General features: G+C 52.6%; 47 protein-coding genes, 1 tRNA gene and 2 pseudogenes (1 of these 50 running past the window's edge). 25 read left to right on the top strand and 25 right to left on the bottom strand.

Annotated elements, in window-relative coordinates:
* Window positions 1-1,104: the 3' portion of a nucleotide sugar dehydrogenase gene (locus J2T37_RS03935; RefSeq protein ID WP_253353893.1), read on the top strand. The gene continues 66 nt to the left of window position 1, outside the view; 1,104 of the gene's 1,170 nt are visible here — the last part of the coding sequence; its start codon lies beyond the left edge, outside the window; the stop codon is at window positions 1,102-1,104.
* Between the two features lie 88 nt (window positions 1,105-1,192).
* Here J2T37_RS03935 and J2T37_RS03930 read toward each other — a convergent pair whose 3' ends face one another.
* Entirely contained in the window at window positions 1,193-2,473 is a 1,281-nt protein-coding gene (locus tag J2T37_RS03930) for a malic enzyme-like NAD(P)-binding protein (protein ID WP_253353890.1), read from the bottom strand.
* A 278-nt stretch (window positions 2,474-2,751) separates the two neighbouring features.
* Window positions 2,752-3,615 carry an AraC family transcriptional regulator gene (locus J2T37_RS03925; protein ID WP_253353889.1) on the bottom strand — a complete coding sequence of 288 codons (864 nt, stop codon included), beginning with the start codon at window positions 3,613-3,615 and terminating at the stop codon, window positions 2,752-2,754.
* A gap of 244 nt (window positions 3,616-3,859) precedes the next feature.
* Here J2T37_RS03925 and J2T37_RS03920 point away from each other — a divergent pair, with 244 nt between their 5' ends.
* Window positions 3,860-5,236, top strand: a complete 1,377-nt coding sequence (locus J2T37_RS03920) for an aldehyde dehydrogenase family protein (RefSeq protein ID WP_253353888.1) — start codon at window positions 3,860-3,862, stop codon at window positions 5,234-5,236.
* Window positions 5,237-5,485: 249 nt separating this feature from the next.
* Here the strand turns inward: J2T37_RS03920 and adhE are convergent, their stop codons facing one another.
* The 3 genes from adhE to mltG all read right to left on the bottom strand — a co-directional run bounded on the left by adhE (window position 5,486) and on the right by mltG (window position 10,121).
* Window positions 5,486-8,101: a bifunctional acetaldehyde-CoA/alcohol dehydrogenase gene (gene adhE / locus J2T37_RS03915; protein WP_253353887.1), complete on the bottom strand. Its 2,616-nt coding sequence runs from the start codon at window positions 8,099-8,101 to the stop codon at window positions 5,486-5,488.
* A 333-nt stretch (window positions 8,102-8,434) separates the two neighbouring features.
* Window positions 8,435-9,055, bottom strand: coding sequence for a dTMP kinase (gene tmk / locus J2T37_RS03910; protein WP_253353886.1), 621 nt, complete (start codon window positions 9,053-9,055; stop codon window positions 8,435-8,437).
* Between the two features lie 70 nt (window positions 9,056-9,125).
* Window positions 9,126-10,121 (bottom strand): endolytic transglycosylase MltG, encoded by a 996-nt coding sequence (gene mltG, locus J2T37_RS03905; protein WP_253353885.1) that lies wholly within the window; start codon window positions 10,119-10,121, stop codon window positions 9,126-9,128.
* A gap of 88 nt (window positions 10,122-10,209) precedes the next feature.
* On the opposite strand from mltG, the gene ampD reads away from it, so the two are divergent.
* The 4 genes from ampD (at window position 10,210) to galU (ending at window position 15,913) form a co-directional block, all read left to right on the top strand.
* Window positions 10,210-10,764, top strand: coding sequence for a 1,6-anhydro-N-acetylmuramyl-L-alanine amidase AmpD (ampD, locus tag J2T37_RS03900; protein ID WP_253353884.1), 555 nt, complete (start codon window positions 10,210-10,212; stop codon window positions 10,762-10,764).
* A 171-nt stretch (window positions 10,765-10,935) separates the two neighbouring features.
* Window positions 10,936-12,207, top strand: a complete 1,272-nt coding sequence (locus tag J2T37_RS03895; protein ID WP_253353882.1) for a cell division protein ZipA C-terminal FtsZ-binding domain-containing protein — start codon at window positions 10,936-10,938, stop codon at window positions 12,205-12,207.
* Between the two features lie 309 nt (window positions 12,208-12,516).
* Window positions 12,517-14,967, top strand: coding sequence for an NAD-dependent DNA ligase LigA (gene ligA / locus J2T37_RS03890; RefSeq protein WP_253353880.1), 2,451 nt, complete (start codon window positions 12,517-12,519; stop codon window positions 14,965-14,967).
* Between the two features lie 79 nt (window positions 14,968-15,046).
* On the top strand, window positions 15,047-15,913 hold the full coding sequence (galU, locus tag J2T37_RS03885) for a UTP--glucose-1-phosphate uridylyltransferase GalU (protein WP_253353879.1): 867 nt from the start codon (window positions 15,047-15,049) through the stop codon (window positions 15,911-15,913).
* Between the two features lie 178 nt (window positions 15,914-16,091).
* Here galU and J2T37_RS03880 read toward each other — a convergent pair whose 3' ends face one another.
* From J2T37_RS03880 to J2T37_RS03865, 4 genes are all read right to left on the bottom strand, one after another.
* A complete protein-coding gene (locus J2T37_RS03880; RefSeq protein WP_253353878.1) occupies window positions 16,092-17,342 on the bottom strand; it encodes an HlyD family type I secretion periplasmic adaptor subunit in 1,251 nt (416 codons plus the stop codon).
* Window positions 17,343-17,384: 42 nt separating this feature from the next.
* A complete protein-coding gene (locus J2T37_RS03875; protein WP_253353877.1) occupies window positions 17,385-19,610 on the bottom strand; it encodes a type I secretion system permease/ATPase in 2,226 nt (741 codons plus the stop codon).
* A gap of 36 nt (window positions 19,611-19,646) precedes the next feature.
* Window positions 19,647-20,870 carry a TolC family protein gene (locus J2T37_RS03870; protein WP_253353876.1) on the bottom strand — a complete coding sequence of 408 codons (1,224 nt, stop codon included), beginning with the start codon at window positions 20,868-20,870 and terminating at the stop codon, window positions 19,647-19,649.
* 443 nt (window positions 20,871-21,313) lie between these two features.
* The gene (locus J2T37_RS03865; RefSeq protein ID WP_253353875.1) at window positions 21,314-22,099 is read right to left on the bottom strand and encodes an inositol monophosphatase family protein; all 786 of its coding nucleotides are present in this window, start codon (window positions 22,097-22,099) and stop codon (window positions 21,314-21,316) included.
* 182 nt (window positions 22,100-22,281) lie between these two features.
* Between J2T37_RS03865 and J2T37_RS03860 the strand changes: the two genes are divergently transcribed.
* Both J2T37_RS03860 and J2T37_RS03855 read left to right on the top strand, forming a co-directional pair.
* The gene (locus tag J2T37_RS03860) at window positions 22,282-23,097 is read left to right on the top strand and encodes an RNA methyltransferase (RefSeq protein ID WP_253353874.1); all 816 of its coding nucleotides are present in this window, start codon (window positions 22,282-22,284) and stop codon (window positions 23,095-23,097) included.
* Between the two features lie 123 nt (window positions 23,098-23,220).
* On the top strand, window positions 23,221-24,096 hold the full coding sequence (locus J2T37_RS03855) for a DMT family transporter (protein WP_253353873.1): 876 nt from the start codon (window positions 23,221-23,223) through the stop codon (window positions 24,094-24,096).
* Window positions 24,097-24,288: 192 nt separating this feature from the next.
* Here the strand turns inward: J2T37_RS03855 and J2T37_RS03850 are convergent, their stop codons facing one another.
* The 9 genes from J2T37_RS03850 to hscA all read right to left on the bottom strand — a co-directional run bounded on the left by J2T37_RS03850 (window position 24,289) and on the right by hscA (window position 32,167).
* Entirely contained in the window at window positions 24,289-25,380 is a 1,092-nt protein-coding gene (locus J2T37_RS03850) for a 5-methyltetrahydropteroyltriglutamate--homocysteine S-methyltransferase (RefSeq protein ID WP_253353872.1), read from the bottom strand.
* A 168-nt stretch (window positions 25,381-25,548) separates the two neighbouring features.
* Window positions 25,549-26,298, bottom strand: coding sequence for an amino acid ABC transporter ATP-binding protein (locus tag J2T37_RS03845; protein WP_253353871.1), 750 nt, complete (start codon window positions 26,296-26,298; stop codon window positions 25,549-25,551).
* Window positions 26,299-26,307: 9 nt separating this feature from the next.
* Window positions 26,308-27,024: an amino acid ABC transporter permease gene (locus J2T37_RS03840; RefSeq protein ID WP_253353870.1), complete on the bottom strand. Its 717-nt coding sequence runs from the start codon at window positions 27,022-27,024 to the stop codon at window positions 26,308-26,310.
* Window positions 27,014-27,847, bottom strand: coding sequence for a transporter substrate-binding domain-containing protein (locus J2T37_RS03835; RefSeq protein ID WP_253353869.1), 834 nt, complete (start codon window positions 27,845-27,847; stop codon window positions 27,014-27,016). Before J2T37_RS03835 ends, J2T37_RS03840 begins: the two co-directional genes overlap by 11 nt.
* Window positions 27,848-28,065: 218 nt before the next feature.
* The gene (panC, locus tag J2T37_RS03830) at window positions 28,066-28,902 is read right to left on the bottom strand and encodes a pantoate--beta-alanine ligase (RefSeq protein ID WP_253353868.1); all 837 of its coding nucleotides are present in this window, start codon (window positions 28,900-28,902) and stop codon (window positions 28,066-28,068) included.
* Between the two features lie 123 nt (window positions 28,903-29,025).
* Complete coding sequence (iscX, locus tag J2T37_RS03825; RefSeq protein ID WP_253353867.1) at window positions 29,026-29,223, bottom strand: Fe-S cluster assembly protein IscX; 198 nt, start codon at window positions 29,221-29,223, stop codon at window positions 29,026-29,028.
* A 66-nt stretch (window positions 29,224-29,289) separates the two neighbouring features.
* Entirely contained in the window at window positions 29,290-29,631 is a 342-nt protein-coding gene (gene fdx, locus J2T37_RS03820; RefSeq protein ID WP_253353866.1) for an ISC system 2Fe-2S type ferredoxin, read from the bottom strand.
* 137 nt (window positions 29,632-29,768) lie between these two features.
* Window positions 29,769-30,182: a tetratricopeptide repeat protein gene (locus tag J2T37_RS03815; RefSeq protein ID WP_253353865.1), complete on the bottom strand. Its 414-nt coding sequence runs from the start codon at window positions 30,180-30,182 to the stop codon at window positions 29,769-29,771.
* A gap of 122 nt (window positions 30,183-30,304) precedes the next feature.
* Window positions 30,305-32,167, bottom strand: coding sequence for a Fe-S protein assembly chaperone HscA (gene hscA, locus J2T37_RS03810; RefSeq protein WP_253353864.1), 1,863 nt, complete (start codon window positions 32,165-32,167; stop codon window positions 30,305-30,307).
* A gap of 221 nt (window positions 32,168-32,388) precedes the next feature.
* On the opposite strand from hscA, the gene hpnD reads away from it, so the two are divergent.
* From hpnD to J2T37_RS03795, 3 genes are all read left to right on the top strand, one after another.
* Window positions 32,389-33,237 (top strand): presqualene diphosphate synthase HpnD, encoded by an 849-nt coding sequence (gene hpnD / locus J2T37_RS03805; protein WP_253353863.1) that lies wholly within the window; start codon window positions 32,389-32,391, stop codon window positions 33,235-33,237.
* 165 nt (window positions 33,238-33,402) lie between these two features.
* Window positions 33,403-34,716: a hydroxysqualene dehydroxylase HpnE gene (gene hpnE / locus J2T37_RS03800; protein ID WP_253353862.1), complete on the top strand. Its 1,314-nt coding sequence runs from the start codon at window positions 33,403-33,405 to the stop codon at window positions 34,714-34,716.
* Between the two features lie 113 nt (window positions 34,717-34,829).
* On the top strand, window positions 34,830-35,549 hold the full coding sequence (locus J2T37_RS03795) for an SDR family oxidoreductase (protein ID WP_253353861.1): 720 nt from the start codon (window positions 34,830-34,832) through the stop codon (window positions 35,547-35,549).
* A gap of 31 nt (window positions 35,550-35,580) precedes the next feature.
* Here the strand turns inward: J2T37_RS03795 and J2T37_RS03790 are convergent, their stop codons facing one another.
* Window positions 35,581-36,603 carry a DNA cytosine methyltransferase gene (locus J2T37_RS03790; protein ID WP_253353860.1) on the bottom strand — a complete coding sequence of 341 codons (1,023 nt, stop codon included), beginning with the start codon at window positions 36,601-36,603 and terminating at the stop codon, window positions 35,581-35,583.
* The gene (locus J2T37_RS03785; RefSeq protein ID WP_253353859.1) at window positions 36,603-37,499 is read right to left on the bottom strand and encodes a type II restriction endonuclease; all 897 of its coding nucleotides are present in this window, start codon (window positions 37,497-37,499) and stop codon (window positions 36,603-36,605) included. Before J2T37_RS03785 ends, J2T37_RS03790 begins: the two co-directional genes overlap by 1 nt.
* A 219-nt stretch (window positions 37,500-37,718) precedes the next feature.
* On the opposite strand from J2T37_RS03785, the gene cysD reads away from it, so the two are divergent.
* From cysD to J2T37_RS03770, 3 genes and pseudogenes are all read left to right on the top strand, one after another.
* Entirely contained in the window at window positions 37,719-38,633 is a 915-nt protein-coding gene (gene cysD, locus J2T37_RS03780) for a sulfate adenylyltransferase subunit CysD (protein WP_253353858.1), read from the top strand.
* Window positions 38,634-38,816: 183 nt separating this feature from the next.
* A pseudogene (locus tag J2T37_RS03775) lies at window positions 38,817-39,389 on the top strand (RBBP9/YdeN family alpha/beta hydrolase).
* 130 nt (window positions 39,390-39,519) lie between these two features.
* A complete protein-coding gene (locus J2T37_RS03770; RefSeq protein WP_253353857.1) occupies window positions 39,520-40,425 on the top strand; it encodes a LysR family transcriptional regulator in 906 nt (301 codons plus the stop codon).
* A gap of 94 nt (window positions 40,426-40,519) precedes the next feature.
* Here the strand turns inward: J2T37_RS03770 and J2T37_RS03765 are convergent, their stop codons facing one another.
* On the bottom strand, window positions 40,520-42,976 hold the full coding sequence (locus tag J2T37_RS03765) for a heavy metal translocating P-type ATPase (RefSeq protein ID WP_253353856.1): 2,457 nt from the start codon (window positions 42,974-42,976) through the stop codon (window positions 40,520-40,522).
* A 421-nt stretch (window positions 42,977-43,397) separates the two neighbouring features.
* Between J2T37_RS03765 and J2T37_RS11510 the strand changes: the two genes are divergently transcribed.
* Window positions 43,398-43,520, top strand: coding sequence for a hypothetical protein (locus J2T37_RS11510; protein WP_301286343.1), 123 nt, complete (start codon window positions 43,398-43,400; stop codon window positions 43,518-43,520).
* Between the two features lie 157 nt (window positions 43,521-43,677).
* Here J2T37_RS11510 and hflX read toward each other — a convergent pair whose 3' ends face one another.
* The 4 genes from hflX to J2T37_RS03745 form a co-directional block, all read right to left on the bottom strand.
* Complete coding sequence (gene hflX / locus J2T37_RS03760; protein ID WP_253353855.1) at window positions 43,678-44,829, bottom strand: GTPase HflX; 1,152 nt, start codon at window positions 44,827-44,829, stop codon at window positions 43,678-43,680.
* 163 nt (window positions 44,830-44,992) lie between these two features.
* A complete protein-coding gene (locus tag J2T37_RS03755; RefSeq protein WP_253353854.1) occupies window positions 44,993-45,811 on the bottom strand; it encodes a phosphatidylserine decarboxylase in 819 nt (272 codons plus the stop codon).
* Between the two features lie 147 nt (window positions 45,812-45,958).
* Window positions 45,959-48,184 (bottom strand): NADP-dependent isocitrate dehydrogenase, encoded by a 2,226-nt coding sequence (locus J2T37_RS03750; RefSeq protein ID WP_253353853.1) that lies wholly within the window; start codon window positions 48,182-48,184, stop codon window positions 45,959-45,961.
* 236 nt (window positions 48,185-48,420) lie between these two features.
* Window positions 48,421-48,513, bottom strand: a tRNA-Ser gene (locus tag J2T37_RS03745).
* A gap of 202 nt (window positions 48,514-48,715) precedes the next feature.
* On the opposite strand from J2T37_RS03745, the gene J2T37_RS03740 reads away from it, so the two are divergent.
* The 10 genes and pseudogenes from J2T37_RS03740 (at window position 48,716) to J2T37_RS03695 (ending at window position 57,593) form a co-directional block, all read left to right on the top strand.
* Window positions 48,716-49,276, top strand: a complete 561-nt coding sequence (locus J2T37_RS03740; protein WP_253353852.1) for a pseudouridine synthase — start codon at window positions 48,716-48,718, stop codon at window positions 49,274-49,276.
* Between the two features lie 232 nt (window positions 49,277-49,508).
* A complete protein-coding gene (locus J2T37_RS03735) occupies window positions 49,509-50,882 on the top strand; it encodes an MATE family efflux transporter (RefSeq protein ID WP_253353851.1) in 1,374 nt (457 codons plus the stop codon).
* A 143-nt stretch (window positions 50,883-51,025) separates the two neighbouring features.
* The gene (gene murB, locus J2T37_RS03730; protein WP_253353850.1) at window positions 51,026-52,063 is read left to right on the top strand and encodes a UDP-N-acetylmuramate dehydrogenase; all 1,038 of its coding nucleotides are present in this window, start codon (window positions 51,026-51,028) and stop codon (window positions 52,061-52,063) included.
* 16 nt (window positions 52,064-52,079) lie between these two features.
* The gene (locus J2T37_RS03725; protein ID WP_253353849.1) at window positions 52,080-52,733 is read left to right on the top strand and encodes a TetR/AcrR family transcriptional regulator; all 654 of its coding nucleotides are present in this window, start codon (window positions 52,080-52,082) and stop codon (window positions 52,731-52,733) included.
* A 71-nt stretch (window positions 52,734-52,804) separates the two neighbouring features.
* Entirely contained in the window at window positions 52,805-53,407 is a 603-nt protein-coding gene (locus tag J2T37_RS03720; RefSeq protein WP_253353848.1) for a TIGR00730 family Rossman fold protein, read from the top strand.
* Window positions 53,408-53,410: 3 nt separating this feature from the next.
* Window positions 53,411-54,352 (top strand): SDR family NAD(P)-dependent oxidoreductase, encoded by a 942-nt coding sequence (locus tag J2T37_RS03715; protein ID WP_437179438.1) that lies wholly within the window; start codon window positions 53,411-53,413, stop codon window positions 54,350-54,352.
* A 37-nt stretch (window positions 54,353-54,389) separates the two neighbouring features.
* On the top strand, window positions 54,390-54,962 hold the full coding sequence (locus tag J2T37_RS03710) for a ubiquinone biosynthesis accessory factor UbiJ (RefSeq protein WP_253353847.1): 573 nt from the start codon (window positions 54,390-54,392) through the stop codon (window positions 54,960-54,962).
* Between the two features lie 146 nt (window positions 54,963-55,108).
* Window positions 55,109-55,999: an NAD(+) kinase gene (locus tag J2T37_RS03705; RefSeq protein WP_253353846.1), complete on the top strand. Its 891-nt coding sequence runs from the start codon at window positions 55,109-55,111 to the stop codon at window positions 55,997-55,999.
* Window positions 56,000-56,014: 15 nt separating this feature from the next.
* The gene (locus J2T37_RS03700; RefSeq protein ID WP_253353845.1) at window positions 56,015-56,248 is read left to right on the top strand and encodes a methionine-binding protein; all 234 of its coding nucleotides are present in this window, start codon (window positions 56,015-56,017) and stop codon (window positions 56,246-56,248) included.
* A 234-nt stretch (window positions 56,249-56,482) separates the two neighbouring features.
* A pseudogene (locus J2T37_RS03695) lies at window positions 56,483-57,593 on the top strand (sodium-dependent transporter).
* The last annotated feature ends 78 nt before the right edge of the window (window positions 57,594-57,671 follow it).

Raw genomic sequence — 57,671 nt, 5'->3', positions numbered from 1 at the left:
CACGAAGTTTTGCTGCTGGATGTCAGCGAAGAAAAAACCGCATTGATTAATCAGAAGCAATCGCCGATTCAAGATGAAGAAATCAGTGAATATTTAGCCACCAAGCCATTGAATCTGCGCGCAACCGTTCATGCCGACGAAGTTTATACCGACCCCGACTACATTATTATTGCAACACCAACAGACTATAACCCGGATACCGACTATTTTGACACCAGCTCGGTAGAATCCGTATTATCTGCCGCCCTAGCCCAAAATCAGACGGCATGGATGATTATCAAATCTACCATCCCCGTTGGTTTCGTAATGAAAATGCGTGAAAAATTCCATACTGACCGTATTATTTTTTCACCGGAATTTTTGCGTGAAAGCAAAGCTTTATATGACAATCTACACCCTTCGCGCATTGTAGTCGGTGATACCAACGAAGCGGCACAACACTTTGCCGAGGCTTTGCGCGATTGTAGCTTAAAACCGGATGCGCAAATTATCTTGACCGATCCAACGGAAGCTGAATCCATCAAATTGTTTTCCAACACCTACTTAGCACTACGCGTAGCTTTTTTCAACGAATTAGATTCGTTTGCCGCCGCTTCAGATTTGGATACTCAGCACATCATTGATGGCGTGTCTGCCGATCCGCGCATTGGCAGCCACTATAACAATCCCTCATTCGGTTACGGCGGCTACTGTCTGCCCAAAGATACCAAGCAGCTTTTGGCCAACTACAAAAACATTCCGCAAAACCTGATTGGTGCGGTGGTCGAATCCAATCGTACCCGTAAGGATTTCATCGCCGAAGATGTTTTGAAGCACCATCCCGCCGTTGTCGGCGTGTACCGTCTGACCATGAAATCCGGTTCGGACAACTTCCGCAGCTCCAGCATCCAAGGCGTCATGAAACGTATTAAAGAGCATGGTATTCCCGTTATCGTGTACGAGCCGACTTACGATGGCAGCGAATTTTTTGGTTCTGCCGTTGTTAAAGATTTAACTGAATTCAAACGCCGTGCCGATATTATCGTGGCCAACCGCCTAAGTGAAGATTTGGCCGATGTCGCAGACAAAGTCTATACCCGTGATTTGAAAGGCAGCGACACTTAAACAATCAAAACCACCTAAAAAAAGGCCGTCTGAAAATTTAATTTTTCAGACGGCCTTTGTAACACTTAACCTAAATCATTATTCAGGTTTACAGCTTCATTTCGCTCAATTTTTTTGCATACGCATCCAAATCGGCAATCGGACGGGTTGCCACGCCGCTTTCCATCGCTGCTTTTGCGGTTGCGCTGGCTACGCGCAGCAGCAGGCGGGAGTCGAACGGAGTCGGAATCAGATAATCGGCGCCGAATTCAAATTTATGACCGTAAGCGGCAATCACTTCGTCGGTCACTTCTTCCATTGCCAAGTCTGCCAGCGCGTAAACGCAGGCCAGTTTCATTTCTTCGTTGATGGTGGTTGCACCGCAGTCCAACGCGCCACGGAAGATAAACGGGAAGCACAATACGTTGTTGACCTGGTTCGGGAAGTCAGAACGGCCGGTGCCGATAACCACATCGGGACGCACTTCTTTTGCCAGCGGCGGCAGGATTTCCGGATTCGGGTTGGCCATGGCAAACACAATCGGCTTGGCATTCATGGTTTGCAGCATTTCCGGCGTCAGCAAGTTGGCGCCTGACAGACCCAAGAAGATGTCTTTACCAGCAACCGCGTCGGCCAGATTGCGCTGGCCGTTGTCGTCAACGGCATAGAATTTTTTAGACTCGTCCATGCGGTCTTTGTCTTCGCGGGTTTTGTAAATCACACCTTTAGAATCGCATACGGTTACGTTTTCGCGTTTCAAACCCAAGGCCAAGAGCTGGTTCAGACAGGCAATCGCCGCTGCGCCCGCGCCGGAGCAGACCAAAGTAGCTTCGGCAATGTCGCGGCCGGTAAAGCGCAGCGCATTCAATACGGCAGCGGCGGTAATGATGGCGGTACCGTGTTGGTCGTCATGGAATACGGGAATTTTGCAGCGTTTGCGCAATTCTTGTTCGATATAGAAGCACTCGGGCGCTTTGATGTCTTCCAAGTTGATGCCGCCGAAAGTCGGCTCCAGCGCGGCGATGATGTCCACCAGTTTTTGCGGATCTTTTTCGTCGATTTCAATATCGAATACGTCGATACCGGCGAATTTTTTAAACAATACGCCCTTGCCTTCCATCACCGGTTTGCCGGCCAAAGCGCCGATATTGCCCAAGCCCAAGACGGCCGTACCATTGGAAATCACGCCGACCAGATTGCCTTTGGCGGTGTATTTGTAGGCATCCAGCGGTTTTTCTTGAATTTCCAGGCAGGGGAAGGCCACGCCCGGCGAATAGGCCAACGCCAAATCCTGCTGGGTCGCCAGCGATTTGGTCGGGGTAACGGACACTTTGCCCGGAACAGGGAATTCGTGGAACTGTAATGCAGCTTCTTTCAATGTGTTAGACATGGATACAATCCTGACGTGCGGGGTTGAGCTTAAACAAAAGGCCGTCTGAACGGCGGAAAAGCGTTACAGCGGCAAACGCGAAAAACGGCGTTTCTCTGCTTTTGCCTACTTTGTAACGGGCTGTAATTCTATCATGCAAAACAGCGTGTGCATACCCGTTAAATAACGGTAAGGAGGTAACTGATGTAGTGCGGGATGATTCCCGACGCTCCTCGACCACACCGAATTTTATAATCCCACTCTCCTTGTCACAAAAAGCCGTCTGAAAATACTAGGGTTTACAGCTTGGCAATACGGTCTTGCTTGGGTGAGGTTCCGAAATAGCGCTGATACTCTCGGCTGAATTGGACGGCGCTTTCGTAGCCGACTTGGAAGGCGGCGGTAGTAACTTTCAGACGGCCTTGCTTGAGCAGTTGACGCGCTTCCATCAGGCGCAGGCTTTTTTGATATTCCAATGGGCTGAATCCGGTCATTTCTTTGAAACAGCGGAAAAAATTAGTATGGCTCATGCCGACTTCGGCGGCCAAGATTTCAACATTAAGCGGTTCGGTGAAATGATTTTCCAACCATTGAACAGCTTGGCGGACGGGCTGGAAGCGGCGCCCCTGGTCAAACAACTTTGCCAACTGCCCGCCCAGCGGACTTTTGAGCAAGTAATAGTGGATTTCCCGCCGCAAAAGGGGCAGCAAAATATCGGTATCCTCGGGCATATCCAGCAGATTGAGCACGCGGGAAAAAGCAGAAGTCAATTCGGGAGAAATAGGGATATGGTTAGCCTGCGCAGTTTGTTTTTTCAGACGGCCTTCTGGCATTTGACGCACCAATTTACCTAGTTCTGCTTCATTGAGTTTGAAGCACAGAGCCAAATAGGGTTTGTCAGCGCTAGCGGTTAAGCTGTTGATAATAATCGGCAGGCTGGTATGATGAAGAATGACATCACCCGCACGCAGATGAAAGTGTCGCTGTCCGATACGAAATGCTTTTTCGCCTTGAAATACCGCATATACACCCGCTTGCTGCATATAAATCAAGCTTTCCGTCAGGTAATCCGCACGGTATAAAATTAAATCGCTAATTGCCGATTGCTGGATTTTGTTGTACTCAGCATGACGTTGTATCTGCGTGATAATGGTTTCAATCATGGGTTTAGCTTTCCTTGTATCCGAAAGAGTGTGGCATTTTTGGTAGGAATAGGCAAGTTTAACGTAGGATTGAACAAGTTTCCCCGTATGGGACGGCGTATGATTAACTGGGTTATTTATGGGTATTTACAACATGCTACCTGCCAAGCAGGTTTGGGCGTGGGAAAGGCTAGATACCGCAACTTGGCCTGGATACCGCCATACGATGAATAACCCCCTCCCTCAACATCAAAAGGAGCATTCAATGAGAAACATCCCTGAATTGGTTCAAAAACAACGCGAATTTTTTGCCAGCCAAGCCACCAAACCGCTGGCATTCCGTAAAGCGCAGTTGGAAAACTTTGCCAAAATGATACGCGACAATGAAGACGCGATTTTGGAAGCGCTGCATCAAGATTTAAACAAATCCCGTTTTGAGGCTTATCTCACCGAAATCAACCCGGTCTTGAGCGAAGTCCAATATATGCTGGACAATATCGACCGCCTGGCCGCGCCGCGTGAAGTTGGTGTGCCGGTCTTATTGCAGCCCGGAGAAAGCCATATTCTGCGCGAGCCTTACGGCGTGGTGCTGAATATGTCTCCGTGGAATTACCCGATTAACTTGTCACTCACCCCGGTTGTCGGCGCATTGGCGGCGGGTAATACCGTGGTATTAAAAGCCTCTGCTTATTGCGCCAACACCTCCGCGCTGATGGAAAAAATGGCGGCTGAATACTTTGCACCTGAATATTTCACCGTATTGGGCGGCGGCGGACGCGATGTTAACACCGCTGTTTTGACTGAAAAATTCGACTATATTTTCTTTACCGGTAGCGTGAAAGTCGGCCATGTCGTGATGCATGCCGCCGCCGAACATCTGACCCCGGTAACATTGGAATTGGGCGGCAAAAGCCCATGCGTTGTTGATGAAACTGCCAATGTTGAATTGGCGGCCAAACGCATTTTGTGGGGCAAAGCATTAAATTCCGGCCAGACCTGCATTTCTCCGGATTATGTGTTTGTACACGAGAGCGTGAAAGAGCGCTTTGTGAACGCATTTAAAACGCAACTGACCGAGCTGTACGGCGAAAACCCCAGCCAAAATCCCAAATACCCCAACATCATCAACCAGCGCCAATACGAACGCGTCAAAGCCTTTTTGGATAATGGCAATATCTTGGCCGGTGGCCAGTTCCAAGACGAGACATTGAAAATCTCCCCGACCCTAATGGACGGTGTTACTTGGCAAAGCCCTGTGATGGAAGACGAAATCTTCGGCTCCATCCTGCCTCTGCTGACTTATCAGTCATTAAACGAAGTTATTGCTCAGATTACCGCCCGCCCGAAACCGTTGGCAATGTATGTTTTCACCGAAAATAAAGCCAACGAAACCCGTCTGTTGAGCGAGATTTCCTCCGGTAACGTTACCGTCAACGATACCATGTTGCACATCCTCAACCATGACCTGCCCTTCGGCGGCGTGGGCGATTCCGGCATGGGCGGCTATCACGGTGAACACAGCTTCCGCACCTTCTCGCATGAAAAAGGCGTGTTTACCGGCGCAAGCTGGGTAGATTTACCGCTGCGTTATCCGCCGTTTGAAGACGACAAAGTGGCTGCCATCAAAAGCGTCTCACACTAATTAGTTTGGTTCGTTCAGCCCCTGCCACAGGCAAACAGCTTTAATCGGCTGTTTGCCTTTTATTTTATATATTGCGAACACCGATCATCCCAATACCAGCAAAAGCTAAAAACGGGATGAAAAACCTCCACGGCCAAAACGCTGGTTAGCAGAAACGACGTTTAACCTATAACCTACAAAATATAAAAGGCCGTCTGAAAACACCTTAACAGATGTTTTTCAGACGGCCTTATTTCAAAACCGCTTAACTTACTCGCCGTAATAGGCTTTGGTCAGGATTTCTTCCATATCGGCAATCAGCGGCAGGCGCGGGTTGGCCGGGGCGCATTGGTCTTCGTAGGCGCGCAGGGCGACTTCGTGACGGGCGTCCATATAGGTTTTTTCGTCCAAGCCCTGATCTTTGAAACTCATTTTGATGCCGACTTTGCGGCCGAGTTCGGCGCAGGCTTTGGCAAAGGATTCCACGCCTTCAGCCGGGGTGCTGCACGGCAAATCCAATACGCGGGCGATTTCTTGATAGCGCTCATCGGCACGGTAGAAATTGTATTTCGGCCATACGGATAATTTTTGCGGACGGGTACCGTTGTAGCGGATAACGTGCGGCATCAGGATGGCGTTGGTACGGCCGTGCGGGGTGTGGAAACGGCCGCCGATGGTGTGCGCCAGCGCGTGGTTCAAGCCCAAGAAGGCATTGGAGAAGGCCATGCCTGCGATGGTGGAGGCGTTGTGCATACGCTCGCGCGCTTCGGGGTCGGACGCACCGTTTTTGTAAGAGCGTTCGAGGAATTGGAACACCAGCTTGATGGCTTGCAGCGCGAGGCCGTCTGTAAAGTCGTTGGCCAATACGGACACATAGGCTTCTACCGCGTGGGTCAGCACGTCCATACCGGTATCGGCGGTCACGCTGGCGGGCACGGTCATGGTGAACTCGGGGTCAACGATGGCGATGGTCGGGGTCAGCGCGTAGTCGGCAATCGGGTATTTTTTATCGCCGTCGGTAATCACGGTAAACGGGGTAATTTCCGAACCGGTACCCGAAGTGGTCGGAATACAGATGAATTTGGCTTTTTTGCCCAATTCGGGGAAACGTACCGCGCGTTTGCGGATGTCCATGAATTTTTGCACCAAATCGCGGAAATCCACTTCCGGACGCTCGTAGAACAGCCACATAGCTTTGGCTGCGTCCATGGCAGAACCGCCGCCCAAGGCGATGATGGTGTCCGGCTGGAAGCTGCGCATCAAGTCGGCACCTTTGCGCACGGTATCAATGCTCGGATCGGGTTCGACATCGCAGAAAAGTTGGTAAATCACTTTGTCTTTACGCAGTTGCAGCTGCTCGGTCACGCGGTCAACGAAGCCCAAATCCACCATAGAGCGGTCGGTCACAATCACCACTTTTTCGCATTCTTTCATATCTTGCAGATATTGGATGGAATTGCGTTCAAAGTAGATTTTGGCAGGGACTTTAAACCATTGCATGTTGTTTCTCCGACGACCGATTTTTTTGATGTTGAGCAGGTTGACCGCGCTGACGTTGCCGCCAACGGAGTTTTTACCGTAAGAGCCGCAACCCAGGGTCAATGACGGCAGGAAGGCGTTGTACACGTCGCCGATACCGCCGAAAGTCGAAGGAGAATTGTGAATCACGCGCAGGGCTTTGACGCGGGTGCCGAATTCTTTGGCCAGCTCATTGTTGGCGGTGTGGATGGCGGCGGAGTGACCCAAACCGTCGAATTCCACCATTTGCTCGGCCATTTTCAAGCCTTCTTCGGTGGTATTGGCTTTCAACACTGCCAACACCGGCGACAGTTTTTCGCGGGTCAACGGCTCGACCGGGCCGACTTCGGCGCATTCTGCTGCCAGAATATTGGTATTGGCCGGTACGCTGAAACCGGCTTGCTCGGCAATCCATGCCGCCGGTTTGCCCACCATATTGGCGTTGAGCTTGGCACCACCGCAGTTTTTGCTGTTGGCTTTCACGCCGAAGGCAAATTCTTCCAGCAGGGCTTTTTCTTTTTTGTTGACGAAATACACGCCGTAGCTTTTCATTTCTTTCACGACGTCATCGTAAATTTCTTTGTCGATAATCGCGGCCTGTTCGCTGGCGCAAATCATGCCGTTGTCAAACGATTTGGACAACACGATGTCGTTGGCGGCTTGGCGGATATTAGCGGTTTTTTCCACATAAGCCGGTACGTTGCCCGCCCCGACGCCCAAAGCCGGTTTGCCGCAAGAGTAAGCGGCTTCCACCATCGCGTTACCGCCGGTGGCCAAAATAGTAGCCACGCCCGGGTGTTTCATCAGAGAAGACGTGCCTTCCATCGAAGGGGTTTCAATCCATTGAATACAGTTTTCCGGTGCACCGGCGGCAATCGCCGCATCGCGCACGATTTGCGCGGCGTGAACGGAACATTTCTGCGCAGACGGATGGAACGCAAACACAATCGGGTTGCGCGTTTTCAAAGAAATCAATGCTTTGAAGATAGTAGTGGAAGTCGGGTTGGTAGTCGGCACGATACCGCAAATCACACCCACCGGATCGGCTACTTCGGTAATACCGGTAACGGGATCTTCACTGATGACGCCGACGGTTTTCAAATCGCGCAAGCGGCGCACCACGTTTTCGCAGGCAAACAGGTTTTTGGTGGCTTTGTCTTCAAACACGCCTCTGCCGGTTTCTTCCACCGCGTGCTGCGCCAACACGCCGTGTTGGTCCAAAGCGGCAACGGAAGCTTTGGCGACGATGTAGTCAACCTGCTCTTGGTTCAGCTCGAGGAATTTATCCAAGGCAACCAATGCGCGTTCGACCAAACCGTTAACTTCGGCCTTAGCCGGGCTGATGGTGTTGTCAGTCTGTGCGTTCATGAGGAAATCTCCTGAAAATGTACATAAGGTAAGGGGGATAGGAATTTTATGAGGTAAAGTATAAGTAATTTTAGTACAAATTTTTTTGATGTAAGTCAGGTTTGTATTTTTATTTTAGGGAAATTACACATTTGTTTGATAATAAACGAACTCCATTTTTAGGCATTATCCTGAAATCATAAGGATATTGAACATAACCCCCTCACAAAACGGCTTAAGCGCTTGCTTAAAATAAAACTACATACAATGTAATAAAATACAAAAAAAGCCGTCTGAACATCATTACAAGGGAAAACCCTTAATGATTTTCAGACGGCCTTTGTGTCTATCCAATCAGCAGCCGAAGTGTCGGCTCAATACCTGCTCAATACTGCTTTTGACCTCATCCAGACTGCGGTTGCTGTCAATCACCGCATAGCGCTGCGGCGCTGCGGCGGCGCGTTGCAGATAGACATCGCGCACGCGGGTAAAAAAATCCGCCTGCTCCTGCTCGAAACGATCCTTTTCCCGCGCCCCGGCAATCCGCGCCATCGACACCGCCAGCGGCACGTCCAACAGCAACGTCAAATCCGGCTGAACGCCCTGCTGCACCCAGTTTTCCAAAATTTCAATGTCCGCCAGCGGCACACCGCGCCCGCCGCCCTGATAGGCAAACGTGGCGTCGGTAAAGCGGTCGGACACCACATTCATCCCCGCCGCCAAAGCGGGTAGAATCACGTCTTCCAAATGCTGCTGCCGCGCGGCAAACATCATCAGGGTTTCGGTGCGCAGGCTGACTTGGGTGGCGGGGTTAAGCAGCAGTTCGCGCAAGGCCTCACCCACCGCCGTGCCGCCCGGCTCGCGGGTAAACAATACCGACAGGCCGCGCGTTTCAAACCATTGGCGCATGACCGCCAGATTGGTGGACTTGCCCGCGCCGTCTATGCCGTCGAGCGTGATGAATTGTGCTTTCATATCATTCGGCCTTCCCGAAAGATTTTCAGACGGCCCTTAAAAAAGGGGCCGTCTGAAAAATGTAAACTGCTTATTTTTTCAAAATATATTTGCGCACAGCGGCGTTGTGTTCGTCCAAATTATGGCTAAACTGGCTCAAGCCTGTACCATCCATTTTCGACACGAAATACAGGTATTTTTCGTTTGACGGATGGGCAGCCGCTTCCAGCGCGGCCTTGCCCGGCAAGGCAATCGGCGTCGGCGGCAGGCCGTCGCGGGTGTAGGTGTTATAAGGCGTATCGCGGCGCAAATCGGCTTTGCGGATACGGCCTTTATACGCCGCGCCCATGCCGTAAATCACAGTCGGATCGGTTTGCAGGCGCATGCCCGAAGCCAAGCGGTTGATAAACACGGCCGCTACGTCCGAGCGGTCGTCCGCATGTGCGGTTTCCTTTTCCACCAAGCTGGCCATAATCAGCAATTCATACGGATTCTGATACGGCAGCCCGCTGCGGCGCTCGTCCCATGCCGCTTTTAATTGGCGCTGCATGGCTTGGTAAGCGGTTTTATAGATTTGCACGTCGCTGCTGTCGGCGTCGATTTCATAAGTATCCGGGAAAAACTGCCCTTCCGGATTCTGGCTCAAGGGTTCGCTTGCCACGGCCTGCATAATCTGCGCGTCGCTCCAGTTTTGAGTTTCGTGGCCGATGTCGTTGGTGGCATTGATAATGCGGCGCATATCGGCAAAACGCATGCCTTCGACAATGCGCACGTTTACCGAATCGGGGCGGCCGCTGCGGATTTTCTGCAAGACATCCCATGCGGAGACTTTGGCCGGCAGGCGGTAGTTACCCGTGTGCAGGCGGTTGTGCACGCCCAAGACATAGGCGGCAGCTGTCAAGACATGGCGGTTATATACGATACCGTCTTGCGCCAACTTGCGGCCGACGGAGGAAATGCCCTGATTTTTCACGATTTTGACGCGATAGGTTTTGCCGTTGTCTTTCGGGATAAACAGCAACGCCGCTGCCACCGCCACCAAAGCGACAAAAACCACGGCCAGCCATTTCAACAATTTTTTCAACATGGTAGGATTCGGAATGTGAATTTCGGGCGGTAGTATACCCGAACTCTTAGCATTCTTCCCCTAATTTACAGTAAGGCCGTCTGAAAAAATGAGCAATCCAACTTGGCAGCAGGGCTGGTGGACACCCGCCCGCCGCACCATCTCCCCCAATTTCTGCCCGCGTGAAGCGGGAGAAGCCGTTTCGCTGGTGGTATTGCACAATATTTCCCTGCCGCCGTTTGAATACGGCAGCGGCGCGGTGGAAAAGCTGTTTACCAACCGGATAGACCCCGCCGAACATCCGTTTTTCAGCGTAATACACGAATTGCGTGTGTCCAGCCATTTTTTTATCGACCGCAAGGGCGAAGCCGTACAGTTTGTCTCTTGCGACGACATGGCCTACCACGCAGGTATTTCCTCGTTTCAAGGGCGGGAAAAATGCAACGCGTTTTCCATCGGTATCGAATTGGAAGGCTGCGATTTCGAGTCGTTTGCCGAAGCGCAATATCAAACCTTAGCCGTTTTACTGAAAGCATTGGCAGAACACTACCCGATTCGCGCCGTAACCGGCCATCAGGACATCGCCCCCGACCGCAAAACCGACCCCGGTCACTTTTTCGATTGGGCGCGGTTGGAAGCAGCAGGATTTGCGGTAGTGCGTTAATCCGTTTGCCCCCAAACCTGCCTTTATCGGCATAAACGCCGCATTTTTCAGACGGCCTGCGGCCTTTTCCGGCCGAATGCTGTCAGCCGCGCCGATTTTCGTTATAATTGTCAAAGTTTATCCCAATCGTGCGCTCCGCCGCCTTTTTCCCTTTAGAAAAGTGACAATACCATGGTGATTATCGTTTTGGGCTTGGCCGTTATTTTGGCCGTAATTGCCTACAATATGTATCAGGAAAACCAATACCGCAAGCAGGTGCGCGAGCAGTTCGGCCATTCCGACAAAGACGCGCTGTTGGCCAGCAAAACCAAAAGCGTGCGCGACGGTAAAGAGCAAGGGCAGAGTGGCAAAGGCCTGTTTATGAAAAAGCCGTCCAAAGCGCAGGAAGAAGCGCTGCGCCAACTGCAAGAGCAGGATGAGATTTTCGCCGCCAAAGCGAAACTGGCCAAACCCTCAACCATCAAAACCGATGTCGAACTGGGTATGGTCGATGATTTCAGCCACGAGCCGGTTCAGCATACCGTTATCGGCCTCAACAACCAAATCACCACCCAAACCGCCGAGCCGGTGGCGGCTTCTGCCGCGCCCGCTGCCGCTGCTGCACCGCAACCTTTGGTCAGCCTGGACGAGCTGGCGCAAGTCGAGCTGCCGTGGTTTGACCCGCGTTTCGATTATCTGGCCTACATCGCCTTGGATAAAGCGCAAGAGCTGCATGCCCTGCCCCGCCTCTCCAACCGCCACCGTTTCCAAATCATCGGCTGCACCATGGACGACCACTTCCAAGTGGCCGAACCGATTCCGGGCGTGTACTACCAGGGCTTTGTGATGGGTTTGCAGGCCGTCAGCCGCAACGGTTTGGCTTCTGCGGAAGAATTGGTGCAATTTGACCAGCAAGTGAATGCGTTTGCGCAATTAATCGGCGGCAAAGTGCGCCATACCGACATCAGCGCCTTTACCGAAGTGGCGCAAGCCTTAGACGATTTCTGCGTGCGCGTCGATCAAACCATCGCCATCCACTTGGTTTCCCGCTCCAGCATCAGCGGAACAGAATTGCGCTCTGCCGTGGAAAGCACCGGCTTCCAGTTGGCGGAAAACGGTACGTTCCAATATCCGGGCGAACACAACAACACCATCTTCACCATCGCCGCGCTGGACAATTCCGCCTTTACCGGCGCCCTGCTCGACAATCAGGCCTATCGCGGTTTCAGCATGCTGTTTGATATTCCGCATGTACCGGCCGGTGAAAAAACCTTTGATTTGTTTATGGACTTGGCCGTCAAACTTTCCGGCCAACTCAGCTTGGATTTGGTTAACGACAAATTGGAAGAAGTTTCTACCCAATGGCTGCGCGATGTGCGCCAATATGTGTTGGCGCGTCAGGAAGAGATGCAGAAAGTCGGCATCAAGCCGGGTAGCAAAGCCGCTCTGCGTCTGTTCTCCTAAACCGGTTTGCAATATAAAAAGCGGGTATGTCTTTTCGGCATATCCGCTTTTTTTAGCGATTTTCAGGTACAATCCAAACTGTTTATTTTATTTTCAGACGGCCTTTTTATTTATGTGAATAATATAGTCGTTTCGTTGGTTTGAGACAAGGCAGCAAGCCGCAGACAGTACAAGTAGTACGGGTCGGCGAGACTTGCTGCTTCGGCAGCTTAGTCAAGCCCCCCTTTGAGCAAGGCGCAGCAACGCTGTATCAAGCTAACGGGACGGCTATAACCTATCAAACAGGCCGTCTGAAACATCCCATACATCATGACCCCAAGCGAAAAAATCCAACACCTCACTGCCCTGCTCAACCGCTACGGCTACGAATATTACACCCTAGACGCGCCCAGCGTACCCGATGCCGAATACGACCGTCTGTTCCGCGAATTAGAAGCCTTGGAACGCGAATACCCCGAGCTTAAGCAGCCCGACAGCCCGACCCAACGTGTCGGCGGTGCAGCCTTGAGCGGCTTTACCAGCGTGCGCCACGAAGTGCCGATGTTGTCGCTGACCAATGCCTTTTCGCCGCAAGACGAAAACGGCGTGTTTGACCACAGCGAAATGTATGCGTTTGACGAACGCGTGCGCGGTGGTTTAGGTCCGGAAACGCCCGAATATGTCATCGAGCCGAAGTTTGACGGCCTTGCCATCAGCCTGCTTTACCGCAACGGCGTGTTGGTGCAAGCCGCCACGCGCGGCGATGGAACCAGCGGCGAAGATGTTACGCAAAACGCCAAAACCATCAGCAATATCCCGCTGCGCCTGCATGGTGACGATGTACCCGCATTGATTGAAATGCGCGGCGAAGTGTTGATGTTGAAAGCCGATTTTGCCGCTCTTAACCAACGCCAAGCCGAGCATAATCAAAAGCCGTTTGCCAATCCGCGCAATGCCGCCGCCGGCAGCCTGCGCCAACTGGATTCAAAAATCACCGCGAGGCGCAAACTGCATTTTTTCGCTTACAGCATTGCGCAGCAGCAAGGCGGCCGCACGCTCTCCAGTCATATGGACGAGCTGGCGTATGCGCATGATTTAGGCTTCAGCCTGCCAGACGGTAACTACGCCTGTTTCCCGAATATAGCCGCAGTATTGGCTTTTTACGAGCAAATGCAGCAAAAACGCCCTACCCTGCCTTATGAAATCGACGGCATGGTGGTCAAGGTCAACAGCCTAGCGCAGCAAGAAACGCTGGGCTTTATCTCGCGCGCCCCGCGTTGGGCGATTGCGCACAAATTCCCCGCCGAAGAAGCGCTGACGCTGGTGGAGGCGATTGACGTGCAGGTTGGACGTACCGGCGCAGTGACGCCGGTGGCACGTTTGCAGCCGGTATTTGTCGGCGGCGTGACCGTGACCAACGCCACTTTGCACAACGAAGGCGAAACGCAGCGCAAAGACGTGCGCGTCGGCGATACCGTGGTGGTGTGCCGCGCAGGAGACGTGATTCCCGAAGTGGTGCGCGTGGTATTCGAGCGGCGGCCGATACAAACGATTGACGAAAAAATAGAAATTTCAGACGGCCTGCAAGACGATTTGTTTGCCGAAGCGAGGCCGTCTGAACATGCCCGACAAGTTCCGCTGTATCCGCCCTACCGCCTCCCAGAACACTGCCCTATTTGCCACAGCGCGATCGAAAAAGAAGACGGCGAAGCGGTGGCGCGTTGCAGCGGCGGTATGCTGTGCCAAGCGCAGCGTGCGCAAGGGCTGATTCATTTTGCTTCACGCAAAGCGATGGACATCGACGGTTTGGGTCAGAAGCAAATTGAGCAGTTGGTGGCGCAAGATTTGGTGCGGCATTTCGCCGATTTGTACCGCCTCGATATTCCGACTTTGCAAAAAATGAAGGAACAGGCCGAGGCAATGCCGTCTGAAAACACCGCCGAACACGCCGATGATTTATTGCTGGATAATGTAAAAGACAGCAATAAAAAGCAGCCGACCAAATGGGCGGAAAATATCCTTGCCGGTATTGAAGCGAGCAAACAGCCCGAATTGGCGCGCTTCCTCTTCGCTCTCGGTATCCGGCATGTCGGCGAGCGCACCGCTAAAGTTTTGGCGCAAGCCTTCGGCAGTTTGGAAAACGTGCGCCATGCGCCGGAACCGGTTTTGGCCTGTCTGCCCGACATCGGCGCGGTGGTTGCCCGCTCCATTGCCCATTTCTTCGCTCAAAGCGAGCAGCAGGCGATGATAGACGAATTATTAACCGTTGGCGTTGCGCCCAAAAATCAAACCGTTACCCTACCGCTGGCGCAATATGTCACGCCGGAAAAATGGATCAGCCGTCTGCCCGATTTCAAAATCAGCGAAAACAAGGCCGTTGCGCTGTGGGAGCTGGCGGGAAAAAGCATAGAGGGTTTATTAAACGACAAAGCCCTAAGCGCCGACTGGCAGGCTTGGCGCAGCGTTACCCGCAATTCGTCGCTTTTAAAGACCATGCAGCAATTTTTGGCGCATATGCCGTCTGAAACTGTTACGATAGCCGATATACCGTCCGCTGTTGCCGGTAAAACCTTCGTCTTAACCGGCACATTGCCCACGCTCAAGCGTGATGAAGCGCAAGCCATGATTGAAGCAGCTGGTGGCAAAGTTTCCGGCAGCGTGTCGAAAAAAACCGACTACGTCGTAGCAGGCGAAGCTGCCGGCAGCAAACTGGAAAAAGCCAATACGCTGGGCGTTACCGTTTTAGACGAACAAGCTTTATTGGCGCTGTTACAAGCATAAACACGAACTTTCTATGCTTTAACTGCGCTATTTCTTTTATCCTGTAAAATTGAAAATCCTCTTACCCTACGGAGAAACCATGAAACCGATTAAAAAAGCTGTCTTCCCTGTTGCCGGTATGGGCACACGTTTCCTGCCTGCCACCAAAGCCAGCCCAAAAGAAATGCTGCCGATTGTGGACAAACCGCTGATTCAATATGCAGTGGAAGAAGCCGTAGCCGCCGGTTGTACCGAGATGGTCTTTGTAACCGGCCGCAATAAGCGCAGCATCGAAGACCATTTCGATAAAGCCTATGAGCTGGAAACCGAATTGGAACAACGCCATAAAGAAAAACTGCTGGCTACGGTGAAAGACATTCTGCCGTCTAATATTACCTGCCTGTATATCCGCCAAGCCGAAGCCTTGGGTCTGGGTCACGCCGTATTGTGCGCACGCGCTGCCGTGGGTGATAATCCTTTTGCCGTCATTTTGGCGGATGACCTGATTGATGCGCCGCAAGGTGCGCTGAAACAGATGGTGGATATTTATAACCAAAGCGGCAACAGCGTTTTGGGCGTAGAAACCGTTGATCCTTCGCAAACCGGCTCTTACGGTATCGTCGAAGTCGAACAGCTGAAAAGCTACCAGCGCGTGACCAATATCGTGGAAAAACCAAAACCGGAAGAAGCACCTTCCAATCTTGCCGTCGTCGGCCGCTATATCCTGACCCCGCGCATTTTCGATTTGCTGACCGATCTGCCGCGCGGTGCCGGTAACGAAATCCAACTGACCGACGGTATTTCCCGCCTGCTGGATCACGAATTTGTCTTGGCTCATGCCTTTAAAGGCAAACGCTACGACTGCGGCAGTAAATTGGGCTACTTGGAAGCCACCGTTGCTTATGGTTTGAAACATCCTGAAACGGGTAAAGAATTCAAAGAACTGTTAAAGCAATATGCTAAGTAAGCAACCTCAGTAAGAAACCTAAAAGGCTTTCCATAATAAATGATGGGAAGCCTTTTTTATCAGTTCTGTCTTCATATTCATATTGTCATAAGCCAAAGTTCTGTAAAACGATAAGCCCGTTATTAAAATAAAAATGCCGTCTGAATTTTCAGACGGCATTTGATAAGTTAAGAATGAATCAGCGCTCGCTCATCGCACGTTTCATACGGGTAATCGGTTTGATGAGGTATTGGAATACTGTTTTCTCACCTGTTTTAATATCGACCGTTGCCACCATACCCGGAATAATCTCCATTTTTTTACCGTTTTTATCGGTCAAGGTGTTGCCGGTGGTTTCAACCAAAATTCGATAATACACTTGGCTCGGATCCAATTTCAAATCGTTGGCTCTTGCTTGGTTAGAGTTGCTGATGGTATCCGGGCTGATTAAGGTTACTTTGCCATCTAAACCGCCATACAGTGCATAATCATAAGCACTAACCCGTACCAGAGCAGTTTGTCCCGGACGCAAGAACGCAACGTCCTGCGGACGAACATAGGCTTCAACCAAAAGTTTGTCATTCAACGGCACAATCTGCATGATTTCCTGACCCGCTGTTACTACACCACCTACTGTATTGTTTTTAATGTCTTTCACAATACCATGCATCGGAGCGCGAATCATTGCATGCTCAACAGGGTCGGCACGCATTGCCATGGTTTCTTGAGCTTGAGCCAATTCCGCTTCGGCTTTTACCAATTCGTTATTGGCATCGGTCATGTAGCGGTTTTTCCGCTCGTCAATCTGCAAGGCAAAATCACTAGACTGACGTTGCATGCGCAGCAACTCAACTTCTGATACAACCCCTTGAGCTACCATAGGAGCGGTAATCTGAATCTCTTTATCCAAAGATGCTTTGCTGGCAGTCAAGCTTTGCAGGGCATCCGTTACCGCACGGCGGCGGGCAATGTATGCAGCCTGCTCGCGTTGGCGCAACTCATTACTAACATTTTTAGGAAATGTCAATTCCGTGCCATAAGCTTCAGCTTTCAAGCGTGCAACTGTTGCCTGCAAGTTTTCTACTTTGGCTTCACTCTCCCGAAGAATAGCGGCACTACGAGTATCATCCAATTTAATCAAAATCTGGCCTTTTTCAACAATATCGCCTTCTTTGACCAAGATTTCGCTAACAATGCCCGGATCCAAACTCTGAATAATTTGCTCCCTACTACTTGGAATGACATTACCCTGTCCACGTACAACTTCTTCCAAGGGACTGTTATAAGCCCAGATAACAAATACTACCAAGAAGGCAAAAAACAGCGTAATGACCCAAAGCTGCCCACTATGCTTCTCTTTTTGCAAGGCCGCATTCAAATCATTAATCAGATGTAAATCTTTAGATTTAATGCTTTCCTTGGTTGAATTTACTTTATTTTCGTTGCTCATGATTTCAATAGCTTTCCGAAATGACGAGAGATTCACTCTGCCTTATTGTTGTTTTCCCGCTTCCGCCGCATTCGATTTACGATTCAACTGAATGGTCTGCGAACTAACTTTAGTGGTCGCATTCTGATTTTGTGCCGTATTGCGCTTCGCATTTTCATTTTGCATCAGTTTTTGCAATACCAAATCACGCGGGCCATCCATAACCACTTTACCGTTATCAACAACAACGATACGGTTTACAATCTGCAGAACCTGAGGTCGGTGGGTCACAATGACCATTGTGCGGTCTTTGACCCACTGAGCGATGGCATTCAAAGCTACCCGTTCCGTACCTTGGTCAAGGCTGGTCGTCGGTTCATCCAGCAAAACGACACGCGGATCACGCAAGGTCATACGTGCCAATGCCACAATCTGTTTCTGACCGCCGGACAAGCCCATACCGTCTTCACCCAACGGCATATCTAGACCACGCGGGTGGTTTCGGATAATCCGATCCAAACCAAAACGGTGCAGGGCTTGAATCAACTCTTGGTCGGTAGAATAACTATCGGTACGCGCCAAATCCAAGTTTTCACGCAGCGTACCCAAAAAGAGACGCGGAGACTGACTCAGCAACAATACTTGGCTGCGCAAGAAATTCGGATCGATTTGGCGCATGTCCACGCCATCTAGAGTTACATTACCCTTACCGGTATCATAAAGGCCACTGGCTAATTTCAGCATGGTACTTTTACCGCTACCGATTTTACCTAGAATACCGACTTTCTCACCCGGCTTGATATTCAAGCGGATTCCGCTTAAAGCTTCTGCCCCATCTTCACCATATTTGAAGGATACATCCTCAAAGGCAATCTGACCTTCAACGCGGTCTAAAGTGATGTAAGTACGCTCAGGGTCACGCTCAATGGGACGCTCAACCATTTCATTCACGCCCTGTAACGCCAGTTTCGCTTGCTGGAAGCGGGTTGCCAAACTGGCAACCTGCGTCAATGGCGACAATGCACGACCCGACAAAATAACGGAAGCAATCAATGCACCCATAGTAATGCGGCTATCGACATTCTCTGCATTGACCAGATAGGTACCAACAACCACCAAACCGATGGTATTCAACTGAACCATAGCCGCAGAAAAGAAAATCATAAAATTGCTGGTATCTTTCAGCTTAATGGCCGAGGCAGCTGTTTTAGCCGTATATTCATCCCAGCGTTGTTGAGCCCAGGTAACCGCATTGTTGGTTTTCAGCGTTTCAATACCTTCAACCGCCTCCACAGCTAAACCTGAACGCTGAGAACCTTCTTTCATGGTCTCGTTCATCAAACGGGCAATAGGCCGCTGCATTAAAATGCTAACAACAATAACGATTGGAATAATAGTTAACGGCACCAAGGCCAATTTACCGCCGATAATGCTGATAACAGCCACAAACAGCAGTAAGAAAGGCAAATCCACCAAAGTCAGTAAGCTGGCACTGGTCATGAACTCGCGCACAGCCTCGAACTCGCGCAAGTTGCTGGCATAAGAACCGGAAGAAATCGGACGGTCAATCAAGCGCAAAGCCATCACTCGGCGGAATAAGGCCGAGCTAATAATCAAATCGGATTTTTTACCGGCAATATCGGTTAAATGACCACGAATCATCTTGGCGATAAATTCGAATGTAATCGACAAAATCACGCCAATGGTCAATACCCAAAGGGTTTCATAAGCTTGGTTTGGGACTACCCGGTCATAAACGTTCATCAAATACAGCGACGTCACCAATGCCAAGAAGTTGATGATGAAAGTTGCCAAAATGACTTGGTAGTAATAACCACGGAAACGCCAAATGACTTTCCAAAACCATGATTTCGGCAAATGGTATTCCGGCAATTCCGAACGGTTATCTACCGTCATTTTGGGTTTGATAAACCAACAATAACCCAAGTACAAAACGGATAATTGGGCATGGTCGAGCTCTTGCTCCAAACCGTCAACTTGGCGGATATGGTATTTGCGGTCATTGCCCGAGCCTTCGATTTCGGTAATGACAGCTGCTTCTTCGTTGTGCAGTATGATTAATACCGGCACAGCCAAAGACGGAATATCTTCCAACTTCCGCTTGGACAGCGTATTTTCAAAGCCGTGACTGCGTAAGACTTCTGTGAGCGAATGATAGTTGACGTTGAGCTTCCTGTCCCGCACCACCTCGGCAGAGAGCGCAGCCTCCGACACCGGCGCCCCCAACAGACGGGTTACCAACGCAATATGTTCAATAATAGCTTTCATGATGATAATTTACGTAATGATTATAAATTTTTAATGTTATTGCTGCACACCAGCCCAATTAGCGACTTGTGATTGAGTAATCAAATATTGCAAGGCCGCATCTCGAAAATCGTTGCGTGCTGTCACATTATCTTGCTCGATACCAGACAAGGTCGTATAAGCGCCTAAAACGTCGGTTAATGTACGGCGGGCAATTCTAAATTGCAGCTCATACGTTTTTACTACGTCTTTTTGCGCTTCAATATGCTGGGCGGTAATATTGGCACGCTGCTCGTTTTGCACCATATTGATTTCGGCAGTACGGCTTTTTTCTTCGTTATCTTTCAGGATTTGCTCGGTACGCGCTTCAGCAGCAGCCAAGACTTGAGCATTTTTACTGACATTATGACGCGCCGCAATATCCAATACGTTCCATACGACATTGAAATAAACCTGTTTGTCGGTACGGTTGGCATTACCCTCGATATTAACCGAAGGCAAGCGCTGCTTGCGGGACATATCCAATTCCGCTCCTGCCGCTTTTTGTTCGGCCAATTGCGCCTGATAAGAAGGATTGGTATTTTTATCCGGATTGCGGTAATTCTGGATAAAACTGGCCGCAGTATCACCTGAAAACGGATCGGTCAAATCATTAGCCGTTAACGGCTTGCCCGTATAACGAGACAATCGGCTCAATGCCAATTCCATGGTACGGCGTTGTTGCGCAATGGAAGATTCAACCTGCAACAAGCGTGAACGTGCTTCAATCAGCTCCGAACGGCGACCGCTGTCGTATTTGACGATGACATTCAAATCTTTCATCAAATTATTGTGACGAACCAAGCTCTGCTGATGTACCAGCAAAGTCTCTTTCGCGCGCAAGACGGCAAGGTAAAGTTCACCAATATCTTTACCCAACTGCTCTTGGGTTTCATAATATTTATGTTTGAAATAAGTTTCTTTGAATTTATCGCGTTTGACGGCTGCTTGGATTGCGCCCCAAGAATAGACATTGACACTGCCGCGCACACCCAAGCCATCATCCAAATCATTACTGGAATATTGGTGTTTTTGGGCGATAACTTGCGTACCAGTTAAAGCCAAAACAGGATAATGCTGGGCAAATGTCGCTTTAGTCGTACTTTTGGCAGATTCTTCATCTGCTTTCGCTTCCATGATAATCGGATCAGAAACCAGCGAGCCTTTAAGGATGTCTTTCAACTCCACGGCGGCGTAAGCATGCTGCGATACCATCAAGTACAGCACGGATGCAGCCGACATGCGTTTGATTAAGCGGCACAACAATCTGATGCGCTGCTTTCTTGCCGGAGAATTTTGCATATTTTGCATAGGATTCACAACGAAATATCCGTAATTTGTGTATTTATTTAAAGGCAATCGTTCAGACGGCCTCTTATTTTATCTTTTACAAGCAGGCTGATTCCAGCCCTACCGGTATGTCAGGATACCATTATCCGCCGGATTTCTCACGCATACCGTCATAAAAGATAAAGCAGCCATCGCCAAACTGCTGGGCACATGCATACGGCCGAATTCAAAAAAAGGTTAATTTCCGTATATTTATCACGCTACTACAATAAATCATCGACTGGATATTATTCACTGCAACAGTAACCTAGATAAACAGGTAAGGTGTTGTATATCTGCACAACCCAAAAGGCCGTCTGAACAGGCTTCAGACGGCCTTTTGCCGTCGAATCAGATTAAAGATAAGGAGAAATCACTTTTAACATTTGCGCCAACACTTTCGGATTGCCTGCCACAATATTGCCGCTTTCCAACCAACCTTCATCGCCGCGCATATCGGTCACAATACCGCCGGCTTCCTGAACGATTAACGCACCGGCGGCGATATCCCACGGTTTCAGGTTAAATTCAAAAAAACCGTCAAAACGCCCGGCAGCCACGGCGCACAAATCCAAAGAAGCAGCACCTTCGCGGCGTGCGCCGGCTGTTTTGCCCAAAAAGTCTTTCAAAATTGCCAGATATTTGTCCATCATGCTTTGATCAACCACCGGAAAGCCAGTACCAATCAGGCAACGGTTGAGTTCGATACGGTTGGACACGCGGATACGGCGGTCGTTGAGCAAAGCGCCCTTGCCGCGCGAAGCCATATAGCAATCGTCACGCTCGGGCGCGTACACCAGCGCTTCCTGTAATTTGCCTTTGTGCAGCAAGGCCATCGAAATGGCGTATTGCGGGTGACCGTGTAAAAAATTGGTGGTACCGTCGAGCGGGTCGATAATCCATTCGTATTCGGCATTATCGCTGCCGTGCGAACCGCTTTCTTCGCAGGTAATTTTATGGTGCGGGTACGCGGTTTTCAGCGCTTCGATTAAGATGTTTTCAGATTCGCGGTCAACAGTGGAAACGAAATCGTTGAAGGCTTTGCTGTCGATTTTGACAGTGTCCAAATTGCCGCTGGCGCGGATCATCATTTGACCGGCTTTGCGAGCGGCTTTAAAAGCGGTATTTAAAATCGGGTTCATGGCAGTCTTTCTAATCAGGTACAATACCGCCTGACACGCGGCTTTTCAGACGGCCTCAGGCGCAAGATTCAAACGTTTTCACGTTTCCAGTGTTGTTAAAGAACATTCCAACGGCAAAGGCCGTCTGAAAAAATAAGAATGGCCGCATTATACCTGATTCAGCCTAGAAACCGAAACAAAACATGACTCTTTCCAAACCTACCTTGCCCGATTATTTACACAACATCCGCATTATCCTGAGCCGCACCAGCCATCCGGCCAACATCGGCTCGGCCGCGCGCGCCATGAAAACCATGGGCTTAACCCGTCTGACCTTGGTCGCGCCCAATCTGATGGCCACGCCGATGACGCCAGAGCCGCACACATTTGACGCTGCCAAACCGCAGGATTTTAAGCTGCCGGAAGAAAGTTTTATCCTTGCCTCCGGCGCAGCTGATGTCTTGGAACACGCCGCCATCGTTGCCACGCTTGACGAAGCCTTGGCCGACACTACTCTCAGTTGCGCCCTTACCAGCCGCCGCCGCGAGCTGACCGCGCCGCTGCAAACGCCGCGTGAGCTGGTGCCCGAGCTGTTACAGGCAGCCGCACGCGGCGAACAGGTTGCCCTCGTATTCGGCAATGAAACTTTCGGCCTGAACATCGAAGAAGTGCAGGCCTGCAACCGCCTAATGACCATCAGCGGAAACCCCGATTATTTTTCACTCAATCTGGCACAGGCGGTGCAAGTGGTGTGTTATGAGATTTGCAGCCAAACCGGTATGCAGATGAGCCATTTGCAGCAGGAAGACCACGCCGCCACCCACGAGCAGATTAAAGGCATGGTCGGCCATCTCGAATCGCTGATGCACGATGTGGATTTTTTCAGACGGCGCAACAGCGAGCGCATGATGCGCCGTATGCAGAGCCTGTTTGCCCGCGCCAACACGCAAACGGAGGACATCGACATCCTGCGCGGCTTTTTTAACAAGGTGAAGCAGAATTTGAGAGAAAAAGAATAAGCAGCCATCGCCTGCAACGCATTAAATTAAAATCACAAAACAAAAATAATATTTTTCAGACGGCCTTGGTTTTTCTTAAATTAAGGCCGTCTGAAAACACAATCATCAAGAGAAGAGAAACGAATGACCTGGATTTACTTCACCCTGCTCGCCGCTTTTTCCCAAGCGTGGCGCAATGCGTTTCAAAAGCAACTCAGCACCAGCGTGCCGGTACTCGGCGTCACGCTGGCTCGTTTTATCGCCGCATGGCCGCTGGCATTGCTGTATTTGAGCAGTTTCTATTGGAAAAGCGGCTTTGCACTACCTGATTTTCCAACCGCCTTTTGGCTCTATACCGTCGGCGCGGCGGGTTTTCAGATTCTCGCTACCGCGCTGATGGTACGGCTGTTCCAATGGAAAAACTACGCCGTCGGCGCGGGTCTGGCCAAAAGCGAGGCGGTGATTGCTGCGGTGTTGGGTGTGTTGTTTTTCGGCACCCAAATCAGTCTGACGGCTTGGTTGGGCGTATTAATCGGCGGCGTGGCGGTATTTTTACTATCAGGAGCCACGCGGGTACGCGCCATGCCGCTGCCGACGCTGCTGACCGGCATTGCCAGCGGCACCAGTTTTGCGCTGACTTCGCTGTTTGTGCGCGAAGCAGGACTATGTTTGGATTTGCCGCGCTTACAAGCGGCGGCATGGGTGTTGTTTTTAGTGATTTTTATCCAAGCCGTTGCGCTGACTGCTTATCTCCACCTGCGCCAGCGCGACACCTTGCGCAAGCTGTTCGCGCAGCCCAAATTAATGTGCGCCACCAGCACCGCTTCCGTACTCGGTTCACTCGGCTGGTTCAGCGCCATGAGTTTGAACGATGTGGCTTTTGTGAAAACGCTGGGGCAGGTCGAAGTGATTTTTATGCTGCTGATTTCGCGCCTGTGGTTTAGAGAGCATTTAAAACTCAACGATTTGACCGGTTTGATTTTGATTATGCTGGCCGCGATTCTTGTGGTAAAAAATTGAGGTATTACAGTTATGCTGAAATAAGTAAAAAACCAAACCGCGTAGGTTAGGATGAAATCCCAACGGGCGTTTAGGCAAATGTTGGGTTTACAACCCAACCTACACCGTATCTATATCCATACAAAGGCCGTCTGAAATGTTCAGACGACCTTTGATGATGAAGAAACACTTATTTTAAATGAACCGTTTGGCTCAATCTTCACCCCAAACTTCGGCGGCGATTTCCTCTACCAAGCGCACTTTCGCCCATTGCTCGGCTTCGGTCATGATGTTGCCCTCTTCGGTGGAGGCAAAACCGCATTGCGGGCTGAGTGCTAGCTGATCCAAAGGCACGATTTTGGCGGCCTCGGCAATGCGCGCTTTAATGGCGTCTTTGCTTTCCAATTCGGGGAATTTAGAAGTTACCAAGCCCAATACGATGCGGCCTTTGTGCGGATTGTCGTTGAAATATTTCAAGGGCTCGAAACCGCCGCTGCGCTCGTTGTCGTATTCCAAGAAATAGCCGTCGTAAGCAGTTTGGCCGAACAGCTCGGGTGCAACGGGATCGTATGCGCCGGTCAACAGATAGGTGGATTTGTAATTGCCACGGCAAACGTGGGTAGTGATGGTCATGTCGGCAGGTTTGTCCGCCAAAATCGCCTGGATGTTTTCCACGGCGAATTTTTTGTTTTCGGCAAAATCGGGCTGGTCGTGGTTGTTGCACAGCGTACCCCAATACACGTCGTCAATTTGCAGATAGCGGCAGCCGGCATTGTAGAAGGCTTGGATGGCGTCTTTATAAGTTTGGCGCACATCTTCGCAAAATGCTTGTTTGTCGGCATAAACACCGGTTTGCCAGATAAACGGATACATCAGTTGATTGGGGCTGGGGATGGTGTATTTGACAATGCCTCGGCAGTTCACGATTTTTTCCAGCGCTTTGTAATGCGCAATGAAAGGATGGTTTTCGTTCCAAGACACTTTACCGTTGCAGCGGGTATTGTATTTGCGCACTTCGGCGCCTTTAAAGGCATAAGCCTGCTCGGGGATAAAACCTTCGATACCGTTGAGGTTTTCCAAAAAGTCGATGTGCCACCAAGAACGGCGGAATTCGCCGTCGGTCAAGACTTGCAAACCGGCGGCCAGTTGGTCATCCACCAATTTGGCGATTTCTTGGTCTTCGACGCGGGTCAGCTCGTCGCGGTTGATTTTACCGGCGGCAAAATCAGCGCGGGCTTGTTTCAGGTTGGCGGTACGCAGATAACTGCCGACGGTATCGGCACGCAAAGGCAGGGTTTTGCTCATAATCAATCTCCGTTAGGTAAGTGTCGGCATGCGCCGAGTTGTTTCAGTATAAATGAATTACGTTCATATGAATAAGCTTTATATACAATTATGTTGCATAATAACTAATCCATACAAAAGGCCGTCTGAAAAATAAACAGATTAGTTTATTTTTCAGACAGCCTATCGTTACTTCGCCCGAATCTGTTGCAAGAAGCGTTTGGTGCGCTCGTGTTGCGGATTGTCAAACAAGACTTGCGGTGCGCCCTGTTCGACAATCACACCGCCGTCCATCACCACCACCATATCTGCCACTTCCATGGCAAATTTAATCTCGTGGGTCACGACAATCATCGTCCAGCCGTCTTGCGCCAAGCCTTTCATGGTGTCCAATACATCCTGAACCAACTCGGGGTCGAGCGCGGAAGTCGGTTCATCGAACAACAACAATTCAGGCTGAATCGCCAAGGCGCGGGCAATGCCGACACGTTGCTGCTGGCCGCCGGAAAGCTGGAAGGGATACAAATCGGCCTTATCGCCCAAACCGACTTTTTCCAGCAATGCCTGCGCCTGCGCCTTGGCCTCGGCCACCGGCTTACCCTGAACCGCCACCGACCCTTCCATCACGTTTTCCAACGCGGTTTTATGCGGAAACAGGTTGTATTGCTGAAACACCATGCCGGATTTGCGGCGCAGCGCGAGAATATCAGCCTTGCCCGGTTTTTTAGCAAAATCAATTTTTAAATGTTTAGCGCCATCAAATTCGATTTGCCCCTGTTCCGGCATTTCCAAAGCGTTCAAACAACGCAGAAATGTAGTTTTACCCGAGCCGGACGGCCCCAAAATCACTACCACCTGGCCTTTGTTCACATCCAAATCAATGCCGCGCAAAATGGTATTGTTGCCGAAGGTTTTGTGGATATTGCGGATTTTAATCATGCTTTCTCCTTACTTGGCCACATAACGGTCGAAGCGTTGTTCTAATTTCGCCTGCGCATAAAACAATACCCAGCAGAAACACCAATACACCAAACCGGCCTCGATATATACCGGCAGAAAATCATAGGCTCGGTTGGCCACTTCCATCGCCACGCGGAAAAGCTCGGTCACCGTTACCACCGATGCCAGCGAGGTATTTTTAAACAGGCCGATAAACTCGTTGCTCAGAGGCGGCACGGATACGCGAAATGCCTGCGGCGCGATAATGCGGCGGAAAGTCTGCATATAAGTCATGCCGATGGAAAAACCGGCCTCCCACTGCCCTTTCGGTACGGACAAAATTGCTGCGCGTATGGTTTCCGACGCATAGGCGCCGACATTGAGCGAAAAGCCGATAATGGCGGCGGGAATCGGGTCGATATAAATCCCAACCGCAGGCAGACCGTAAAACACGATGGAAATCTGCACCAGCATGGGCGTGCCGCGAATGGCGGAAATATACACTTTCGCCACCAAAGACAGGATTTTGTGCAGCCAACCGCCCGACGGCATCACGCGGATGACCGCCACCGCCACGGCAATAATCATGCCGATGACAAAAGAAGCCACCGCCAGCGGCACCGATACCAAAAATCCGGCCTTCACCATCGGCCAAAACGCGCTGATGACCAACTCAGCGCGGGTATCGGTCATGAACGGCAAGGATGCCAGAAAATTACTGAACACTGATGTCTTTCCCGAAGAATTGTTCGCCCAATTTTTTCAGCGTACCGTCGGCTTTCAATTCATTAATCGCCGCGCTGAATTTTGCCACCGCCTCATCATTGCCTTTATTCACAATCAGGCCGGAACCGACTTTTTCTTCAGACGGCGCATACCATACGATTTTCACGCCGGCATTCGGATTTTTTTTCAGATAATCCAATACTGCCAATTCGTCGTTGAGCGTCACATCGGCGCGTTTTTGCTCAATCACGGTCAACGATTGCGCCAAACCGTCCACCGGCACGATTTCGGCTTTTGCTTCTTTGGCTTTTTCGCCGTAGTTGCTGGTTAACGACTGCGCCGCTTTCACACCGGCGATGTCTTTAATGTCTTTGATGTTGCTGTCGTTACGCGCCACCAATACCGCGCCGCTCCAGCTATACGGCTCGGATTTGTCGAATGTCGCTTTACGCTCCGGGCTGGTCAGGCCGACTTGGTTGGCCACCACATCAAAACGGCCGGCTTTCAAACCTGCCATCATCGAATCCCATTGGGTTTCTTTGAAATCAACCTTAATGCCCAATTTGTCAGCCACGGCGCGGGTCACTTCTACATCGTAGCCGGTCAGTTTGCCTGATTGGTCGTGATAGGTAAACGGCGCGTAAGTACCTTCCGTGCCGACGGTAATCGTACCTTTATTGTTGATGCGTTCAATCAGGGAGCCGGTTGCAGACTGCTCTGCCGGCGCGGAAGCCGCATTGTGCTCAGCCGAACCGCCTTCGTTGCCGCCGCAAGCGGCCAATACCAATGCGGCCACGCCGCCCAATACGAATTTTTTCAACATAAGAAACTTCCTGACTTTTAGGGTAGGTATAAGAGCCGCATTCTAAAGGATATGCGGCGCAAACACAAAGAATGCTTGCTTCTATGCTTGATTCAAAAAAGTATAAAAGGCCGTCTGAACGCGGCGGATGCGTTCAGACGGCCTTATCCTTGATTTATTTGGGAAACGGCTATCCGCGCCTGAAATCAAAGGCGCTATTTGCCATGATTTTAAACCCGTTAAGCCAGCGAAATTTCCAGATTGTCAATCAGGCGGGTAGTGCCCAAACGGGCGGCAGCCAACACCACCAGTGCCTTATCGCCGGCACGCGCCACCGCCAAATCTTCAGCGTGGCGGATTTCGACATAATCCACCTGCCAACCGGCGGCGGTTAGGTTGGCAACGGCGCGTTGCTCCAAGCCCGCATAATCCAAATTTCCGCTTTTTACCGCCTCGGCCACCGCCTGCAATTCGCGGTACAGGTGCGGCGCTTCGGCGCGTTCGGCTTCGCTCAAATATTGGTTGCGGCTCGACAAGGCCAAACCGTCGGCTGCGCGGCCGGTATTGACCGGCACGATTTCGATGTTGAAGTTCAAATCTTCCACGAAACCCTTGATAATCGCTAGCTGCTGATAATCTTTTTTACCGAAACAGGCCACGTCCGGCTGCACGATATTAAACAATTTCGTTACCACCGTAGCCACGCCGCGAAAATGTCCCGGGCGAAATTTGCCGCACAATTCGTTTTGCAAATGCGGCGGCTCGACGTTGAAACGCTGCTCGACATGCGGATACAGCTCTTTTTCGTCCGGCGCAAACACCGCGGCCACGCCTTCGGCCGCCAGCTTGTCTGCGTCCTGTTGCAAAGTGCGCGGATATTGGTCGAAATCCTCGCCCTGCCCGAATTGCAGGCGGTTGACAAAAATGCTGACCACAACATTATCAGCGCGTTTTTTCGCCTCGCGCACCAAAGCCAGATGGCCTTCGTGCAGATTGCCCATGGTCGGCACAAACGCCACTCTACCCGCCGTTTTGCGCCACTCGCGTAATTCTCTAATGGTATGAATGATTTGCATGATTGGTAATCCTATAAAAATTTCAGACGGCCTCAATATGCGTTGAGATAAGGCCGTCTGAACATATTAACAAACCGGATTATACGCCTGCTTGGGGCAACGGCAAAATGCCGCCGACGCTTGTTACTCCGTCTCTTCAATCCAAGCCTGCTGCACCGCTTCGAGAATGCGCTCGCCGCAGCGGGCGGGGTCGTCGTCAAAATCGGGCAAGGCCATAATCAAATCGCGCAAATGGGTAAAGCGCACGGTTTTCGGGTCGATGTCGTCGCCGTGCAAATCATATAATTCTTCGGCGATGCGTTGGGTATCTGTCCATTTCATATTGTGTTCCTTTGTGTTGTTTTAGGCGGTTGAGGCCGTCTGAAAAATTCAGACGGCCTTTTATCTTTAACCGTGTTCGCGCGCGTGGTTGATGGTGTATTTCGGAATTTCCACCACCAAATCTTCATCGGCAACAACAGCCTGACAGCTCAGACGCGATTCGGGTTCCAAGCCCCAAGCCTGATCGAGCAAGTCTTCTTCCAATTCGGTAGGTTCTTCCATGCTGTCGAAACCCTTGCGGATAACCACGTGGCAGGTGGTGCAGGCGCAGGATTTTTCGCAGGCGTGATCCACTTCGATGTCGTGGTCGAGCAAAACGTCCAAAACGGTTTCGCCTTGCGGCGCGTTTTCGATGACCGCACCTTGCGGGCACAGGGTTTCGTGGGGCAATACGGTGATTTTCGGCATGTGTGTTCTCTTTGCGAATAAAGTTGTTTATAAAGTTTTTTTGTTTTCAGACGGCCTGATGAAGTTTTAAGGCCGTCTGAAATGAAACAGCATAGATACGCCAAGGTATATCTATGCTTGGGTGTTTACTGCGCGGTTTACGCGGCGACAAAACGTAAATATTTTTCGTCCTCGCCTTCCCACAATTCCTCATCGCCCAATTCATAAGCGGTTTGCAAGGCTTCCAGCGCGGCGGCGGCTTCACCCAATTCAAAGCGGCTTTGCCCCAAGCGCAGATAGATAAACGGATTATCCACTGCATGGATACTGGCTAAAGCAGTAGTCAAATCTTTTACGGCAGCCCGGTATTTGCCGTTTAAAAAATGGGCGTCCGCCATCGCCACCAAAATCCATGTGGCCGCTTCCCATTGTTCTTTCGGCTCGGGCAGCAGCTTCCATGCGGCTTTGTATCGCGTTAAAGCTTCATTAAACTGACCTTCATCAGCCAATTCATCGCCTTGTTCGCACAATACGTTGATTTGCTGGTATAAATCTTGACTTAAGGATTGCATAAAGGCTTTCTGTTTTCAGACGGCATATTGCTTAGCCGTAGGGTGGGTTTTAACCCACCACCATAACACGGCTATTCAGGCTGTTTTAGGCTGATGGCGGGTCAAGACCCACCCTACTAAATTCAAATACTGTCCACACTCTGCCCCATCAGCGCGCGCTGGATATTGCGGTTCATGCGTTTGGCGGCGAAAGGGTCGGTAGAATGGCTGAGGGCGGTGGTGGCTGCGCGGACGGTTTCGGCGCTGCCGCTGTCCATCTGCGTTTTCAAAGCGGTAATATCGGTGCGGATGGCGGCGGCTTCGTCGTCGGTGAGCAAATCACCGTCCAAATCCAAGGCCGCTTCCACGGCGGCCACCAGGCTTTCGGCCTCTACCACCGCTTCGGCGCGGGCGCGGGCGGCCATGTCTTCGGCGGCATTGCTCATGCTGTCTTTAAGCATTTGCGTGATAGTGTCGTCGTCCAAGCCGTAAGACGGTTTGACTTCGATTTGCGCCTGCACGCCGGTAGACTGCTCTTGCGCCGACACCGACAACAAACCGTCGGCATCCACTTGGAAGGTCACACGGATACGCGCCGCGCCCGCCACCATCGGCGGAATACCGCGCAGGGTAAATTTCGCCAAGCTGCGGCAATTGGACACCAGCTCGCGCTCGCCCTGCACCACATGAATGGTCATCGCAGTCTGGCCATCTTTAAAAGTGGTAAAGTCTTGCGCACGCGCGGTCGGCAGGGTGGAATTACGCGGAATGATTTTTTCCGCCAAGCCGCCGTAGGTTTCCAAGCCCAGCGACAGCGGCGTAACATCCAGCAGCAGCCAATCGTCGTCGGCTTTGTTGCCCGCCAATACATTGGCCTGAATCGCTGCGCCGAGCGCGACGACTTCGTCGGGATTAAGGTTGTTTAGCGGCGTTTGCCCGAAAAACGAACCCACCGCCTGCTGCACATGCAGCATACGGGTCGAGCCGCCGACCATAATCACGCCTTTAATCTCGCCTTTGGTCACGCCCGCGTCTTTCAGCGCCTGCTTCACCGGCTCAATGGTTTTTTGCACCAAATGCCAAGTCAGATTATGAAACTCTTGACGCGTGATGTCGGTTTGAATCGCGCGGCCGTCTGAAAGCGTGGCGTGAACAGTAGCGCGTTCCGCCGCCGTCAGCGCTTCTTTGGCGGCGCGGGTTTGCGCCAGCAATAATTGGCTGTCCTGCTCGTTGAGCTGCGACAGGCCGTTTTGCTCCAGCAGCCAGCAAAACAGGCGGTGGTCAAAATCGTCGCCGCCCAAAGCGCTGTTGCCGCCGGTGGCTTTGACTTGGAACAGCCCGCGAGTCAGCTGCAACACGGATACGTCAAACGTACCGCCGCCCAAATCGTACACCACAAACGTGCCTTCCGAGCCGTTGTCCAAGCCGTAGGCAATCGCCGCCGCAGTCGGCTCGTTTAAGAGGCGCAATACGTTCAAGCCGGCCAGACGCGCCGCGTCTTTGGTGGCTTGGCGCTGCGCGTCATCAAAATAAGCGGGTACAGTAATCACCGCACCGGTCAGCGCACCGCCCAAGCTCTCTTCGGCACGCGCTTTCAAGGTTTTCAACACTTCCGCCGACACTTCAATCGGCGTTTTCACGCCTTGGCGCGTGTTCAGCTCAATCACGCGCCCGTTATCGCCGAAACGGTAGGGCAGATAATGGCTGTCTTGCTGCAAATCAGACAAAGTCCGCCCAATCAAGCGCTTGGCCGAACTGATGGTGTTAATCGGGTCGGCTTTCTGCGCTTTCAACGCGGCATAGCCGACTTCCACCGCCCCGTCCGGCGCATAGCGCACTACCGAGGGCAGCGTTTTACGCCCCGCTTCATCGGGCAGACAGACTGCGCTGCCGCTTTTGACTGTCGCCACCAGACTGTTGGTCGTACCCAAATCAATGCCGACGGCAAGGCGGTGTTGGTGCGGCGCGGCGGACATGCCGGGTTCGGAAATTTGCAAAAGTGCCATGATTGTGTGCCTTTTGGTTTGATTTTATTCGTTGGCCGCTATTCTAACAGATTTCATGCGGATAGTTGAGTGGATTAGTAGGAAATAATAGCCAATCTCAATCGGCCGTTTTCAGACGGCCTTTGAGCGCCGCAAATGCCGTCTGAAAATCCGTTAATATTTGTTATCCGCCGCATTTGCCGTTACAATCCGCAGATAAAAACCATCTTTCAGGAACCGCCGTGCAAGCCCTAGACTACTGCCGCCAAAAAGCCATAGAGAGCCATTCCAGTTTCCTCTCCGGCTTCCGCTTTCTGCCCGAGAAGCAGCGCGATGCAGTCACGGTGTTGTATGCCTACTGCCGCGAGTTGGACGACATTGTCGATGACTGCTCCGACCCGCATGTGGCGCAAACCACGCTCAACTGGTGGCGCGGCGATTTGGCCAAAGTGTTTAACGGTGAAACGCCGGAACATCCCGTGCAACAGGCCTTAAAAACCATTGCACCGCAGTTCGGCCTGCCCAAAAGCGAACTAGAAGAGCTGATAGACGGTATGCAGATGGACTTGCAGCAGGCGCGTTACCAGCGTTTTGATGATTTAAAATTGTATTGCCGCCGCGTGGCCGGTGCGGTCGGCTGCCTGATTGCGCGGATTTTGGGTTTTAGCAACCCGCAAACGCTGGATTATGCCGACAAAATGGGCTTGGCGCTACAACTGACCAACATCATCCGCGATGTCGGCGAAGACGCGCGCAACGGGCGCATTTACCTGCCGCTAGAAGATTTACAGCAGTTTGACGTGCCGGCCGCCACCATTTTGCGCTACACGCCCACGCCGGAATTTGCCGCGCTGATGGCCTTCCAAATCCAACGCGCCCGTGAAACCTACCGCGAAGCCGTCGCCCTCCTGCCCGCTGCCGACAAAAAAGCGCAGAAAGTCGGGCTGGTGATAGCGGCAATTTATTACGCCCTCTTAAACGAAATCGAGCGCGACGGTGCACAAAACGTGTTGCGCTACAAAATCGCCATTCCTTCGCCGCGCAAAAAACGCATTGCGCTGAAAACATGGCTGTTCGGGTTTAAGCCGTAAAAAGTTGCATAGTATAAGCACCGTTATCCCGCGTAGGTTGGGATAAAATCCCAACGAAAACCTAGGCAATGTTGGGTTTACAACCCAAGTTACCCATTTGCATACCCTAGCCTGCTATATCAAACCCAACAGGCCGTCTGAAAAACATTGAAAGCCGATAATAAAATGAACACCCACTCCCCCCGCCCCAAAATCGCCGTGATTGGCGCAGGCTGGGCCGGTCTTTCCGCCGCCGTGCAGCTGGTGCGCCGCGCCGATGTCACCCTGTTTGAAGCGGGGCGGCAGGCGGGCGGGCGCGCGCGCACCTTCGGCGGCAGCGGCCACGGTTTCAGCTTTCTCGACAACGGCCAGCATATCTGTATCGGCGCGTACCACGGCGTGTTGTCGCTGCTCTCGCATATCGGTGTCAACGAACAAGACGCTTTTTTGCGCCTGCCGCTGCAATGGTATCTGCACGACGGCCTGCAATTTCAGACGGCCTCCCTGCCTTCGCCGTGGCACATCGCCGCCGGTTTGCTGCGTGCCAAAAACCTCTCCGGCGCACTCAAATTCAAGCTCCTGCACGATATGGCCGCGCTGCAACGCCGTCATCAAAAACACCGCCCCGACATCGCCGTCGGAAAATGGTTGCAACAGCGCAGCGTGCCGCGCAAACTCGCCCTGGAATTTTGGCAGCCGCTGGTGTGGGGCGCGCTCAACACCCCGCTGGAAGCCGCCAGCCTGAACACCTTGTGCAACGTGTTGCAAGACGGCGTGTGGGCAGACAAGGCAGGCAGCGATTATCTGATTCCCAAACAGGATTTGGGCAAAATCGCCGCCGAACCTGCGCTGCAATTTTTGGCGCGGCACGGCGCAAGCATCCATATGGAAACGCGCGTGCCGCAGCTTATCACGCTGCCCGACGGCCGCGTGCAGGCCGACGGCACCGCTTTTGACGCGGTCATTTTAGCCGTTGCCCCCTACCACGCCGCCGCGCTGCTGCCGCCCGACACCCCTGCGCAGATTCAGACGGTCTACGCCGCAATGGATTACCACGCCATTACCACCGTTTATCTGCGTTACGCCCAAGCCGTTCCCCTGCCCGCCCCCATGACCGGCTTTTCCGATGGCACGGCGCAATGGCTGATACAGCGCGGCGCACTCGGCCTGAGCGCCAACGAAATCGCCGCCGTCATCAGCCTTTCCGACCGTATCGGCACGTTAAAAAATGACGAATGGGCGGCACGGGTACACGCCGATGTGTTGCGCGTCTGCCCCGATATAGGCAGCCCCGTTGCCGCGCAGGTCATTACCGAAAAACGCGCCACCGCCGCCGCTACCGTCGGCCGCACCCCGCCCGATTCGGCCTGGCTGCACCACCGCCGTATTTACCCCATCGGCGACTACCTGCACCCGCGCTATCCCGCCACGCTGGAAGCTGCGGTACAATCGGGAATCGCGGCGGCAGATGTGTGCTTGAATGACTTAAAGGCCGTCTGAAAATTTCATGTAGGTTGGGTCTTGACCCAACAAGGTACTTTATTAAAATGTTGGGTCAAGACCCAACCTACCCCAAGCCGCCCCAACCGGCTGTTACCCCAAAGGGAAAATCCATGTCTTCACTGCAAAACAAAATCATCATGGTCACCGGCGCGTCGCAAGGCTTGGGCGAACAGGTTGCCAAAGCCTACGCCGCCGCCGGTGCTACCGTCGTCTTGGTTGCCCGCCACCAAAAACGCCTGGAAAAAGTCTATGACGCGATTGTTGCCGAAGGCTGTCCCGAACCCTTTGCCATCTGCTTCGACCTCCTGACCGCCGAAGACAAAGAGTTCGACCAATTCGCCGCCACCATCGCCGAAGCCACGCAAGGCCGCTTGGACGGCATTGTCCACTGCGCCAGCTACTTCAACGCCCTCTCGCCGCTGGATTTCCAAACCGTGGCCGACTGGGTCAAACTCTACCGCATCAACACCGTCGCCCCGATGGGACTGACCCGCGCCATGTTCCCGCTCCTGAAAGAATCGCCCGACGCCTCCGTGATTTTCGTCGGCGAAAGCCACGGCGAAACGCCGCAAGCCTACTGGGGCGGTTTCGGCGCTTCCAAAGCCGCGCTCAACTACCTGTGCAAAGTCGCTGCCGACGAGTGGGAACGCTTCCCCAACCTGCGTGCCAACGTCTTGGTGCCCGGCGCCATCAACTCGCCGCAGCGTATCAAATCCCACCCGGGCGAATCCAAAAGCGAACGCAAAGATTATGAAGATGTCTTGCCGCAGTTTGTCTGGTGGGCAAGCGAAGAGAGCAAAGGGAAAACAGGCGAGATTGTGTATTTGTAGGCATTTTTGTTATCCCTATTTCAATTACAAGCTAAAACCGCATTTCAAACTGCTTTTCTTGTCGGCTATGCGGCGAGATGATAACAGGCTTGCACTGCTCGGAAACTTTTTGATTTTTGACCGCACTTTCTGCCCGTTGCATTGCCGCCTTCATCTGACCGGCAATGGCACGGATAACGGGAACACATACCGAATTGCCGAATTGGCGGTAGGCTTGGGCATCAGAAACAGGAATTTTGTAATCCTGCGGAAAGCCTTGCAAGCGGGAGGCTTCGCGCGGCGTGATTTTTCGCGGATTTTTACCCGCCTGCTCAATCAGAATTTCGCTGCCGTCTTTGTAATAACGGGCGGAAATGGTGTTGGTGTAAGCGGATTCGGCATTGAATAAGCCGTAACCGAAGCCTTTGCCGTTCTGCTTGTTGGTTTCCTTGCGGCGTTGGTGTCCCGCCCACAATTTGTCGGAAATGGTGTACTTGTCGGCAACATCGCTTTCCAAAATATCGCCCACCCGGGTATCAATGCCCGAAGGCTCGGGAAAACAAAAATCGACGCTGTGGTCTAAAAATCCCACCAGATAAATGCGTTCGCGGTTTTGCGGTGCGCCAAAGTCCCTCGCTTTGAGCACGTCATACCAAACTTTATAGCCGGCTTGATCCAAGTGGTCGAGAATGACCTGCAAGGTTCTGCCCCGGTCGTGTCCTTTGAGCTGCTTGACGTTTTCCAGCAAAAAGGCTTGCGGACGTTTTTCCAGCAAAATCCGTTCAATATCAAAAAACAGCGTACCACGGGTATCGCTGAAGCCTTTTTTCAAGCCTGCTTGAGAGAACGGCTGGCAAGGAAAGCCCGCCAATAAAACATCGTGGTCGGGAATGTCTTTTTCATCGATTTGGGTAATGTCGCCGAACACGGGGGCTGCCCCGAAATTTGCCTGATAGGTTTGCACCGCATATTTGTCGATTTCGGAGGTAAACACGCAGTCCACACCGTCAAAGGCTTGCTCAAATCCCAAACGGATGCCGCCGATACCTGCAAATAAATCTATAATTTTCAACATTATGCGTTCCAATATTTCATTACGTTGGGAATTTCGTCCAAAAAATAATTTTCAAAATTGATAATACTGCGTTTGTTTTTCAGGTGTGGCTGCTGCTTTACGCTGTCCAATACCACCAGTACGATATTATGGTTGCCCATCTGCACCGCTTTGCTTTCGGAAATATCGTTGTCCACCGTCAATAAATAAATGCTCGGAATATTGGAACGGCTGACTTCTTCCACCACTTCCTGCCAACGCTCGCGCAGCGTGGTTTTCATCGATCCGATAATGGTTTTGTCGCGCCGTTCGTTAAAAGCTGCCATACTCGGCAAGACGGAATCGACAATCTTGCCCAGCCCCAAATCGGCAAAGGTTTTGCGCCCCACTTGGGCTTGCGAATTGAAAGGATAGCCGTAATGCTCGTAGAGAAAATAGATAATACCTTCAAACACCTTGCCCGCTCGGGAGCGGCGGGATTGGGTATTGCTTAAGCAGAGCTGATAAATATAGGGGCTGATTGCCCCTGCATAGCTGCCGAATACTTCAATCAGCCGTGCGGTAAAATCAGCTTTGGATTTCAGATTTAATTCAAACAGATGGCTGCTCAAATCGGTAATAATTTTATTCGGCGTATCAAACTGCTTACTGATTTCTTTTAAAACCACGCCGTTAAACACGGCTTCTTCCTTTAAAAATTCCTCGTAGGCAAATTCACGCAAACATAAAACCGCTTCGGAAATCTTTTGCGCTTTCAATAAGCCGTCAATTTGCTTTTGATTGTGCTCGGTGGCTTTTTTGGCAGTTTCTTTCGGACTTGAAATCAATAAATCCCGCTGGCGTTTGATAAACTCAGCAAAGACGTTTTCTTCCTGCTCCGGCAGTTTGAACAGCACTTCGATTTGGTCGGTATTCATGATTTTTCCGCAATTTTCTCTTAAAATTAGGGCGTTATTATGCGTTTTTTTACAGGCAAATTCAAGGTGGGCAATGCCGTCTGAAAACCGTTTGTTTTCAGACGGCATTTTCCTAATATAACAAAATCATCTTAACAACAAACAAACCATTCTTTCCCTTTTTCAGACGGCCTGTTTAAAGTAGCAGGCATTATCGAATCACTTGCCGAAGAGAAAAACATGTCTATCCAAAACCACCACCTCGACTGGCTGGAAGCCGAATCCATCTACATCATCCGCGAAGTCATCGCCGAAGCGAAAAATCCCGCGCTGCTGTTTTCCGGCGGCAAGGATTCGGTGGTGCTGCTGTCGCTGGCGGTCAAAGCCTTCCAAATCGAAGGCCGTCCGCTGCACCTGCCGTTTAAATTGTTGCACGTCGATACCGGCCACAACTATCCCGAAGTCATCCAATTCCGCGACGAAACCGTGGCGCGTACCGGCGTTCAGCTGGTGGTCGGCAGCATGGAAGAATCCATCCGCCGGGGCACGGTCGTCTTGCGCCGCGAAACCGATTCGCGCAATGCGGCGCAGGCGGTCACTTTGGTGGAAACCATTGAAGAACAAGGCTTTGACGCATTGATGGGTGGTGCGCGCCGCGATGAGGAAAAAGCGCGCGCAAAAGAGCGTATTTTCTCCTTCCGCGACGAATTCGGCCAATGGGATCCGAAAAACCAACGTCCGGAATTATGGTCGCTGTATAACACCCGCTTATTCCAAGGCGAAAACATGCGCGTGTTCCCAATTTCCAACTGGACCGAGCTGGACATTTGGCAATACATCGCCCGTGAAAAACTGGCGCTGCCGCCGATTTACTATACCCACAAACGCGAAGTGGTTGAGCGCAACGGCCTGTTGGTACCCGTGACCCCGCTGACCCCGAAACGCGAGGGCGATGTTTCCGAAATCCGCGACGTACGCTTCCGTACCGTCGGCGACATTTCCTGCACCTGCCCCGTGGCCAGTACCGCCGCCACGCCGGAAGACATCATCGCCGAAACCGCCGCCGCCACTATTTCCGAACGCAGTGCCACCCGTATGGACGACCGCGTTTCCGAAGCGGCGATGGAAGAGCGTAAAAAAGCGGGTTATTTCTAAAAAACATCATACAATATCGGGCATAGCGTGTGTACCATAAGTACACACGCGTTTTCCCTTATGGCAGAGGCCGTCTGAAAAAGCATTTGAATCCTGCCGATAGCGGTGCAACGGCACGGCATTGAGAGCAAAACAAATCACAGCGGGTCAACGACCTGCCGCGTTCAAACAAAGGAGGCCGAGATGAGCAAACACGTTTTTATCGTTCACGGTTTTGAAGGCAATCCGCACGGCAACTGGTTTGACTGGCTGGTCGGGTAATGCCGCGCCCATGGTGTCCAAGCCGAGGCTCTTGCTATGCCCCATCCCGAACAGCCGACCGCGCAGGCTTGGCAGTTTGCCCTTGACCGGTACATCGGCAAGCCCGATGGCGACACCTTTTTGGTCGGCCACAGCTTAGGCTGCATTACCCTGCTGCATTTTCTCAGCCGCCAACAGCCCGAAGCCGTCGGCGGTTTGGTATTGGCGGCCGGTTTTGCCGACCCGCTGCCGCCGCTGCCCAAGCTTGACGACTATATCCGCGCCTCGCAGCCCGATTTTGATGTGCTCAACGCCATCCGTATGCCCAAGCATTGTCTGGTATCCGACAACGATACCCATGTGCCGCCCGCTTTGACCTTGAGTATGGCCGAACGCCTGCACAGCCCCGTAACCCATATTCCCAAAGGCGGCCATCTGATGGCTTCAGACGGCTTTACCGCCCTGCCGCAGGCATGGGAAGCCTTGAAAACCATGTTGGACAAACCGCCCGCTTAGCCCTTATTCCTGACGCGGCAAGACAAGCCGTCACAACCCTACCCGATAAATGTCAAAGGCCGTCTGAAAACCACAACCGCAATTTGCCATCCTTCGTTTTCAGACGGCCTAACCGTTGCAAAACACCGCCATGCACACCGTCAAGACCCTTGATTTAAACCTGCTCAAAGCGCTTAACGCCTTATTGGACGAGCGCAGTGTGACCCGCGCCGCCGAAAAGCTATCCGTCTCCCAGCCCGCCATGAGCGGCATGCTGACCCGTTTGCGCGACAGTTTCGGCGATCCGCTGTTTATCCGCACCCAACACGGCATTCTGCCCACCGACCGCGCCAAAGCGCTGGCTTCGCCGGTGAAGCAGATTCTGGAGCAGGCCGATGCCCTGTTGCGCGAGCCCGAATTTCATCCTAGCGAAGCCGAGCTGAAAATCGCCATCGCCGGCACGGATTACGCCATGCGCACCGTAGCCGCGCCTTTTCTCGCCGCCCTGCGCCGACAAGCGCCCAATATTCAAGTGGCGATTACCCTCTTAAACGAGCGCACCATGTACGATGATTTAGAGCGCGGTACTTTGGATTTCGCTCTGACCACGCCCGAGCAGGCGCCCGACGGTTTGCATGTACGCTCACTATTTGACGAGCATTATGTTTGCGCCCTGCGCAGTGACCATCCCGCATTAGCCGACGGCACCCCCGATTTGGCGAAATTTTGTGCACTCGAGCATGCGCTGGTGTCGCCTACCGGCAGCGGTTTTTCCGGCATTGCCGACCGCATGCTCGCTGCCAACGGCGTCAGTCGCCGCGTCAGCCTGTCGGTACAAAGCTTTTTAATTCTGCCGGACATTTTGCGCGACAGCGATTTGTGCGCCGTCGTCCCCTACCTCCTGGTGGCCAAGCAGAGCGGCATTACCACGTTTGCACCGCCGGTTGCCATTCCCGGCTTCACCAAAGCCCTCGCCTGGCACGAGCGCACCCACCGTAATCCGGCGCACAAATGGCTGCGCGATTTGATGTTTGAAAGCTGCTGGCGGCAGGTGTAGCCGCGTTCGCTTGATAAATTATGCCTAAAGGCTCAAATAGTTAAGGCCGTCTGAAATCCTATTCCGATTTCAGACGGCCTTACGGTTTATGGCGCTAGTTTTTACGTTTCAACAATCTCAATGCATTCCCCAATACCACCAACGAGCTCAAGCTCATGCCCAGCGCGGCTATCCACGGCGTAACCAAGCCGAACACCGCCAGCGGCACGGCAATCAGGTTGTAGGCGCTGGCCCAACTTAAATTTTGCTGGATAATCCGGCGCGTGCGGCGGGCTTGGCGCACCATCAGCGGCAGCACGCGCATATCGTCGCCCAGCAACACTACATCCGCGCCGTCGCGCGCCACGTCCGCGCCGCCGGCCACGGCTGCCGAAACATCGGCCTGCACCAACACCGGCGCGTCATTAATGCCGTCGCCGACCATCAACACTTTGCGCCCCTGAGCTTGCAGGTTTTTCACATAATCCAGCTTGTCTTCGGGCGTGGCCTCGGCGCGGTAGGCATCCAAACCCAGCATGGCGGACAGATGTTCGACGGCAGCGCGGCGGTCGCCGCTCAACACATGCAGCGTCAAGCCCTGCGCTTTCAACTCGGCCACCATCGCAGCCGTGCCGTCTTTAATGTCGTCTTCCAGCAAAAAGGCCGTCTGAAAACCCTGTTGGTTGCCGAGGAACACCATGCTGCCGCTGTGTTCGATATTGAGATTTTCCGGCAGTTTGCCCGCAATTTCGGCAACAAAATCCGCGTGTCCCAATGCCCAAATCAGGCTTTCGCCGTTTAGGGTAATATTCGCGCTAACGCCGTGGCCGACGCGGTTAACGCGCTGCGCGGTCTGAATATCCGGCAAGAGGCCGTCTGAAAGCGGACAGCGTAAAATGGCTTGCGCAATCGGGTGTTCCGATTGGGCTTCCAATGCCTGCGCCACGGCCAGCGCGTCATCACGATTCAGACGGTCTAACCCGATGATTTTGCTGGCGGACAATTCACCCTTGGTAAGCGTACCCGTTTTATCGAAGACCACATCGTCAATCTGCGCCAGCGTTTCCAAGCTCTGCTTGCCGCTAATCAACACGCCGCTGCCCGCCAACATGCCGGTGGACGCGGCCAGCGCGGTCGGTGTGGCCAAGGATAAGGCGCACGGGCAGGTAATCACCAAGAGCGCCACGGTAATCCATAAGGCCGTCTGAACATCGGCATACAGCGCCCAACCGATAAACACCGGCACCGCCAGCAGCAATTCGCCCGCCACAAAACGCGAAGCGTATTTGTCGGCCAGCTCCGCCATGCGCGGCTTTTGCGCCAAAGCGCGGTCGAGCAGCTTCACAATATGCGACAGGCGCGTGCCGCTGCCGGTTTGCTCGGTGCGGATGACCAGCGGGCCGGAGGTATTGAGCGTACCGGCGGTCACTTTGTCATCGGTATGTTTGGCCACGGGCAGGCTCTCGCCGGTGAGCATGGCTTCGTTAACCTCGCTCTCGCCCGACAACACCACGCCGTCCACCGGTATCACTTCGCCCGGTTTTACCAGAATCACATCGCCGCTTTGCAGCTTCACCACCGCCGCTTCTTCCGCCGCTTCGCTGTCAGGATAAGCATTGAGCTTGTGGCAGAACGCGGGCACCAGTTTCACCAGCCGCTCCGCCGCATCGCCCGCCTTGCGCCGCGCAATCTGCTCCATAAAGCGTCCGCCCAGCAGGAAAAACAGCAGCATGGCGATGGACTCGAAATACATGCCCTGCCCCGCATTGGTCGCCAAGCTGTAAACCCCGGCGGCAAAGGTCATCACAATCGCCAGCGCAATCGGCGTATCCATACCGGCGCGGCGGTTTTTGAAATCGCGCCACGCGCCTTTGTAAAACGGAATGGCGCAGTAAAACACCACCGGCAGCACCATAATAAACGCGCCCCAGTGCAAAATACTCAGATACAGCGGCTCGATTTCGCCCTCGTCATATAAATAAGTCGGAATGGCAAACATCATGGTCTGCATCATGCACATCCCCGCCACCGCCAGCCGCACGATAAACTGTTTGCGCTCTTTTTGGTAACGCTCTTCCACTTTGTGTGCGTCATACGGCGCGGCAGTATAACCGCTGGATTGAATCCGCAGCAGAATATCCGACAGCGCCACGCGGCTGTCATCCCACACCACGCGCACGCGGTGGGTGGTGTAGTTCAAATCCACCCGCTTCACGCCTTGAAGCCGCAATAGTTGCTGCTCAATCAGCCACACGCAGGCGGCGCAGGTAATGCCGCCGAGCATCAATACCGCCTCTTTTTCCTCGCCCGCACCCGTTTCGACAAATTCGGCCTGCACTTCGGGCAAATCATATAATTTCAACTGTGCCAACACTTCATCGGGCGGCAGCGCGGCTTTTTCTGCATCGGCGGTGCGCTGTTTGTAATAATTGCCCAAACCGGCGTCAATAATGCTTTGTGCCACAGCCTGACAACCGGCGCAGCAAGTGTCGCGCGCTTCGTTTTCGTAAATCACAGGCAAATGGAGGTTTTCGGGAACGTCCAGCCCGCAGTGGAAACAGGTTTTCTTCATGATGGTACCGGCGGACATCATCCGCGTAAGTGGTTTATCTCAAATCGGCGCAGTCGCTTTATCCTCATCGGCAAGAAGTGTTTCATTCTTGCAAATAGCCGTTTTGATGCCTTATTTATTCATTTATGAATGAATTTTTCATAATAAACGGATTATTTTATTTATTTCAAAAATATGACCGCTTATCTAAAAACAAACGGTCAATATTTATACCGTTTATCTGAAAAAATATCCGATTATTTTAGTGTAAAAAGGGAACTTTTTTTAAAATTCTATTACATTTTTGATTGACCCGTTTGCAAATCGCTTGCATACTACCCTCACTTTCCGCTGCAACGGAAGCCAAATACAAGCAGAAAAATCTGCAAAATCACATTACCCGCTTACTTTATTACATTCACTTCTCACTTCGGAGTTTATTATGCTTGACCGTATCATGCCTATTTTTGCCGTCATCGGTATCCTGTCCAGCACCGTTTACCTGAGCCTGGCCGTGTGGATGGTGTACGAGCAATTTCAAAAAAAGAAACACACTGCCGCTTAAACCACCTGCCTCATTACGCAGGCAACGCCAAACAACGTTATCCCCATCTTTAATGCAAAGTCAGCACTGACTGCCGTTTTCGGCCGTCTGAACGGATATTGCCAACTGGCCGACAATATCGCGTTCAGACGGCCTTTCTTCATCCGCTCTGCCTGATTTATTGCAAAGCCCGCTCAATCATCGCCTCGCGCAGCGCGTCCAAGCCCAAACCTTTGGCTACCGATATATTGACCGCCACCGCCCTGCCCGCGTTATCACGCAAAATTCCCGCCTCACGCTTGCCTGCCGGCAATAAATCAATTTTGTTGTACACCACCAGTTGCGGAATGTCGTGCGCACCGATTTCTTCCAGCACCACGTTGACATCGTCCATCTGCCGTTCGCAATCGGGATTGGACGCATCCACCACATGCAGCAAAACATCCGCCAGCGCGGTTTCTTCCAGCGTGGCAGAAAACGCCGACACCAGCTTGTGCGGCAAATCGCGCACGAAACCAACGGTATCGGTCAGAATCACGCTTGCCTCATGTGACAAAAACAGGCGGCGGGCGGTGGTGTCAAGCGTGGCGAATAATTGGTCTTGCGCCAACACATCGGCTTTGGTTAAGCGATTGAACAGGCTGGATTTTCCCGCATTGGTATAGCCGACGATAGCAAAGGTTTTCAGACGGCCTCCTTCGCGGGATTTGCGGCGGGTAGCGCGTTGCTTTTTTACCTGCTGAAGCTGCTTTTTCAAGGCGGTGATTTTTTGGTTAATCAGGCGGCGGTCGGTCTCCAGCTGGGTTTCGCCCGGTCCTTTCAGACCAATACCGCCTTTCTGACTCTGCATATGGCCGTAACCGCGCACCAGCCGCCCACTCAAATGCGACAGCTGCGCCAGCTCCACCTGCAATTTGCCTTCTTGCGACTGGGCGCGTTTGGCAAAAATCGCCAAAATCAGCCCCACGCGGTCGAGCACGCGGCATTGCAGCGCTTTTTCCAAATTGCGCTCCTGCGTCGGGCTTAATTCGTGGTTGAATACCGCCAACTTGATGTCGTACGCTTTGACTGCTGCCGCCAGCTCTTCCACCTTGCCCGTACCGACAAAATACGCCGTCTGCGCCTTGTCGCGCTTGGCGGTTTCGGTACACACCAAATCGCCGCCCGCCGCCGACACAAGCTCCGCCGCCTCCGCCAAGGCCGTCTGAAACGCGCGTTCGCGGGTTTCGTTGGCACCGGCATAATCGGCGGTCAGCATCACACCGACCAACATCACGCGTTCGGGCTTTTCCAAAGATTTGTCAACGTGGAAAACAGTGGCTCTGCTCATGGGGATTCCTGTGGAGGGAGATGTAGTGAAACAAGTGAAATCAAACCGGGTAGGTTGGGTTGACAACCCAACCTACGCCGCTGACGGCTGAAAAATACTCGCTATTACACGGCAAAAAAGGTTTTCAGACGGCCTGAAAACCTTTTTTATCGCGAGCGGTTATTTAAGCCTTAAATTCTTTTTCCACTGCCGCCAAGACTTTTTCGGCCGAGGCTTCAATCACTTCTTGGCTGACTTCAACAGACGGCTCAGATGTTTCTGTTGGCGCATTAACCGCCTCTGTATCCGGCGTTACCGGTGCTTGTGGCTGCGCCACAACTTCCGGCGCTACCAGCGGCAGACGTGCCAAAATGGTGCTGACACCGGTCACTTTATCGCCAATCGCCACCTGCGCCTGCGCATCTGTCGGCAGGTAAACATCCACACGCGAACCGAAGAGGATAAAGCCGTAACGCTCGCCGCGTGTCAATTTATCGCCGACTTCGGCATAGCACAAAATGCGGCGTGCCACCAAACCGGCTACTTGTACAAAAGTAATCTCGCGGCCGGATTTAGTCGTCGCCAACACTGCATTGCGTTCGTTTTCGGTACTGGCTTTATCCAAATCGGCGTTTAAAAATTTGCCTTTGTTGTACTCGATTTTGCTAATCATACCGTCCACCGGCGATTTTTGCGAATGAACGTTAAACACGTTCATAAACACGCTGATTTTCAAGGCTTCGGTTTGGCGGTAAGGATCGGTGGCGCGTTCCACCACCACAATACGGCCGTCCACCGGACTCAACACCGCGTCTTCATCTTGCGGAATCGGCCGCGCCGGATCACGGAAAAACTGCAGAGCAAATACGGTAAAAATCCAAAAAGGCAGCGACCACCAGCCACCGCAAATGCTGACCAGCAGGCTGACAACCAAACCGCCGCCGATAATCGGCCAGCCCTCGCGGGCAATAATCGGATGGGGATACAAACGGGGTAATGACATGATTATCCTTAAAATGGGTCGGACAGAATGGCATTTATTATAGCCGATTATCTTATCGGCAGAGAGAATTTACGCAAGAAGGCCGTCTGAAACACTTTGGTTCAGACGGCCTAGGCTAGGTTTCAATCGCTAAAGAGATAAACAGCCTTACAGCGCAGCCAGTGCTGCATTCAATGTGGCGCTCGGGCGCATTACGGCAGCGGCCAAGGCTTCATCGGGGCTGTAATAGCCTCCAATGTCCACTGCTTTGCCTTGCACTTCAGACAGTTCGGCCACGATTCTGGCTTCATTGGCGGCCAACGTCTGTGCCAACGGCGCGAATTTGGCTTGCAATTCGGCATCTTTGTCTTGCGCGGCCAAAGCTTGCGCCCAATACAAGGCGATGTAGAAATGGCTGCCTCGGTTGTCCAACTCGCCCGGTTTGCGTTTGGGCGATTTATTATTGAGCAGCAACTGCTCGGTAGCAGCATCCAGCGTATCGGCCAAAATTTGCGCCTTAACATTACCTGTGGTCTGCGCCAAATGTTCCAACGACACCGCCAAAGCCAAAAATTCACCCAAGGAATCCCAGCGCAAATGATTGGTTTGCAAAGCGTCTTGATACAGCTTCGGCGCCGAACCGCCCGCGCCGGTTTCAAACATGCCGCCGCCGTTCATCAGCGGTACGATAGACAGCATTTTCGCGCTGGTACCCAATTCCAAAATCGGGAACAGGTCGGTAAGGTAGTCGCGCAACACATTGCCGGTGACAGAAATAGTGTCTTGGCCGTCTTTCAGACGGCGTAACGAGAACTTGGCGGCTTCTACCGGCGACAAAATGCGAATATCCAAACCATTGGTGTCCAATTCAGCCAAATACTGATTCACTTTGGCAATCAGGCTCTTGTCGTGCGGACGGTTTTCATCCAGCCAGAACACGGCGGGGGTATTGCTCAAACAGGCGCGGTTAACGGCAAGCTGTACCCAGTCTTTTACCGGCGCGTCTTTGGTTTGGCACATACGCCAGATGTCGCCTGCCTCGACATCGTGCGCCATCAATACTTTACCGCTGCCGTCAATCACTTCCACTTTACCGTCGGCTTCGATTTCAAAGGTTTTGTCATGCGAACCGTATTCTTCCGCCGCCTGCGCCATCAGGCCGACATTGGGCACAGTACCCATCGTGGTCGGGTCGAATGCGCCGTTTTCGCGGCAAAAATCGATGGTGGCTTGGTAAATACCGGCATAGCTGCTGTCGGGAATCACCGCTTTGGTGTCGCGCTGCTTGCCGTCTTTGTCCCACATCTGGCCGGAATTGCGGATCATCGCGGGCATGGAGGCATCGACAATCACATCGCTGGGCACATGCAGATTGGTAATGCCTTTGTCGGAATCCACCATCGCTACATCGGGATTGGCGGCATACACGGCGGCGATTTCCGCTTCTACGGCAGCGCGGGTGTCGGCGGGTAATTTATCCAGATTGGCCAGCAGGTTACCGAAACCGTTGTTGACGTTCACGCCCGCCGCAGCCAGTTCTGCGCCGAATTTTTCAAACACCGGCGCGAAAAACACTTTCACCGCGTGACCGAAGATAATCGGGTCGGACACCTTCATCATGGTGGCTTTCATATGCAGCGAAAACAGCAGGCCTTTGGCTTTGGCCTCTTGCACCTGCTCGGTCAAAAACGCCAGCAGCGCTTTTTTGCTCATCACGGTGGCATCGATGATTTCGCCATCTTTCAGATTCAGCGGTTTGCGCAAATCTTTTTTATTGCCCTGTTTGTCAGTAAAAACAATAGATACCGTAGTGGCGGCGGGGACGGTTACGGATTGCTCGTTGTGGAAGAAATCGCCGCTTGTCATGGTAGCGACATGGGTTTGCGAATCTTTAGACCACGCGCCCATGCTGTGCGGATTTTTCTTGGCGAAGTTTTTTACTGCTTTTGGGGCGCGACGGTCGGAGTTGCCTTCGCGCAAAACGGGGTTGACCGCGCTGCCTTTGATACGGTCGTAGCGCTCACGCACGGCTTTTTCTTCATCGCTCTGCGGGTCGACCGGAAAATCGGGTACGGCAAAGCCTTTGACCTGCAATTCCTTAATCGCGGTAGTCAACTGCGGCACGGAGGCGCTGATGTTCGGCAGCTTGATAACATTGGCTTCGGGCTGCTTGACCAGCTCTCCCAATTCGGCCAATGCGTCCGGTACGCGCTGTTCTTCGCGCAAATAATCGGGGAAGGTCGCCAAAATACGACCGGCCAGCGAAATATCGGCGGTTTGCACATCAATATCGGCAAACTGCGTAAACGCGCGGATAACCGGCAGCAGCGATTCGGTCGCCAGAGCGGGGGCTTCGTCGGTATGGGTATAGATAATGGTGGCTTTGCGGGTCATGATGATTCTCTATGTAGTTTACGGTTTTTCTTGTACATATCCGCTGCGGTATGCACGCGGATACCGTGTCATTATGGCATATTTTGATTTACCGTGGGCAAGCCGGATACGCTTTATAACAATAAAAATAAAAGGCCGTCTGAAATGGGTTTCAGACGGCCTTTAAGTAAGTGTTTTCAAATACAAATATAGAAAAACAAAACCCGCTGAATCATCAGCGGTTTTTGTTTTGATACTGGCGGAGTAAGAGGGATTCGAACCCTCGATGCAGGTTGACCCCACATGCTTCCTTAGCAGGGAAGTGCCTTCAGCCTCTCAGCCATTACTCCTAAGGAAGACCAAACTATACGGGACGACCGATTTTGTGTCAAGCGTGATTTTCAGCTTTGTGGTTAAACTGCTGAATTGATTTAGACAAAATATTGGCAAAGCGGTTTCAGCATTCTGCTACAATACCGCCGACAACAACAAGGCCGTCTGAAACGCCGTTTTGACACAGCTAAAACAGAAAGCTTTGGGAGCCAAGCCGATATGAATGATTTGATTGTATTAAACAAGCCTTACGGCGTGATTTGCCAGTTTTCCGCGCATGAAAAGCATGCCTGCCTGAAAGATTATGTGCAACAGCCGGGCTTCTACCCCGCCGGACGACTGGACACCGACAGCGAAGGACTGCTTTTGCTGACCGACAACGGTAAATTGCAGGCACGGATTGCCGACCCAAAATTCAAACAGAAAAAAACCTACTGGGCGCAGGTTGAAGGTGTGCCTGACGAAACCAAACTGGATATTTTGCGGCGCGGGGTGGATTTGGGCGATTTTATTACCCGTCCGGCCGAAGTGCGTGTTTTGGAGAGCGGAGAGGCGGACAAGCTGTGGCCGCGCAACCCGCCGATACGCGAGCGCAAAACCGTGCCGGATTTTTGGATGGAAATTAAAATTACCGAGGGCAAAAACCGTCAGGTAAGGCGCATGACAGCGAAAGCGGGTTATCCTTGCCTGCGGTTGGTCAGGGTGGCGGTAGGCCGTCTGAATGTATTTGATTTGGGGCTGGATTTGGGCGAATGGCGGTTTGCGCCGCATTTGCCGTAATACCCGCTGCCCCAACACTCTGTTTTATTTAAAACTGCGCAGAAACTTTGTTTTAGCTGCGCAGAAATTCCATTTTCAGACGGCCTGCCCTATCGGTTTATGGCCGAAGCGATTATAATCGTCCCGATTGTTTTCATTTTTTGTCTTTTAGCGCCGTCGATGTATGGGCAAACTCTGCCGCTGCCGTCCGACGGCCTCTGTTTTTCCTACTGCCTGCTATTCGGTTTTCTTTATGCTGCTCGATCTCAACCGCCACTCCTTCCCTATTTTCAAGCAGGAAATCCGCCGCCTGATTGCCTTGGCTGTGCCCATGCTGCTGGCGCAGGTGGCGCAGGTGGGGATTGGTTTTGTGGATACGGTGATGGCGGGCGGCGCAGGTAAGGAAGATTTGGCGGCGGTGGCGTTGGGCAGCAGCGCGTTTTCCACCATTTACATTACCTTTATCGGCATTATGACCGCGCTCAACCCGATGATTGCCCAGCTTAACGGTGCGGAGAAACTGGACGAAGTGGGCGAAACCGGACGGCAAGGAATGTGGTTCGGGCTAGCTTTGGGCGTGTGCGGCATGTTGCTGATGTGGGCGGTGATTGTGCCGTTTCAAAACTGGCTGGATTTGAGCAGCAAGGTCGAAGGCATGATGGCGCAATATATGCTGTTTACCAGCCTGGCCATGCCCGCCGCCATGCTGTACCGCGCTTTGCACGCTTTTGCTTCCAGCTTAAACCGCCCGCGTGTGATTATGCTGGTAAGTTTTGCCGCGTTTTTGCTAAATATTCCGTTGAACTATGCGTTTGTGTACGGCAAACTCGGCCTGCCTACTTTGGGCGGCGCGGGTTGCGGTGTGGCAACGGCGCTGGTGTTTTGGTTCAGCGCGCTGGCTTTGTGGCTGTATGTGGCGAAGCAGCGTTTTTTCCGCCCTTATCGGTTGATGGCGAAATTCAGCAAACCTGACGGCGCGGCGTTTGGGCAAATTTGGAAAATCGGCGCACCCATCGGCCTGTCGTATTTTTTGGAAGCAAGCGCGTTTTCGTTTATCGTGTTTTTGGTGGCGCGGCAGGGCGAGGATTATGTGGCGGCGCAACAGGTTGTGATTAGCCTGACGGGGATTATCTATATGATTCCGCAAAGCGTCGGCTCGGCAGCCACCATACGCGTGGGCTATGCGCTGGGGCAGCGCGACGGGGCGCAGGCGCGGTATATTTCCGGCGTATCGCTGGTACTGGGCTGGCTCTTGGCTGTGATTACCGCGCTGGCTTTGGTATCATTACGCTACCCGCTGGCGGGGATGTACACCCACGATACGGCAGTTTTACAAATCGCTGCCACGGTATTACTGTTTTCCGCCGTGTTCCAACTGGCCGACGCCACCCAATGTATCGCTTCCTACGCCCTGCGCGGCTATAAAGTCACCAAAGCGCCGATGGTGATTCATGCCGTCGCCTTTTGGGGCTGCGGCCTGCTGCCGGGCTACTGGCTGGCGTATCACGCGGATATGGGCATTTACGGCTTTTGGACGGCGCTGATTGTGTCGCTGACCATTGCGGCGGTGGCGCTGGTATGGTGTTTGGAACTGTGCAGCCGTTCGCGGACAGGAAAGGCCGTCTGAAAAATCCGTATGACAACGACACCAATGTGTAGGGTGGGTAATTTATTGTCCACCATGTTTCCAAAAGACGCGGTGGCAACAAGTTGCCCACCCTACATGGCTTATGCGACAAGGCCGTCTGAAAAACCAAACAAGGCACAACCATGCAACTGCAACACCATATTGATTTAACCCCCTACAACACCTTCGGCCTCCGTGCCCGCGCCGCGTCTTTTGTTGCGCTCCATCACGCCGATGAGCTGCGCGACATCGTGTACCTGCCCGAATTTGACCGCAATACGGTATTGTGGCTGGGCGGCGGCAGCAATATCCTGCTGATGGAAGATTATGCGGGGCTGGTGGTGCATATGGAAAACAAAGGCATACGCGAAGTCGGGCGGGAAAACGGCCTCGTGTATATCGAAGCGCAGGCGGGGGAAATCTGGCACGATTTTGTCTTGCACACGCTGAATCTGGGCTTGAGCGGCTTAGAAAACCTCAGCCTGATTCCGGGTACGGTCGGCGCGTCGCCGGTGCAGAATATCGGCGCTTACGGCATTGAAGTGAAAGACGTGATTCACAGCGTGCGCTGCTTTGATTTAGAAAGCGGCGAATTTGTCGAACTCTCCAACGCCGACTGCCGCTTTGCCTACCGCGAAAGCCTGTTTAAGCAGGCGGGCAAAGGGCGCTATGTGATTGTATCCGTGGTTTTTGCCTTGAAAGAACAGTTTGCCGCCGATTTGAAATACGGCGATTTGGCCGCCGCCGTTGCCGAAATTTGCGGGGAACGTGCGCCTACGGCCAAAGATGTTTCTGCCGCCGTGTGCGCCATCCGCATGAGCAAACTGCCCGATCCGGCCGTATTGGGCAATGTCGGCAGTTTCTTTAAAAATCCTGTGATTAGCGCGGAACAAGCCGCCGCACTCTTGGCGCGTTATCCCGCTATGCCGCGTTATCCGCAAGCCGACGGCAGCGTCAAGCTGGCGGCAGGCTGGCTGATTGACCAATGCCGTCTGAAAGGCTTTGCCCTCGGCGGCGCGGCGGTGCACGACAAACAGGCGCTGGTTTTGGTCAACCGAAACCATGCCGCGCCGCAAGACGTTTACCGACTGGCGCAGCATGTGCGCGATACAGTACGCGCGCAATTTCAGGTAGAATTGCACGCCGAACCGAATTGGCTGCCGGCTTCGTACAGCCTGTAACACAAGGAATCCGCCCGTGGCACAATCTTCCAAACCCAACACCTACACCCGTATCGTCAATGCCAGCCTCGCCCTCTTCAACGAAGAAGGCGAGCGCAACATCAGCACCAACCACATCGCCGCCCACTTGGGCATCAGCCCGGGCAACCTCTATTACCATTTCCGCAACAAAGACGAAATCATCATCCAGCTTTTCAAGCGGTACAGCGACGCGCTGCTGCAATACCTGCATGAGGCCGTCTTACCCTCCGACGTGGAAGACTCCATCAACTACATGGCGGGCATTTACAACGTGATGTGGGAATACCGCTTTTTGTTTAGCGACGTCAACACCTTACTCGCCCGCAGCGCCGAGCTTTTGGGCGAACACAATAATTTTACCCAAGCCAAAGTCTCGCCGCTGCTGGTCAACCTGCTGACCCAGCTCAACGGCCTCGGTATCATCAGCGCCGACAAAACCGCCATGAACGACTTGGCCGTGAATATGTGGATTGTGACCAAATACTGGTTCGACTTCGACGGCTCGCTGCGCGGCCGCACCAAACTCACCGAAGACTCCAAAGCACGCGGTATCCAGCGCACCCTCAGCCTGCTGCGCCCGTATCTCTTGCCCGCGCACCGCTTGGAATTTGACCGCAAAATTAATGCGCTGGTGGATGAGCAGGGGTAGATGTAGAGCGGGTTAAAACCCCACCCTACCATTCATACCAATCACACACATCAAAGAAAATAGGAAAACCCATGCACTCCATCGCCGTTTATTGCGGTTCCAACCTCGGTGCGATTCCTGATTACTTCCATGCCGCACAGGAAGTCGGCGCGGCGATTGCCAAACGCGGCAGCCGTCTGATTTACGGCGGCGGCAGAATCGGCCTGATGGGGGCGGTGGCCGATGCGGTGTTGGCCTCCGGCGGCGAAGCCGTCGGCGTGATTCCGACCTTTCTGCGTGAAAAAGAAGTGGCGCACCATGACCTGACCGAACTGGTGGAAACGCCCGATATGCCGGCGCGTAAAAACAAAATGATTGCCCTGGCCGACGCCTTTATCGCCCTGCCCGGCGGGATTGGTACGTATGAAGAGCTGTTTGAAGTGTTGTCGCTGGCGCAACTGCGCCAACACGCTAAGCCGATTGGAATATTAAACGTCAACGGCTTTTTCGACCCGCTGCTTGCCCTGCTGCAACACACCGCCGACAGCGGCTTTATGCCGCAAGCCAATCTGCGCTTGGTGTGCGTGGCCGATAATGCGGCGGAGCTGCTGCAAAAAATGGCCGACTACCGTTTTACCGACGCGCCCAAATGGGTGCAACCGGCCTGGGCAAACGATGACAACAAGGCCGTCTGAAAAATGGCCGAAATGCAAGCTCCAGATTGCGCCGTTTTCGGTCTCGGCTATCTTGGCCGTCCGCTGGCGCAAAAACTTTACGAACACGGCAGCCGGGTAGCTGCCGTCAAGCGCAGCCTGACTTCGGATGACATCAATCTGCCGATTGAATTGGATTGCGCCGATTTGAACCAAGCAGATATTTTTCAGACGGCCGTAGGGTCTGTTGGCGCTTCATCCGCGAAGCAGATTTTCGAGAGTAAAAACGCGGATGCAAGGCGCAAAGCGCAGCAAGGTTGGACACCTTGCGAGCATTTGCAACACAGCAGCCGTGTTTTTTCGCCGAAAAGATGTCGCGTAATGAAGCGCCAACAGACCCTTACCCAACATTGGACAGACAAGCCGACATGGTTCTGCCTGCTGCCGCCCTCGGCTTTACAAGATTATGCCGGTACGCTGCGGCAATGGTTGGCTTTGGCCGAAAGCGCCGGAATCAAACATCTGATTTTCACTTCCAGCACCAGCGTCTATGGCGACCGAGTGCGCGAATGCGACGAAACCTCGCCGCCCGAGCCGCAAAGCGCGGCGGCCAGAAGTATTTTGGCGGTGGAGCAGATGTTGCTGGAGAGCTGCATTCCGAATGTGGACATTCTGCGTTTGGGCGGGCTGTATTCGGCCGAACGCCATCCCGTCAGCTGTTTGATTTTAAAAGATAAAATTGGCGGCGGACGGCAGCCGGTAAATAGCGTGCACCGTGATATTGCCGTTGACGCCTTATTTCAGACGGCCTTGCGGCCGCAGGGCAAGCGCGTGCGCAATATCGTCGAGCCGCACCATCCGAGCCGCGCCGAATTTTATACCGCCGAGGCCGCCAAGCTCGGCCTACCTGCACCCGATTTCGATCCGGACGACCTGCGCGGCGGGAAAATCGTCAATACCGTTTGCAATCACCCGTCAAGCCTGTAAAATCGCCTTATCTTTTCAGACGGCCTCGAGAGCAACCATGTCCGCCCTACTTCCCATCATCAACCACCTGATTCAGCAAAACCCCGAGCAGCAGCACGCGCTTTCGCAGTTTGCCGGAAAAATCCTGCGCGTCAATTTCGCCGGACTGCGCATTCAGGGCTGCATTACCGAGGAAGGCTTCTTGGAAAGCAGCAAAGCCGAACCGGATACCGAACTGAGTTTCCGTACCGGCGCGATTCAAAAGCTGCTGCAAGGCCGCCAGCCGGGTGTGGGCGATTTGTCGGTAAGCGGCGATTTGATGTTGGGCATGTCGCTGCTGCCCGTGTTCGGCAGCCTGCGCTATTATGCCAACGATGATTTGGCGCGGCTTTTCGGCGACACCGCCGCCGGCAGCCTCAGCAGCCGCGCCGAGCAAATCGGCCAAACCGTGCGCCAAATCGGTTTGAGTCTGGCCGAACAAATCGGCGAATTTTCGCACGAACCGGAATCGCCGGTCATTGACGCAGAAACGCTGGAGGCGTGGATGGATGAAGTCGATCGTCTGCGCGACGATGTGGCGCGGCTCAACGCCCGCCTCGACCGCTTGGAACGGGATATTTGGATTGACTAGGGTCTCTCCCGCCCGATAGCCGTGTTCCGCCCCGTTTCCCGTCTGACACCCGCAACCAGGCCGTCTGAAAACCCGTTATCTGCCTGATTTGTTTTCAGTTTCGCTTTCAGACGGCCTTTTAAACTTTACCTTTACCCGCTACTGCCATGAACAGCCCGTTTCAAAATATCGGCATCGTTACCCGCCCGAATACGCCCGAAATCCGCGACACCGTGCATACGCTGGTGGATTTTCTGCAACGTGAGCGTTTTGCCATTTTCATCGACGAAACCAGCGCCGAAGAACACCGCGTCCGCCCCGCCGATATTGCGCAATGCCATGCCGTCGGCAAAGCCGAATTGGGTAAGCATTGCGATTTGGTGGTGGTACTCGGCGGCGACGGCACCTTTCTCTCCGTTGCCCGCGAAGTCGCGCCGTATTCCCGCCCCGTTATCGGTATCAATCAGGGGCATTTGGGTTTCCTCACCCAGATTTCGCGCGAAAACATGGTGGAAGGGCTGCGCCCGGTCTTGGAAGGCAACTACCTGCCGGAAGAGCGGATTTTGTTGGAAATCTCCTTGGTGCGCAACGGCAAAATCTGCCAGCGTTCGCTGGCGTTTAACGACGCCGTGTTATCGCGCGGCGGCGCAGGCCAGATGATTGAATTTGAAGTGTTTATCGACCAGAAATTTGTCTATACCCAACGCTCCGACGGCCTGATTGTCTCTACCCCCACCGGCTCCACCGCCTACGCCCTCGCCGCCGGCGGCCCGATTCTGCAACCCGGCCTGCAGGCTTTTGCGCTGGTGCCGATTTGTCCGCAATCCATGACCAACCGTCCGGTGGTGATTCCGGCCAGCAGCGAAATTGAAATTGTCGTCACCAAAAGCGGCGACGCACGCGTACACTTCGACGGCCAGTCGTTTATCGACATCCAAAACCTCGACCATATTTTTATCCACCGCTACCACCACCCCCTGCGCATTTTGCACCCGACGGATTACCAATATTACAAAACGCTGCGCCAAAAGCTGCATTGGGGCGAACAGCTCTTATGAGGCCGTCTGAAAAATATGGATAAACCTTTGATTCTGTTTGCCACCGCCTTGCTGCTCGGCGGCTACCTCTACCAAGAAACGCCGTACAGCCGCACGGCCGTGGTCAATCTGCCCGTTGTCAGCCAGACCACGGTCAACAAAACCGTAACCGTCAACGCGCCGCCGGGGACGACCGTGATTTATCAAGAAGCCGCACCCGTCGGTGTGAGCCGTTATCCGCGCCGTTATTACCGTTATAACGGCGATTAACCCGCCTTATGCCTCAGGCCGTCTGAAAACCTTAGCTTAATTCAGGTTTTTAGACGGCCTTTCAGTTAAATCCCCTGTTTTTATTTTCAGACGGCCTTAAAATTCAGGCAACTTCACTATTCAAGATACCTTTTATAGCGGATAACGCCATATCGCTTTTCAATATTCAGTCAAATTTTGTTAAGAATAAGCGTATAATGACAACTTCGTTTATTTTTTAAATTCCTTGTCTGTATGTCTTCTGCAAATCCTTCCCGTCAAACCTGGTCGAGCCGTTTGACCTATATCCTGACCGTGGCCGGGGCAACCGTCGGCTTCGGCGCTACTTGGCGTTTCCCCTATCTGGTCGGTCAAAACGGCGGCGGCGCGTATGTCTTTTTGTTTTGTATCGCCATGTTTGTCATCGGCATTCCCATGATTTTGGTGGAAAACGTCATCGGCCGCCGCAAAGGAGTCAATGCGCTCGATGCCTTCGGCGGCAAAATGAACGGCAAACCCGTTGCTAAAGGCTGGAAACTGGTCGGTTGGATGGGCTTGCTCGGCGCGTTCGGCATTATGGCGTATTACATGGTGTTGGGCGGCTGGGTCATCAGCTACATCGTCAACATCATCGGTGGCGGTTTGGACATTTCCCAGCCCGTCAGCGGCGAATTGACCAAAGCCTTTTTTTACCGAACACATTGAAAATAGCCCGTGGGAAATCGCGTTTTACACGCTGCTGTTTGTGGTTGTGAACCAGTGGATTTTAGTCAAAGGCGTCATCGGCGGGATTGAAAAAGCCGCCAAATACCTGATGCCGCTGCTGTTTCTCTTTTTGATGGCGATGGTTATCCGCACTGTGACCCTGCCGGGCGCGATGGAAGGCATTACTTTTTATCTGAAACCCGATTTCAGCAAGATTACCGCCGAGCTGTTTGTGTTTGTATTGGGGCAGGTATTTTTTGCGCTGAGTCTGGGCTTCGGCGTGATGATTACCCTCTCCAGCTATTTGGATAAAAACGAAAATCTGGTTCAGACGGCCGTGATTACCGCCATCACCAACACCCTGATTGCGGTTTTGGCCGGCTTTATGATTTTCCCGTCGCTGTTCAGCTTCGGCGTCGCCCCCCCCAACTCCGGCCCGACGCTGGTGTTCCAAAGCCTGCCGATTGTGTTCTCCAATATGTGGGCGGGGTCGGTGTTTGCGGTGATTTTCTTTGCCCTGCTGCTGATTGCCGCGCTAACGACTTCGCTGACGATTTACGAAGTGTTGATTACCACCATTAAAGACGAGCTGCTCTATAAAGGCAACTATACGACTGTGAATCTGTGGTTCAACTATGTAAAATATATGGGGCTGTACTAGATAACTAGATTTATTCAAAATCATTTAGAATAAATCCCATGAAAAAAAGTCGACTGAGCCCTTATAAGCAAAACAAGC

This window comes from Neisseria perflava (genome assembly GCF_024170405.1).
GTDB lineage: Bacteria > Pseudomonadota > Gammaproteobacteria > Burkholderiales > Neisseriaceae > Neisseria > Neisseria perflava_B.
This window is presented reverse-complemented; position numbering and strand designations above follow the sequence as displayed.

What these genes read in the sequence shown, in the direction of transcription:
- J2T37_RS03920 (WP_253353888.1), top strand. Translation starts at nt 3,860, where the DNA reads ATGAGAAACATCCCTGAATTGGTTCAAAAACAACGCGAATTTTTTGCC.
- J2T37_RS03735 (WP_253353851.1), top strand. Translation starts at nt 49,509, where the DNA reads ATGCTGCTCGATCTCAACCGCCACTCCTTCCCTATTTTCAAGCAGGAA.
- J2T37_RS03710 (WP_253353847.1), top strand. Translation starts at nt 54,390, where the DNA reads ATGTCCGCCCTACTTCCCATCATCAACCACCTGATTCAGCAAAACCCC.
- J2T37_RS03715 (WP_437179438.1), top strand. Translation starts at nt 53,411, where the DNA reads ATGGCCGAAATGCAAGCTCCAGATTGCGCCGTTTTCGGTCTCGGCTAT.
- mltG (WP_253353885.1), bottom strand. Translation starts at nt 10,121, where the DNA reads ATGTTGAAAAAATTGTTGAAATGGCTGGCCGTGGTTTTTGTCGCTTTG.
- J2T37_RS03870 (WP_253353876.1), bottom strand. Translation starts at nt 20,870, where the DNA reads ATGTCGGCTGCATCCGTGCTGTACTTGATGGTATCGCAGCATGCTTAC.
- J2T37_RS03860 (WP_253353874.1), top strand. Translation starts at nt 22,282, where the DNA reads ATGACTCTTTCCAAACCTACCTTGCCCGATTATTTACACAACATCCGC.
- tmk (WP_253353886.1), bottom strand. Translation starts at nt 9,055, where the DNA reads ATGAAAGCACAATTCATCACGCTCGACGGCATAGACGGCGCGGGCAAG.
- iscX (WP_253353867.1), bottom strand. Translation starts at nt 29,223, where the DNA reads ATGAAATGGACAGATACCCAACGCATCGCCGAAGAATTATATGATTTG.
- fdx (WP_253353866.1), bottom strand. Translation starts at nt 29,631, where the DNA reads ATGCCGAAAATCACCGTATTGCCCCACGAAACCCTGTGCCCGCAAGGT.
- galU (WP_253353879.1), top strand. Translation starts at nt 15,047, where the DNA reads ATGAAACCGATTAAAAAAGCTGTCTTCCCTGTTGCCGGTATGGGCACA.
- J2T37_RS03790 (WP_253353860.1), bottom strand. Translation starts at nt 36,603, where the DNA reads ATGTTGAAAATTATAGATTTATTTGCAGGTATCGGCGGCATCCGTTTG.
- J2T37_RS03875 (WP_253353877.1), bottom strand. Translation starts at nt 19,610, where the DNA reads ATGAAAGCTATTATTGAACATATTGCGTTGGTAACCCGTCTGTTGGGG.
- J2T37_RS03880 (WP_253353878.1), bottom strand. Translation starts at nt 17,342, where the DNA reads ATGAGCAACGAAAATAAAGTAAATTCAACCAAGGAAAGCATTAAATCT.
- J2T37_RS03785 (WP_253353859.1), bottom strand. Translation starts at nt 37,499, where the DNA reads ATGAATACCGACCAAATCGAAGTGCTGTTCAAACTGCCGGAGCAGGAA.
- ligA (WP_253353880.1), top strand. Translation starts at nt 12,517, where the DNA reads ATGACCCCAAGCGAAAAAATCCAACACCTCACTGCCCTGCTCAACCGC.
- J2T37_RS03815 (WP_253353865.1), bottom strand. Translation starts at nt 30,182, where the DNA reads ATGCAATCCTTAAGTCAAGATTTATACCAGCAAATCAACGTATTGTGC.
- J2T37_RS11510 (WP_301286343.1), top strand. Translation starts at nt 43,398, where the DNA reads ATGCTTGACCGTATCATGCCTATTTTTGCCGTCATCGGTATCCTGTCC.
- J2T37_RS03930 (WP_253353890.1), bottom strand. Translation starts at nt 2,473, where the DNA reads ATGTCTAACACATTGAAAGAAGCTGCATTACAGTTCCACGAATTCCCT.
- cysD (WP_253353858.1), top strand. Translation starts at nt 37,719, where the DNA reads ATGTCTATCCAAAACCACCACCTCGACTGGCTGGAAGCCGAATCCATC.
- J2T37_RS03855 (WP_253353873.1), top strand. Translation starts at nt 23,221, where the DNA reads ATGACCTGGATTTACTTCACCCTGCTCGCCGCTTTTTCCCAAGCGTGG.
- J2T37_RS03755 (WP_253353854.1), bottom strand. Translation starts at nt 45,811, where the DNA reads ATGTCATTACCCCGTTTGTATCCCCATCCGATTATTGCCCGCGAGGGC.
- J2T37_RS03795 (WP_253353861.1), top strand. Translation starts at nt 34,830, where the DNA reads ATGTCTTCACTGCAAAACAAAATCATCATGGTCACCGGCGCGTCGCAA.
- ampD (WP_253353884.1), top strand. Translation starts at nt 10,210, where the DNA reads ATGAGCAATCCAACTTGGCAGCAGGGCTGGTGGACACCCGCCCGCCGC.
- J2T37_RS03925 (WP_253353889.1), bottom strand. Translation starts at nt 3,615, where the DNA reads ATGATTGAAACCATTATCACGCAGATACAACGTCATGCTGAGTACAAC.
- hflX (WP_253353855.1), bottom strand. Translation starts at nt 44,829, where the DNA reads ATGAGCAGAGCCACTGTTTTCCACGTTGACAAATCTTTGGAAAAGCCC.
- J2T37_RS03720 (WP_253353848.1), top strand. Translation starts at nt 52,805, where the DNA reads ATGCACTCCATCGCCGTTTATTGCGGTTCCAACCTCGGTGCGATTCCT.
- J2T37_RS03750 (WP_253353853.1), bottom strand. Translation starts at nt 48,184, where the DNA reads ATGACCCGCAAAGCCACCATTATCTATACCCATACCGACGAAGCCCCC.
- panC (WP_253353868.1), bottom strand. Translation starts at nt 28,902, where the DNA reads ATGCAAATCATTCATACCATTAGAGAATTACGCGAGTGGCGCAAAACG.
- J2T37_RS03895 (WP_253353882.1), top strand. Translation starts at nt 10,936, where the DNA reads ATGGTGATTATCGTTTTGGGCTTGGCCGTTATTTTGGCCGTAATTGCC.
- J2T37_RS03740 (WP_253353852.1), top strand. Translation starts at nt 48,716, where the DNA reads ATGAATGATTTGATTGTATTAAACAAGCCTTACGGCGTGATTTGCCAG.
- J2T37_RS03865 (WP_253353875.1), bottom strand. Translation starts at nt 22,099, where the DNA reads ATGAACCCGATTTTAAATACCGCTTTTAAAGCCGCTCGCAAAGCCGGT.
- murB (WP_253353850.1), top strand. Translation starts at nt 51,026, where the DNA reads ATGCAACTGCAACACCATATTGATTTAACCCCCTACAACACCTTCGGC.
- J2T37_RS03765 (WP_253353856.1), bottom strand. Translation starts at nt 42,976, where the DNA reads ATGAAGAAAACCTGTTTCCACTGCGGGCTGGACGTTCCCGAAAACCTC.
- J2T37_RS03845 (WP_253353871.1), bottom strand. Translation starts at nt 26,298, where the DNA reads ATGATTAAAATCCGCAATATCCACAAAACCTTCGGCAACAATACCATT.
- adhE (WP_253353887.1), bottom strand. Translation starts at nt 8,101, where the DNA reads ATGAACGCACAGACTGACAACACCATCAGCCCGGCTAAGGCCGAAGTT.
- J2T37_RS03700 (WP_253353845.1), top strand. Translation starts at nt 56,015, where the DNA reads ATGGATAAACCTTTGATTCTGTTTGCCACCGCCTTGCTGCTCGGCGGC.
- hscA (WP_253353864.1), bottom strand. Translation starts at nt 32,167, where the DNA reads ATGGCACTTTTGCAAATTTCCGAACCCGGCATGTCCGCCGCGCCGCAC.
- J2T37_RS03770 (WP_253353857.1), top strand. Translation starts at nt 39,520, where the DNA reads ATGCACACCGTCAAGACCCTTGATTTAAACCTGCTCAAAGCGCTTAAC.
- J2T37_RS03705 (WP_253353846.1), top strand. Translation starts at nt 55,109, where the DNA reads ATGAACAGCCCGTTTCAAAATATCGGCATCGTTACCCGCCCGAATACG.
- J2T37_RS03850 (WP_253353872.1), bottom strand. Translation starts at nt 25,380, where the DNA reads ATGAGCAAAACCCTGCCTTTGCGTGCCGATACCGTCGGCAGTTATCTG.
- hpnE (WP_253353862.1), top strand. Translation starts at nt 33,403, where the DNA reads ATGAACACCCACTCCCCCCGCCCCAAAATCGCCGTGATTGGCGCAGGC.
- J2T37_RS03835 (WP_253353869.1), bottom strand. Translation starts at nt 27,847, where the DNA reads ATGTTGAAAAAATTCGTATTGGGCGGCGTGGCCGCATTGGTATTGGCC.